This is a genomic window from Paenibacillus sp. V4I3, from assembly GCF_030817215.1.
In the GTDB taxonomy this organism is placed as follows: domain Bacteria; phylum Bacillota; class Bacilli; order Paenibacillales; family NBRC-103111; genus Paenibacillus_E.
Window position 1 is genome coordinate 2039213 of sequence record NZ_JAUSZA010000001.1, and the last position, 57671, is coordinate 2096883.

The following is a 57671-nucleotide window of genomic DNA, read 5'->3' on the forward strand; positions in this document are numbered from 1 at the left end:
AAACAGTCCTATAAATACAGGTTGGAATGCGTTAATTGCAAAACCGAATACTTCCGCAAACGCAAAACGGACGTCCGGAAATATGCATGTGGAAAATGTAGGGGAAAATTGAAATCGTATACACTTGACTTACTAACGCCTTCATAATAAAATAAAACTTATTCATTCCCTGATAGCTCAGTTGGTAGAGCACTCGACTGTTAATCGAGTTGTCACAGGTTCGAGTCCTGTTCGGGGAGCCAGTATCTTTGGAGAGGTACCCAAGTGGCTATAAGGGGACCCTCTGCTAAGGGGTTAGACTGCGTAAGCGGTGCGAGGGTTCGAATCCCTCTCTCTCCGTATCCGAATTAGCTGGAAATAAGCTCAATGGCATTCATGCCGTTGAGCTTATTTTTGTTAGTTAATTACATTCATTTTTAACAGTTTTCTAACATCTATTAAACTATTTTCCGTTATAATGATCAAAAATAGATTAATGACGGGGGCAAATTCTGTGGCAAAATTGTTATCTATACGTGTACGACTCCTTTTATTGCTATTAGTTCCTTCCATGCTGTATCTAGGCACAAGTGTGTTTTTACTGCAGCAAAGTAAGTCCAATACGGAAGTATTAGCTTCATCTCTTTATGAAACTACGAATAAAAGCACTTCGCTTATCTTGAATGCAGATCGCGATATGTATCAGGCGTTGACGGCTTACCAGTTGTTGGTTTCGGGAACGTTGACTGCGGAAGAGAAGACGAAACAGCTTAAAGCTTTAAAAGACAACATCGATCAAACGAATACAAGGGTTGGACAAGCGGCTGATATAATAAATGCCAAACAGTTGTTACAAACAGCGCATACAGAGACGAAGCAAACCATTGAGCAGAACATAGCTGGCTTTCATACGTCATTTGACCAATGGGCGAAAGAAGCGAATGCCGTTGTTCAGTCGTCGAGTACTGGAAAAGGGATTATTAATGATGCTAAATTAATAGCAACTTTCGAAAAAGGCCGCGAGGGCATGAATCAAATCGGTGAAATTTTGGATGCCTATGCGAAATCAAGTATTGAAGAGATCAAGGCTCAAAATGATAAAACGGCAAAAACGATCTACATATCTATCGCTATGATTATCATTTTACTCACGACAGCAGGATGGATAGTTATTAGTAAAATAATGAAAACGATCAGTAGAATCGTGAAGTTAACCGGACAAGTAGCTGCAGGGGATCTTACTCACGAGCCTCAGCAAACGTACGCCAAAGACGAGCTAGGTAAAATCACAGAATCGGTAGATAGTATGGTTTCGAAAATTAAAGGTTTGATCGGCACGATCGCTCACAATACCCAATTTGTACAGGATGCCTCTAACGAGCTTTCGGATAGTTCCAAGGAATCGGCCACGGCTTCTGAGCATGTCGCAATCAGTATTCAAGAGATGACGCAGGACGTCGAAGTGCAGGCAAGAAGCAGCGCAGAAACGAGCCGAGCGATTGAGGAAATGGCCATTGGGATTCAAAGAGTGGCTGAAAATTCAGGCGTTATGGCGGAGCACTCCTCCCTAACTTCTCGTCATGCCGAGCTTGGAAATGACTTGCTTGGGAAGCTGCAGCAGCAAATTGTGAACATGTTGAAATCAGTAGAGCAGCTTTCACAAACCGTACAATCCTTAACACGCAAATCCGATGAGATTGGTCTTATTGCATCGAGCATTACAACGTTTGCGAATCAAACGAATCTGTTGTCACTGAATGCTTCCATCGAGGCAGCTAGAGCGGGTGAGCACGGCAAAGGGTTTAACGTTGTTGCGAATGAAATTCGTAAGCTTGCATCGCAATCTATCGAGTCAGCAGAGGGAATTAATCAGTTGATTCATGAGACGAGAGTCGAGATCGCCAGTGTTTCAAATTCTATGAATGCAACCAAACAGGAAGCTAGTGCGGGATCGAGCATGATGCAGGAAGTGAACCTAAGCTTCCATACCATCATGCAATCGGTGACACACATTGTGACTCAAATTCATGAGACTTCAGCGATTACCCAGCAAATGTCGGCAAGCTCCGAGGAGATTTCTGCGACAATGGATCAATCGGCATCGAGTTCAACGCATATTTTGAACAAATCCCAAGGGGTTGCTGCTGCAACAGAGGAGCAGTTAGCGATGATGCAGAATATTGCTGCTGCCTCCGAACAGCTTAGGTCCGTTGTAGATACTTTGAATGAATCTGTTTCTTACTTTAAAATGAAGTAGCTGCTAGTAGTAAAAAGGCACCTCTGTGATTGATGGTCACGGTGGAGTGCCTTTTTTTCGTTAAAACCAATGCTTACGTTTGAAGTAGTACCACATAATGCCGCTTAAGATGACCATAAGAATCCAGACATACAGATATCCATAATCCCAATTCAGTTCGGGCATATATTTGAAATTCATACCGTAAAGTCCGACGATAAAAGTCAGAGGAAGAAAGATCGTGCTAAAGATCGTTAACGTCTTCATAATCTCATTCATCCGGTCGGACTTCATGCTCATTTGGAGCTCGAGGAGTCCGGTTAGCGACTCCCGGAAAATGTCCAAAGAATCAACGACTCGTGAGATGTGGTCCATGATATCCAGGAAATAGACATCATCTTCTTCACGTGTGTAGGGGAAGGAGTGGTGCGCGATGGCGGAAAGGATAATTCGTTCCTCCACAATGACGCGGCGCAGCTGATGCATAGCCCGTTTGAGTTGGAAAACATCCTGTGCAATGCGAATCCTAGGGTTACGATACACATCCTGTTCCATGCGATCCAAGCGATCGTCAAAATGATCCGCAACGATGGAATAATCATCGACACAACGATCGAGTATCGCATGAAGAATGGCTCCTGGATGCATTAATCGATCTTCAACCTCTTGGCAGGTATGGTAAAGCTGATCTATGAAGGGGAGATTGTCCTTGTATACGGTTATCACAAAATTTGATCCGATCACGATCCCTATTTCCCATGGTTCAAGCTGCTCAGATACCGCGAAAAAGGTTAGAAAAATATGATTTTTATACGTATCCATCTTCGGTCGTTGGTTCAGCTTAATCGCATCCTCAATGAGGAGAGGGTGGCACATGAATAAGTCCCCTAGGACATGTTTGACATCGTCAGGAGAGGGGTTCTCCATTCTCACCCAAGCTACTTCGTTCGGACCGGGAACGCGTACCGTTTCCTCATGGACCGTTCCATGGGTAGATTCATAAATTAGCATGAATGACAAGCACCTCGAGTATTTTGAATTGGTCTCAGCATACCATATTTGCCCATGAGCATTCCAGATTTTGTGCTTGTCAACTACGACAGAATCTATTATAATTACAATTGTCGTCAAAATGGGCTGCAAAGCTTACAGACATTCGTGGCCCGTTGGTCAAGTGGTTAAGACACCTCCCTTTCACGGAGGTAACAGGGGTTCGAGTCCCCTACGGGTCATTTTTACTTTTATACCTCGCGGTCGTGGTGGAACGGCAGACACACCATCTTGAGGGGGTGGCGCTCACAAGGCGTGAGGGTTCAAATCCCTCCGACCGCATTCCAAGTTTATACAAAAAACCCTTACTCTGTAAGGGTTTTTTTTCTTTTAATCTTCCAGCATACAGATACAGTTCAAGAAATCACCCTTGTTGACGAACTGTTTAGTTTTTCAAGTTTATCAATAACGAAAACAGGAGCTCGCTTTTTAGCGGCTCTTTTTTATTTTCGTTGGACTCATGAGTAATTTATAAAGAACTCATCCTCTTTTATTTTTAAGGGCAGATCCAGGCATGTATTTTCAGTAGATTCAATGGTCCACCCGGCCACCTTAGTTCCACAAATCACTGCTTCTTTTAAAGAAAGCCCCTTTACCAATCCCATGACTGTACCTGAAAAGAAAGCATCTCCAGCTCCGCTCGAATCCACAAGTTTGACGGGAAAGACAGGTTGATACCCAACTTCTTTGGTTTGGGGATTATAGTAGACAGCCCCTTTTTCTCCTAATGTAACTACCATAGAGCCCATTCCCGTCCGATCAACAAATTGAATAAGCGACTCTAGTTTTTGAGCGATAGTTAAATTCGTAAAATTCAGCTCGAAAAATAGATCTGCTTCAAAATTGTTGCATATAAAACAATCTAAATGATCTAATAGCTCTCTATGATGTAAGATCACGTCTAAGTTACCGGGAACGCCGTAGATCGGTTTCTTTTCTTCTGCAGCTAGCTTGATGACGCTACGGGCAATTTGGAAATTAAGATCTAATTCAAGTGTGATATGGGTGGATTGCCGAATCAGATCTACTCCTTTGCTTGTAATCAACTCTTCTAAAAGAGTAAGATCCGGCATTTGGGAGATGGACCCGGCTAGATCGCCTTTTTCGTCCAAGATTGCCAGCCACATGCCCATTCCCAGTTGTTTAGTTTCGATAAGATAATTGGTATTTACTTTTGACTTTTGAAGTCTGCCTATGACTTCTTTCCCAATTGCAGAGGCATCAACGGAGGAAGCAAAACATGTTGTTACATGGAGGTTTGCTAGATTTTCAGCCACATTTCTTCCTACACCACCGTGGACAAACTGAATGTTACCGAGATTTCTAGTAGATGGATGATAATTTTGCTTGGCGAATCCTTTGCAATCTATGAAAATCGTTCCTATTACTAAAACAGAAGGAGGCAGATTCATATTTTCAACCCCTTATACCATTATGGTGTGTGTTACTACTATATGTATATTCGCAATCTTCTAAATACGTAATGTGCATTCTACCAATATTCTATATTTAGGCATGATCATAGCTACTCATCCATACCATTTCGTTTCTATCACATAGAATATAGTAAATTTTAATAGAATAGGGGTGAGAAAATGAAGAAAGGTTCAGATCCTCCTAAGCAAAGGACATTACCGGAGATGGTTCAAGAACAAACGACCATTATTGTGGAATTAGATCCTCCAAGAGATCTGGATTACTCTCTTTTTTTAGAGGGGGCAATAGCGTTGAAAGAGGCTGGAGCAGATGCGGTTACCATGGCAGATAACTCGCTCGCGATGACCCGTATCAGTAATATGGCGATGGGGACACTCGTGAAAGAGCAGGTTGGGATTCGCCCACTCCTCCACGTGACTTGCCGGGACAGGAATTTGATTGCCCAACAGTCTCATATGATGGGACTCCACGCCTTGGGCATTGATCATGTACTCACAGTAACAGGTGACCCTCCGCGCTATGGTGATCTTCCGGATGCCACCTCTGTATACGATACAACTTCAATTGAAATGATACGCCTGATTAAAAAGCTAAACGAGGGGACTTCATTCTCGGGTCGTCCCCTTAAAGCACGTGCGGGATTTACCGTTGGGACAGCCTTCAATCCCAATACACGGCATTTAGACAAGGCGGTTGAGAGGTTGGAGAAAAAGATTGCAGCAGGTGCGGATTATGCCATGAGTCAGCCTCTCTTCAGTCATCAACAAATCGAACAGGTCGCACAAGCTACTGCGCAGTTACCTATTCCTATCTTTATCGGGATCATGCCTTTAACCAGCTATCGGAATGCTGAATTTCTCCATCATCAAGTCCCGGGCATACGACTTTCAGATGATGTACTTGCGAAGATGGCTCGCTACCAAGGTGAAGATGCAAGAAAACAAGGAATGGAAATTGCTATGGAACTCGTGGATACCGTTTCCCGCTATTTTAAAGGTATTTATCTGATTACTCCGTTTATGCGGTATGAAATGACGGCGGAATTGACGAGGTATGTGAAGAGTAAGGACCAAGATGGAGGGATTGCTGGATGTCAACCGTCGTAGTTGTAGGAGCGCAGTGGGGGGATGAAGGTAAAGGGAAGATTACCGATTATTTAGCGGAAAAAGCGGGTGTTGTCGCCCGATATCAAGGTGGCAATAATGCCGGACATACCATCGTGTTTGCGGGAAACAAATATAAACTTCATTTAATTCCTTCCGGAATTTTTTATAAGGATAAAATTTGTGTGATTGGAAATGGCGTGGTGATTGACCCAAGGGCGCTTGTTCAAGAGATCGAGTACCTTCATAGTCACAAGGTAAGTACGGATAACTTACGGATCAGCAATCGGGCACACGTCATATTTCCTTATCATATCAAGTTAGATTCTGTCGAAGAAGATGCTAGAGGTACGAATAAGATTGGTACAACGCGCAGAGGAATTGGACCTGCGTATACGGATAAATTCGCTCGCGTGGGCATTCGCATAGCGGATCTTATGGATCCCGGGGAATTTGAACGTAAGTTAAGGCGTAATCTGGAGGAAAAGAACCGGTTGTTTGAAAAAGTCTACTTAGCAGAAGGCTTCGTGATAGAAGATATTTTAGGTGAATACTTGGCCATCGCCGAGATCCTCCGACCCTATGTGACCGATACGTCAGTTCTGCTTAACGATGCGATAGATGCTGGAAATAGAGTTTTGTTTGAAGGTGCCCAGGGAGTCATGTTAGACATCGATCATGGAACCTATCCATTCGTCACCTCTTCCAATCCGATCGCAGGAGGGGTCTGTATTGGCGCAGGTGTCGGACCAACTAAGATTCAGCAAGTGATAGGAGTAGCCAAGGCATATACAACAAGAGTAGGAGACGGTCCATTTCCGACTGAATTAAGGAACGAAATTGGAGACCACATTCGTGAAATTGGTCATGAATATGGAACAACCACAGGTCGTCCAAGACGTGTGGGGTGGTTTGACAGTGTTGTGGTCCGCCATGCTCGCCGCGTGAGTGGAGTAACTGGACTTTCTCTTCATTCGATCGATGTTTTGACTGGTATTAATCGTTTGAAAATTTGTGCGGCATATCAGTATAAAGACGAAGTCATGGAATCTTTCCCGGCTAATCTTAACATCTTAGCAGGCTGCGAGCCCATCTATGAAGAGCTCCCCGGATGGTCAGAGGACATTACAGGCGTCAAGTCATGGGAGGAACTTCCTGCCAATGCGCGTCTTTTCATAGAGAGAATCAGTTTGTTAACGGGGATTCCAGTTTCTATTTTTTCTGTTGGACCAGACCGTGATCAAACGATTGTAATGAACCAAGTATTTTAACTATAAGGGGAGGATATTCGTGATTTATAAAAAAGCGCAGATTATATCGAATAGTAAAATCAATATGTCTAAAGCAAGAGTTGCGTCCCTTCGGGATTATATATCAGAGGATGATGAGCCAGACGGGAAGTATCGCATTTTGCGCCGAATTAAGACGCGCTATCAGCGAATCGCGGTGGTTAAGCTAGCAAGTGGTAAAGTATGGGTCTATGGAGATGGCTATGTGATGTTCGGTACGACAGAGGATGACAACATGTGGGCTGAATCGATGGTCCATATACCAATGGCAGTCGCTAAGCAGAAGCAGAACATTCTGATGATCGGTGGAGGCGGAGGCATTACAACGCGTGAAGTACTCCGTTATCGAGACGTAAAAGCGATTACAGTCGTTGATATTGACTCCACCATGATGGAATTAGGCAAGAATTTGAAGCCGCTGGTGAAGTTCAATAAGGGGTCTTTGCGAAATCCTAAAGTGCGAACCGTCGTTCAGGACGGCAGGGCGTTCGTGGAGAAGAACCAGAAGAAGTGGGATGTCATCATCATCGACGTTCCAGAACCTAGCTATAAGTCTCTTGCGCTCGGCCGTCTCTACAGCAAAGAGTTTTACAGTCTCCTGAAAAAGCGCCTGGCACCAGGGGGAGCCATTACCATAGCGTGCTCCTTGATGTCAGAGATGCCAGAATTCGTCTGGAGTATAATGGCAACGCTCAAAGCAGCCGGTTTTTATGTATTGCCCTATCATTTTGATGTCATGAAGAGATATGGGGAGGACTGGGGGTTCTGCGTAGCGGCAACTAGACCGATATCAAGCTTGAAGATTTCGCTCTCAACCCGCTACCTGACCTCAGCAAGATTGAAGAGAATGTTCCACATCCCTAGCAAGTATTTACGAAAGTGGGGTAAGAGAAAAATCCAGACAGATAGTAACCGAGTGCTGGCTAGCATCCATGAACGACACTGATAACAGTTTCCCGGAAAATCAAGTCCCTGCTGTAATTTGCTAATCTTTTTGCAAATTGAAGCGGGGATGTTCTTTATCTGAAGTGAAAGGAAGATTAACGATGCAAAAACCATCTATTCAAGAACAAATGCAAAAGAAAATTTTGATCCTGGATGGCGCTATGGGGACTATGATTCAGCAGGCGAATCTTACTGCAGATGATTTTGGCGGGGAAGAGCTGGATGGATGTAATGAGGTGCTCGTCCTAACGCGTCCGGATATTATTCTGAACATCCATGAAGCTTATTTGACCGCTGGTTCCGACATGATAGAAACGAACACCTTCGGTGCGACGACAGTCGTACTCGCAGAATATGCTCTCCAACATAAATCGAGAGAAATTAATGTCGCAGCTGCGAAGCTGGCCATTCAAGCGGCAGAGAAATATTCGACACCGGAGTGGCCGCGTTATGTGGCAGGGGCTATGGGGCCTACGACCAAAACGCTCTCTGTCACAGGTGGAGTGACCTTCGAACAGTTGGAAGAAAGTTATTATGATCAGGCGGCAGCCTTGATTGAGTGCGGCGTGGATGCGCTGTTAATCGAGACGTCACAGGATACACGCAATGTTAAAGCCGCCAGCATTGGCGTACGAAGAGCCTTCGAACAGCTCGGTACCCAGCTTCCTATCATGATCTCAGGAACGATCGAACCCATGGGTACCACGTTGGCAGGTCAAAATATTGAATCGTTCTACATTTCGCTGGAGCATTTACACCCGATCTCCATTGGTCTGAACTGTGCAACGGGTCCAGAGTTTATGCGTGACCATATTCGTACGTTATCGCAAATCGCAGATTCGGCCATTAGTTGTTACCCGAATGCTGGCTTGCCCGATGAGAACGGGCATTACCATGAATCGCCGGAGTCACTGGCTAAGAAGATGGCCGGCTTTGCCGAACAAGGCTGGCTTAACATTGCCGGAGGGTGCTGTGGAACGACGCCTGCTCATATTCGCGCCCTAGCGGATACGTTGAGTCCATACTCGCCGCGCCAGAATTACTGCATTCATCCCGCTGCGGTGTCGGGGATCGAGACCATCTATATCGAAGAGGAGAATCGTCCCGTCATGGTGGGTGAAAGAACGAACATTTCCGGTTCCCGAAAGTTCAAACGACTAATCAAAGAAGGAAAGTTCGAAGAAGGATCGGAAATTGCCAGGGCGCAGGTGAAGAATGGCGCGCACGTCATTGATATCAATTTGCAGGATACCGATATTGACGAGGCTTATGCGATGGAACATTTTTTGCAGGAAGTGGTCAAAAAAGTAAAAGCACCGCTCATGATCGACTCCACCTATGATCACATCATTGAGATTGGTTTGAAATATTCGCAAGGAAAAGCGATCATCAACTCGATCAATCTGGAGGATAGCGAAGCCAAGTTCGCAGCGATTGTACCTTTGATCCATAAATACGGGGCAGCCGTCGTCATGATCCTCATTGATGAACGAGGCCAAGCCGTATCCAGACAAGCTAAGATCGAGGTCACGGAACGGGCATATAACTTGTTGACTCATAAATATGGTTTGGAACCGCACGATATTATTTTTGACCCGAACATGTTCCCCGTCGGTTCTGGTGATCCGCAGTATCTCGGTTCCGCTGTGGAAACGATCGAAGGGATTAAATTAATTAAAGCCAAATATCCGGCATGTAAAACGATTCTTGGTCTTAGCAATATCTCCTTCGGTCTGCCTGATGCAGGACGGGAAGTGTTGAACTCCGTTTACTTGTACCATTGCACCAAGGCTGGACTTGACTACGCCATCGTGAACACTGAGAAACTGGAGCGTTATGCTTCAATTCCGGAGGAAGAGCGCCGTCTTGCTGAGAATCTAATCTATCATACGAACGACGAGACATTAGCCGAGTTTGTCGCACATTTCCGGGTAAAAAAGATAGAGAAGAAAGAAAAAGTATCGAACCTCTCACTGGAAGACCGCCTCGCCACCTACGTGATCGAAGGGACGAAGGAAGGACTCCTTCCCGATCTGGAAGAAGCGCTGAAGATATACGCTCCGCTTGAAGTCATCAATGGCCCGTTGATGAAAGGAATGGCGGAAGTGGGGCGCTTGTTTAACAACAATGAGCTCATTGTCGCTGAAGTTCTGCAGAGTGCGGAAGTCATGAAGGCGTCCGTATCCTATCTGGAACCTTTTATGGAGAAGGATGAGTCTGCAGTTAAGGGTAAAATCATTCTTGCCACGGTGAAAGGCGACGTTCACGATATCGGTAAAAATCTTGTGGAGATCATCCTCTCCAACAATGGATACCAAATTGTGAACCTTGGCATTAAGGTTCCGCCGGAGCAGATCATTGAAGCTTATCGCAAAGAACAACCCGATGCCATCGGTTTATCCGGCCTGCTCGTGAAATCGGCGCAGCAAATGGTCATTACCGCGCAGGATTTGCGGGGCGCAGGCATCGATGTACCTATACTGGTAGGAGGCGCTGCGCTGACCCGTAAATTCACGAAGACCCGCATTGCTCCGGAATATGAAGGGTTGGTCTTGTATGCCAAGGATGCGATGGACGGGCTGGACATTGCTAACCGCTTAAGCGATCCTGAGCAGCGGAAGCGGCTCATTCAAGAGCTGAGAGAGAGCAAGGAGTCGGATGTCATGGAAGCTGGCAAGAAGGAAGATCATCTGCCGAAGTTGACGCGGGTTCATGCCTCTACGATTTCGAAGGACGTTCCGGTTCAAGTACCACCAGATGTAAAGCGGCACATCATGCGAGATTATCCAATCGGCCACATTATGCCCTATGTGAACATGCAGATGCTGCTTGGCCATCATCTAGGCTTGAAAGGCAAAGTAGAGCGGCACTTGGAAGAGAAGGATGCTAAAGCCTTAGAGCTGAAAGACACCGTGGATTCTATTCTAAATGATGCTCAGAAAAAAGGGATTATTCAAGCTCACGGAATGTATCGCTTTTTCCCTGCTCAATCTAACGGCAATGATGTCATTGTCTACGATCCGGAGGACCCAAGTAAAGCACTACACACATTTACCTTTCCAAGGCAGGAAACTGAGCCTTATTACTGCTTGGCCGATTACTTGAAATCGGTGGAAAGCGGCCAAATGGACTATGTGGGCTTCCTGCTCGTTACTGCAGGACATGGAATCAACGAGCTTGCCAAGGCGTTGCGCGACAAAGGGGATTATCTCAAGTCGCATGCGCTGCAGGCTACTGCGCTTGAGGTTGCAGAAGGCTTCGCGGAGCGAATTCATCATATCATGCGTGATGTGTGGGGAATTGCTGATAGCCCTCAGATGACGATGCAGGAGCGCTTTGGAGCGAAATATATCGGCCAGCGTTTCTCCTTTGGTTATCCTGCTTGTCCGAATCTGGAGGATCAGGCGCCGCTCTTCGCTCTGCTTACGCCAGCGGATATCGGTGTAGAACTGACGGAATCGTTTATGATGGAGCCGGAGGCCGCGGTCTCGGCTATTGTCTTTGCACATCCCGAAGCACGTTACTTTAACGTCGACAAGGTGTAAGATTCATAACTTGGGGATAGATAGCTTATAAAATAAGAGAAATAGGGTGGCCTTACACTGTTTCACATTCGGCTGAAGTGAGTAAAAAGTATAAGCGGATAAGCTCGGAAACGGAGCTTATCTCTCACTGTGGATTGCGATAATCTCCAAAACCGAGCTTAAAGTATGCAGAAACTGCGGTTAGGCTGGTATAGGCAGGTTGAGAAGTAGATTTCCGAGTTTATGGCAGAGGTGGAATTTGCCAAGGTAGGGCACTTCCAAGCCCGAATCCGACAGCTAACCTCGTAAGCGTATTGGGAGAGAACCGCTTTCTATCGTGCCTTTCACAGTCCCGTTTATTAACGCTGCAAAGAAGCCCGAGAGTAGAGATTCTCTGCTCTTAGGCTTCTTTTTGTTGTTCAAAAATTTGAGGAGAGTGAACCCTTATGGACGGTTTGCAGTGTGTTCATCAGAAACAAGAGGCATGGGGAGATAGCATTTTTATGCTTTTTTTATACGGATGATATAGATTCTTTACCTCATTTTTATACGGTTCGGCGTTACAATGTTTCAGGGAAGCAGTTGGTTCTGTCTGATCAAGGAGGTGTGTTATGTACAACGATGTAATAATGATTTTATTAATGGCAATAACATTTCTAGGGTTTTGGGGATTTTTTAAATTTTGTGAAAAAGCGTGAGCTAGGCTTTCGATGAGAGTTTTATAGAAATAAACTTTTAGGAGGCAAACAATATGATTGTTATTGGACTAATTGTATTTGTCATGATTTGCTTTGGATCGCGGCGCCGACGATTATGTAACGAAGCCCTTTGGCATGGGCGAATTTATGGCCCGTATGCGAGTTGCCTTGCGGCATATCGCCAAGACACAAGATGAACCCGTGTTGAAACTGGGTCATTTAGTTATTGATTTATCTCAACGTAGTGTAGAGCTGCATGATGAGAAACTCAAATTGACACCGACCGAATACGATTTGTTGAAAGTACTTGCTTTAAATGCTGGACGAGTAATGACACATAAACAATTGCTCAAACAAGTTTGGGGCGGTCAGCAGTATGAGTCAGACAGCCAATACTTGAGAGTATACGTTGGTCATCTGAGGAAAAAGATTGAAGAGGATCCGACAAGACCGAAGTATATCCTAACGGAGCCTGGGATCGGATACCGCTTTGCTTGGCAGGAAGGTTGAAAAGAAGGAAGGCTGTTATTCCCTTGATGAGAATAACAGCCTTTGTTCTTATCGCATTATTTTAACAAGTAAATGAGTCAATGAAGCGCAAATCGACACCGAAATACATCCAAGAGAACCCAGTCCAACGGAAGCCTGCGATCGAATGACGTCCGACAAAAATAGGGAAATACCAGAACTGTTGACCGTTGCTGAGCCAGACATAAGTGAAATTAAACAAGCAGCGGGAAATACCTCCCGGATCTACAGCATAAGCGGAAGCACCTGCAGCTTTAAATGGCTTCTGCGGTGTATAAGCTGGAGGTGGGGAAGTGGGGGCTTGCTGCCCGCCTCCTTGCGGTTGCCCAGGGAATCCAGGTTGCCCGGGAAAGCCAGGCTGCCCAGGAAAGCCAGGTTGCCCAGGGAATCCAGGTTGCCCAGGGAATCCGGGTTGCCCAGGGAATCCGGGTTGCCCAGGGAATCCGGGTTGCCCAGGGAATCCGGGTTGCCCAGGGAATCCAGGTTGCCCAGGACTTCCAGGTTGCCCAGGGAAACCTGGAAGTCCGAACATTCCGCCTAAGCCGCGCGGATCGTAAGCAGGCACCCATGCGTAAGCTTGCGGTACAGGATAGCCATACGGATAAGGAACAGCTTGCGGATATGAAGCAGGATAGGACTGTTCCGTAGTTTCAGGCTGTAATAATTCAGTTTCCAATTCACGAAGCTCTTGTTTGTTGTCTGAAGCCATTGCGTAATTTCCTCCTTAGGTAGAAGCGGATTAGTCGATACTTACTATATGCAGCAGAGTAGACGGATGTCACGGTGTGGATATGGCGTCAGTTGAACATAAAAAAGCAGGCCAATAGTCCCGCTTTTGATGATTTCGAAGAATGGAATAGGTTATTTATCCTACATCTTCCAAAAAAATATGGGATTCTGACCCATAGATTGTACTAAATTTGTCGTATATAATTGAAATTGGTTATATTTTGAAATAATTGGAGCGAGCTTTATTGAGAGAACTAGTGGGTAAGATGTTGAAATACGATGTGACAACAAGCCATGGACTTGTCTTAGTACCAAGTCAATCGGTTCTCAATCAAGAGCATTTGGATTTGTTTCGACAGCATCGCATTGACTTTATGGGTATCATTACGACAACCATGCATGAGTATAAACTTGATTCTGTATCCCCACCAGATTCTTCCCAACTCCTTGTCCAAAAAGCTTCCCAATATGCCAAGGACTTATTCGAGCGTATTCAATCGCAGAAGAAAATTCCGCTGCTGGAAATCAAGAATGATTTGATTCCTATCATTCTGCAGGCTGCTGAGAACCCCGATTTATTCCAATTATTTCAAGCTGTCAAAGCGAAAGATGAGTATACGCATCAGCACAATATTGGTGTAGGCATACTTTCAACGCTGATTGGCAAATGGTTAAATTTGGCTGACAATGAAGTGACGTTATTATCACTGGCAGCTACGATGCATGATGTTGGTAAGATCAAGATTTCGCAAGAAATTCTAATGAAGCCGGGGAGATTAACCTCTGAAGAGTACGACGAAATAAAGCGGCATACGATTCTAGGCTATAACATGCTTAAGGAAACGGTAGGGATTAACTACAGAGTAGCCCTAGTTGCCCTACAGCATCATGAGCGGGCAGATGGTACTGGATACCCATTGCAATTAAAGGATAGCCAGTTGGATCGAATGAGTCGAATTGTTGCTGTTGCCGATGTCTTTCACGCGATGTCATCGAAGAGGCCTTATCACGAAATGATGCCCTTTTACGAGGTCGTAAGTCGGATGAGGAAAGGGTTTTTCGGGGAATTGGACCCCCACATTGTGTCTGTGTTTCTTACCAATATGATTAATAATTTGATCGGCAGAACAGTGAAGCTAACCGATGGCCGCTCTGGAGAGGTCGTTTATATTAACCCTACGGATGATACGAACCCGCTTGTAAAGATTGAGGAGTCATTTCTAGACTTAAGTCGGGAAAGACATATCCATATAAAGGAAGTTGTTATATGAGAGATCGTTTGACAACCAATTAGACATATATAAAGGAAGTTATCGGATGACAAATAGGTTGATTACGGAACATGAAAGTTACGTAAATGTGGAGCTAACCAAGGAACCGGAGCTGGTTTTTCATCAGTTTTTTGCGAATTACGGCCTTACACAGCGTGAATCGGAAATTCTTTCACTACTTGTTACCCATGGATACACTAACCGTGAGATAGCTGAAAGTTGTTACATCAGTGAGAAGACTGTGAAAATACATCTGGCTAATATTATGAGTAAAATTGGTATTGGCTCGATGCGGAAGCTGCTTGCGATGCTACTGCAGCAGGCTTTAACACTTTCCAATCGAACGAATGAATCAAGTAGAATAACGACAATAGGGATGAGTTAAAGACCCAAGAGAAGACTCCTTAAACAGGAATTCTTCTCTTTTTTTGGTGCGCTCGTATCTTTAGGGTTCAAGACCCGAATGATGAAAAGTAGTAGTAGCCATAGCTTGAAAAATCCGAAGCACGACAAGCTAGTCGCTACCTATGAGCAGCTTGCAGAGCTTGATATTGTTGTATGGATGGAAGCCTCTCAAATTTTATGTTTGTTAAACCAGGAGAGCAGGTTAAGGCTGTCTTGGCAGGAATGTAGATCCAGAACTAATCCTAGCTAATCCTTCTAGTAAAGAGTGAGTGAATCTCTCAACTACTAGAGGGATTTTATTAGTTTTCTAACGATTTTTGGCGTTTTGCATGATCAATTAACGTTTTGCGTGCATAGTATATGAATGTGGCGGAATTAAAATGTGATTGATTCATATAAAAGTAAGCGATCTTATCATATTCCAGAAGGGGTGAGAAAATGATTAATCCTATTAACACAAATGCAAGCCAAAAGACAATTGATGTCTTGAATTATTTATACACCATTTCAGGTTATCAAACATTGACAGGGATCCATAATTGGCTGGAGGATCCCGATGGTTATGTGAATCAGATCTATAATCTATATGGCGATTATCCGGGGGTCTCCGGCTATGAAATGGGACCCATTGCTGACCAATCGGATGCGGTGATTGCTGCACAAAGACAGAATGTTACAAATTCAGCGAAGGCCTATTTTCAGAATGGTGGCATTGTGACAATGATGTGGCATCAAAACTACCCGCTCACTTCTTATTCTTGGTCAAATGTACAAAGGAGTACGACGGATGCAGAGTTCAACCGAATATGCACGCCCGGTACGGCGGAGTACAACTGGCTTATCTCGGAATATGATAAGGTTGCTGGATTTTTGAAACAGCTCAGAGATGCCAATGTGCCTGTATTATGGCGCCCCTATCATGAAATGAACGGTGGTTGGTTTTGGTGGGGCAAGAAGATGAACTATACGCTCCTATGGGATATTATGTATAACCGTTTTACGAATTTTCATGGACTGAATAATATCATTTGGGTGTGGAATGCCAACGCTCCTAAGAGTCCGGATATTAATCCTTACACCACTCATTTTGTGGGAACTAGTAAGTGTGACGTACTGGGGACAGATTTGTATATGTTTGGAGACGAACCGTTTAAGCAGGAATATTATGATGGATTAGAAGCCATTTCTGGCGGAAAGCCGATCGCAGTTGCTGAAATAGGACAATTGTTCCCAATCACTATATTTAATACACAACCGAAATGGGCATGGTTCATGGAATGGGGGAACTATTTATACGATTACAATACGCAAGCTCAGCGGGACGCCTTATTCACGACTTCCGTCAGCAGAACGCTGAATCGAAGCGAGGTTCATATTACCACTACACCTCCGCCGACTCCAGATACGCAACCACCATCAACTCCAACGAACTTGACCTCCCCATCCAAAACAGCGACTTCGGCATCCCTAACTTGGACGGCATCTACAGATAATATGGGGGTAACGGGTTATGAGGTTTATACCAATGACACCCTATTAGCTGGTACAACAACAGCGACAAACTTCAGTGTGAATGGGTTAACAGCAAATACGTCGTACCGATTTAAAGTAAGAGCCAAAGATGCTGCTGGGAACTTTTCCGCATTTAGCACATCTTTGATTGTGACAACAGATTCGATAAACACTAACTTTGTAAGAGGTATTAATTTCGGAGGGCCTGCTGTCACGATAGAGGGCCAAAACTGGTTAGCAGGAAATAATTCCCTTATTACGTATTCGGCTAATGTAAAAACGTATATAAATTCACCGGCCATTACACCTGTTCCAGCTGTAGACAGTGCTACAAGCACTATGCTCAATTCTAATATATACGCGTCAGCAAGCGATTTTACGGTAACCCAACCGCTGCCAAACGGCAGTTACCAAGTATATCTTTGGTCACTTGAGAATTATCAAGCCAATTCTCGTTCCTTCCATGTTTTTTTAGAGGGTGTACAGGTTACAACAGCTCCGATCGGTGGACTTAGTTTAAACAGTTGGGCAAAATACGGACCTTATAGTGTTACGGTGACGGATGGCATATTGAATATGGATGTTCGCCGGGTGACAGGTGATCCCGGGTTGACGGGGATGGCAATCTTATCATCAGCGGGTGCTGATACGCAAGCTCCTTCAACACCGACTAATTTAATTGTCAAATCAAAAACATCTACCTCGGTTAGTCTTTCTTGGACGGCCTCAACAGATAATGTCGGTGTTACTGGTTACGACATATATAACGGTAACACGATAGTCGGTTCAACGACAATACCCAGCTTCACTGTGACGGGATTAGTTGCAGGAACGGCCTACAGCTTTAGTGTAAGAGCTAAAGATGCTGCGGGGAATCAATCGTTAAATAGCGCTTCAATCAGCGTTACAACCTCAAAGGGGGATAGCCTAATCATGATAAATGCAGCGGACTATGGGGCGACGCCTATAGAAGTTACACCGAACTTTGATAGCACAAGCGCCTTAAATAATTCGTTGACACAAGCTGTTACTAGCGGTGTTGAGCTGTATATACCACCTGGAACCTATCGAACGACGGCATCAATAATAGCTAGCGGAAACAATGTTATGATTAGGGGAGCGGGTGGCACGGAAACGGTCATTAAGCCTGATTCTTCTGCTTACGATGCAATCGTAATAGGCAAAAACAGTGCATTTTCAAGCAGCGGGAACTTACGGGATCTAGCTGTCAAGGGTCCAACGGCAAGGCCATCTGGCTTTAAAGCAGGTGTCAAGATTGACGAGATGCGCCAATTCGAGATAAGCAACGTGACGGTTGACAATTATGATATTGGGTTCGACTTCGTCAATAATTGCTTTGGATCGATGACGAACAACCTGCGCACAGGATACGGAGTTAATGTTGGAATTAATTTACGCACAGGAACTCAAAGCGGAAACGATCTGCTGTTCATCAACAGTTGGTTGTATGGGGAAGTTGCTGCTGTCCAAATTGCAAATGATAGTGGGGGCTTCCAGTTTATCGGCGGTCAGTTCTCAAATAACCAAAATTCGGGGACAACGGTAAATGATAATCGCGGTGTAATGACCTTGGGTAAGGATTACATTTCAGGCACAATGGGCGGTGTGGCAAATGTATTTGTCCAAGGTGTCGACTTTGAAGGGCTTCGTTATTGTTGGGCTGTCCGAGGATTCGATCAAATAAGTTTGAGTATTAATTCTTGTGGCATCCAACCTTATGACGCTCCTGCCATTGGTTTTATGAAAATGACGAATGCTAAGCAGTCAAAAGTCACGTTAATGAACCAGCAAATTCGTGGACAATGGAGTGGCTCACAACTGCTTTCAGTTGCCGGACAATATGACGACTGTTCGATTCTTGAATTGAATGGGTGGATCGACGCAACAATAGCGGGAACAGCTTATGTCGGTTCTTCGATTTTGAAGCAATCGCGTATCGAAATGGGGCAATCCATTTTCCGTGCAAATAACCACAATACTCTGCAGTTGGGCAGCACACTGCTTCAGGAAAGCGGTGCCGGCAACTTGCAGGTCTCCGCCGATTGGGGGACGACGTGGAACACAATTTCTCCAACAAGTCTTATCGTTACTGCACCAAATGGAAAAAAATATACAATTGGGGTAACGAACAAAGGAGTTCTAACCGCAACTTTGATTAATTAAAAAAAGAAGGCAGAAATTCACCTGAATGTGAATTCCTGCCTTTTTTTAATTTAACAAGTAAACGAATCAATAAAACGTAAATCAATGCCGAAATACATCCAAGAGAAACCAGTCCAGCGGAAACCTGCGATGGAAGTGGAACCTACAAAAATAGGATAATACCAGAACTGCTGACCGTTGCTGAGCCATACATAGGTGAATCTAAACAAGCAGCGCGAAATACCTCCTGGGTCTACCGCATAAACGCCTGGGGATTTAACTGGTTTTTGCGGCGTGTAGGCTGGAGGTGCAGATGTGGGAGCTTGCTGTCCGCCGCCTTGCGGTCCGCCAGGAAAGGAGGGTCCTCCTGGTCCTCCAGGTCCTCCAGGTCCGGGAAAGCCTGGTCCCGGGAATCCCGGCTGTTGTGGAAAGCCGGGTTGTGGGAATCCCGGTTGCGGGAATCCAGGTGACATACCGCCTCCAGGAAAACCACCCCCCGGGAAGCCACCTCCCGGAAAACCGGGAAGTCCGAACATGCCGCCTAAGCCACCTAAGTTGCGTGGATCATATGCAGGTACCCAACCGTAAGGTTGAGGAACAGGATAGCCATAAGGGTAAGGCATAGATTGTGGATATGAAGAGGTATAGGACTGTTCAAGTTCGGGTTGTTGTGGCACTAATTCAGTATCCAAATCCAAATCGCGAAGCTCTTGTTTTTTGCTTGAAGTCATGAGTGTTATTTCCTCCTTAGGTAAAAGCGGAATAGTCGATACTTACTATATGTAGGAGGGTAGACGGATGTCACGGTGTGTAATGACTTATAGCGGGTAGGTTCTTTTCCTATACTTTCTATTAAAATAGGGGAAATCCCACTGATGCAAATAAATTTGTCGTATATAATCAAAATTTAGTATATTTTGAAATTAGCTAAAATTGAAGATTTGGTAATTCTCGCTCTCAAGGAAAGGGCTTACATTGTTCGCAAACACGAGTGCTCTCTTTTTACTTTTTCAGCACTTTCGTTTATAGGAATTTTATAAAACACTTGTTTTTGTATACATGTAATGATACGATATGTATCGTAGGAACTGAAGAAAATAAGGATGTGTTCCCATGAAGCGTTGGGGCGTATACACAGCAGGTTTTACCTTTTTCGCATTCGTCGGTTTAGGAGGTTTTCTTTACTGGAAGTATGAGCCTAATCGTCACTTTCAGCAAATGGATGTACCCGTGTTAAGCCAACCTGTCGGAACAGTCATTGTGGAAACGGAAACGCCAGTCACGCCAGTCCATGCGTTGGAAAAAGCTCCAGAGAAAGCTCAATCAGCACCTGAACAGACGAAGAGCATCAAGACATTTAACTTATTAATTCTAGGCATTGATGCCAGAGAGGATGAGAGTTCCAGATCCGATGTAATGATGGTCATGCATATTGTTCCGTCGGAACGCAAAGTAAATATTTTAACTATACCTAGAGACACACGTGTCAACATCGAGGGAGTTGGGTATACCAAGATTAACCATGCTCATATTATTGGTGAATCGAAGGGAGGAAATGAAGAGGGAACGAAGATGGCTCTTCAAACTGTAAGTAATTTTTTGGACGTACCGATAAATTATTACATGAAGACGAACTTTAAAGGATTCGAGAGTTTTATCGATACGGTTGGCGGGGTGGATGTTGAAATCGCCAATGATATCTATTTATTCCACGCGAAAAAGACTTTGACCAAAGGGATTCAGCATATCGACGGAAAACTTGCACTCAGCTTGGCTAGAGAACGATATGCCTTCGCGGATGGAGATTTTGGGCGTCAAAGCGAACAATCGCAAATTTTGAAAAATGTCGCACAAGAATTATTAAAGCCTGAACATATCGGAGACATAGCCAATTTATTAATGAAAGTAAAGAAGGATATCTTGGATACGAATTTTAAGGACGAAGACCTCATTAGCATGGCTTGGTTGTTCAAAGGGTTGAAGGCAGATGATTTTAGGACTGGGCAAATCCCTGGACATAGTGAGACCCTAATGGATCCTCTTGTGAAAATGCCTTTATATTATTGGATTCCCGATACGGTAATGGTAAGGGAGTTAAGTGAGACTTTTTTAAAGGATAAAGGCGGTAATTAGTTTGTATGTCGACCCATGTGAATTAAGATACATTTTGTATCATACATAAAATATAACCTAAAAAGGAGCGTTGTTGCATGCAAGTTGTACAACCTATTCGTGAGCAAGAAAAGATTGAACAAATGCAAGAGATATTAATTAGGCAGTCGCATAGAGACTGGCTCTTATTTACAATTGGCATTAATTCAGGGTTGCATTTAAGTGATTTGCTAACCTTGAGGGTTCAGGATCTGAAGGGCAAGAATAAAGTTATGATTAGAGAAGAAAAGACGGGTAAAGAGAAAACATTCATGATACACGCCAAACTGGGTGAGTCCATCTTGGAGTATGTGAAATTCATGGATGATAACGATTTTGTGTTTCCATCCCAACGTACAGGCAAACCCATTAAGCGGATCCGAGTTTATCGCATTCTGAATGAAGCGGCTAAGCAAATTGGTCTTCATGATATTGGCACACATACCTTAAGAAAAACGTTCGGATATCACTATTATCAAAAAACGAAAAATATATCTGTCCTTCGTGATCTGTTTAATCATTCGGCTCCATCGGTTACACTGCGCTACATTGGTGTTCAAACCGAAAATCAGATGGAAATCGGCCAGCAGCCAGCAATGAATAAAAAGCATGCTTGACATGATACGAAATGTATCTTAAATTAGGTGTATAGGAAAAAGATCATGGTAGAAAAGATTACATGACCTAGGAAGAGGATCGATTATGGAGAAAAAGGGACAAACCAAGCTTGATATTATGGATGTGCTAAGGCAAACAGGGTTGGATCTACATTTATTTATGCTGTGGGGCGAACGTGATTCCGAGAAGGAACCCTACTCTAATCAAGGGAACGTTCAGCCCGCACAAAGGCAATAAAGCGTCTTGCTTCATCCGGAGACAACTTTTTTCCATCAACAGTTAAAGCAAATTTCTCCATAATCTTTTCATCTGAAAGCTCTAGGTTATCTACGAAATCTCTCACTTCTTCATCAAGAATACGATCAGATTGATTCGTTCTTCCAAGCAAATAGTCTATAGATACATGAAAAAACGAAGCGATTTTATTGATAGTTGTGTAATCCGGCTCTCTACGAGAAGTCTCATAGTGTGATAGCGCGGCTCTTGAAATGCCCAGCTTATTGGCTAGATCTTCCTGGGTAAGTGCATGCTTTTCCCGCAGAAGGGCAATTCTGTCCCCGTATGTCGTCATTTTCTAGTTCCTCACATTTCCTGATGATTAGTAGTATTATTACCGCAATGTTAGACCTATTATACCAGTGTTTTACTAGATATGAAAACGAAAAATGTCGACTTCCTTTGATTTTCTTGATACATAATGTATTTTTTAGAAGGTTTTCCTTCAATTTTACGCAAAGGAAGTTGAAAAAATGGGTGATAACGTTAGGATGAAACGGAAGTTCGATCTCGATGAGGAGCAGCCCAGCTATAGTTTTATTAAGATTGTCCAAATGAAAAAGCAGAGAATGACATCTAAACATACGCCTGTAACACTGTCTGAAATCCATACCAAGGGGCTGAGTTTTCTTTCTTCCTTAAGTATTCCTATTCGTGAAGACATCATTTGGAGCTTCGAACTGCTGCTGAAAGGACTACCCTTTATGGCAGAGGGCATTATTACAGGCAAACAAGCTGTCGAACAGGGGTACTTGTATGAAGCAGCTTGGTGCGGAGGCAAAGAAATTGGGAGATATGTCCTGAAATCCTATATGGATCCACAACCTGATCTTTGCCAAGCCATCCAAAGTTACACTTATTTCTTTGAGAATGCTCCAGACAAGCAGTACATTGATATTTCTTGCTAAACCGAAGGGGCTATTCTAACAGTTTGACCATCAAAGACAATAAAGGGAGCCCTTCTTGATTACCGCTCATTAGCGTCCTCTAGAGGGGCCTCTCTAATTTAAATACCCTTGCACACGTTGTATAGGGTGGTTTGCCCATTCTTTTTATAGATAAACGGGTATTAGTTAATCGGAAAAGGAGATTTATTGTGCGAAATCGGGTTAAATGGGTTTGGATGATAAGCATATTGATGGTACCTGTGGCTTGGTTCATATTCCATGAGCATGAAAAGAAAATCCATGGGAAAGCAGCGGAGAAGAATGAGGTTATTTGGAATCTGGGGCTTGACGATAATTCTTCAAATGAGTTTAGCTCGTATCCGAAGCAGCAAACCTCCGTGGTTGCTGTACCTTCCAACTGGAGTAAGCAAAGTAATTGGAAAGCTATACCTAAGGGTATGAAGCGCGATGTTAATCCCAATATAAGGCTGGAGTTCAAGCTTGCATCTATTCCGAAGTATGGGGCAGAGCTAAGCTTTAAGATCATTCAAGCTGACAAAGCTGTGCCGCAAATGGCCGTATGGTCCAATAATACGATGGTGGGTATGCTGCAGATCGCCGGTGTGGGAAAAACCTCTCTTTCTAAAACTTACAAAGAAAGCTATCAGGTGTACATCCCTAAGGAATTTTTGCGCACAGGATTGAATGTGCTGCAGCTTTCGGCGGTGCGTTGTATGTGGTGCTCGGAAGCAGAAGATTCCTCCCTTTGGTGGGAATGGGATTACTTGAAGCTTGCGGCACTGGAAGAGCCTGCTAAGGAGCCGCTTCATGGCCGGTATGTGCAGATGGGCACGATGGTAACCGAAGGAGACTTCGGTTATACAGTCAACGCGATTCGACATTTGCCAACGGTCTTGAAGTGGCTGGGTATAGCCTACAGCGGGAATGTCATGCGTACAGCCTTTTGGAGTGATGTGGAGCCTCATCAGTGGCAGGAGTCGGGGTTAACGTATATGCAAACCTTGAAGGATTACAACATGCGTATCGTGGCCGATTATCAAAATACAGCATTTAAGCTTACCGCCAATCAAACGCTTCCGGATGATATCAAACGAAATATCGATCAATTTTTCCGAAAATATGGCTCGTATATAAACTACTATGAAGTGGATAATGAGCCCGGTTTGTTTAACCGCTCCAAAGCAGTCAATTTAGCCATAGCGGATTATGTAAATTCCATTAAACCGAAGCATGTCTTGACGATATCTCCTGGTTGGGCCTATTGGCCAACAGGCGGACAGCCGGATGGCTGGGAACGGGACGCTCACCAGCGGATGGAGATTGAGCAGAAAACTCAACTTACTAACGGACACAGCTACGGACTCTCGTATGCCGACGATGAGGGAGGCAGCTTTAAGGAAACCTTAAAGATTCTGAATGACGAACATGAGGGACTTGCTAAGCAAATGCTTGTCACGGAGATGGGAGCAAATGATTCACACACGGATAATCCTGACTACGGCTCCAGTCAGCCACATGCATCCGTGTTTGATCGAATTATGCGAGCACACATTGGGTTTGCTGATGTTTTTTTACAGCATGCTGCGTTCTTTCCTGAGTACGGACTCTTCCAAGATAACTTTAATTGGTCGACGCATGATCCGGTTGATACGGCGGCCTATCCTGGAATTAACCAAGAGAATTCGCGATTGAAAACGTATCGACGACTAGCATTGGCGTATGCGACGCATGGCGCACCGCTGTCTTATGACTACTTGAATGCGTCGTCAATCGCGAATAAGAAGGTGTATTTTCGTGCCGTAAACACAGCTACTCTGCCGCTCCTTCCTGCTAAAGGAGCAACCAATAAAACTTTGCTCAATTTTGTGAATTTCGAAACGTCGACCCAAACGATGTATGTGCGCGTCACGATGCCTGAGAAGGGGACCTATGAAGGGGAGCGAATAGGTGCAGGGAAGACGTTCGGATTAGCCAAAACGAACGTGCAGGAAGTATGGGCGGGGCCGGATTTGGACCTCCGGGTAGAACTTGGACCAGGGGAAGCCGTGCAATACATTTTGAACAAAAAAATAGAGAAATGATACGTTGACAAGATACAAATTGTATTGTAGATTAAGGTTACAAGATACATATCGTATCACAAAAATGATTAGAATGGGAGAAACGAATGGAAGCCAAACAGTACATAAGTGTGATCAAACGCCGCCTGTGGGTTATTATCCTGTTTGTTTTGATATCCTGCTTAACGACAGCCTTTATAAGTAAGTATGTGATTAAGCCGGTTTATCAAGCATCTGCAGAACTGATTGTAAATAAAGCTTCACAATATGCTGGCTCCGAACAGCTTAATTTTGATTCTATACGTACGAATATCCAACTCATCGAGACCTACAAGCAAATATTGAAATCGCGTGCGGTGATGGACGAAGTCATCAAGAAGCATCCGAATTTGAATTTAACAGTGAAAGAGCTTAACGAGGAAGTAAACGTCAGCTCGATCAAGGAAACACAAGTCATGACGATTAGTATGAGGGACAAAGATTACGAACATGCGGCTGCGGTTGTCAATGCAGTGGCAGACATGTTTCGCTCCAAAATCCTGACAATCATGAATGTGGATAACGTTACTATCTTAAATGAAGCACAAGAGCAATTTGTAGATCCTATCCCGGTATCACCGAATTTGAAACGTAATTTGCTCGGCAGCTTGATGATATCCCTACTGATTGCAGTTGGTATGGTCATTATGATTGAATTCTTAGATGATACGATTAAATCAGAAGAGGATATCACGAGTTACCTTGGAATAGTTACTCTCGGTTCAGTATCCGAAGTGAAGCGTAGGGATATGAATAAGCAGGGAACTCCGGCTTCTAAACAAGTGAAAGGAGGCGAGGCGTCCTATGCTGCGGCAAAATCATAGTTTCCATCTCATCACTCATGTGAATCCAAGCTCCTACATATCGGAAAATTATCGTGATATTCGAACCAATTTAACGTATTCGACATTGGATGGAGCCTGTAAAACGGTATTGGTTACCTCGGCGACAGCAGGAGAAGGGAAATCCACTGTTCTGAGCAATTTGGCTGTGGCTTACGCGCATGTTGGGAAAAAAGTATTGATGATTGATGCAGACCTTCGTAAGCCAGCCCTTCATCATATCTTCTCAAATACAAACGAGTTGGGTCTCGTACAAGCATTAGAGAACTCCGCTTTGCTGAAGCAGTCGATTAAAGAAACGATGATTCCAAACCTATATCTGCTGCCTTCCGGCCCCATTCCATTATACTCTTCCGAGCTGTTAACCAATGGGATGAGTAATTTGTTACACGAGCTCAAGACACATTTCGATCTGATTTTCATTGATTCTCCACCGGTGTTAACGGTCACAGACACGCAAATTATTGCTGCAGGCAGTGATGGCGTTATACTTGTCATTCGCAATGGAAAAATCAAACGGCAGTTAGCGAAGAAAGCAGTCGATAAGCTGAAGTTCGTGAAGGCAAATATCGTAGGATCGATATTAAACTATACGATTAGCTATGGGTAAATGCTCTTCAAATAACAGCTCTCCGGAGGATCTATGTTGTCAATAAACGTGTTTGGGAACAGAATCAATAAGCGAATAAGTGCCTTCTTCCTCTTTTGCTTTATGATGAGTGTTGCGCTGTTGATTGGTATGGGTAGCGTCTGGATTCCTTTTGAAACTGTGGTTCAAGTCAGTTTACTCTTGGCAGTCCTCTTGCCCTCCTTTCTTCTTGCTCTCTCGTCATCGTCTTGGCTGTTACCATCTATTATCGCAACGTGGGCGTTCTTACCGGAAGTTCGCCGCTTGTTTGACTGGCTGACAGGGGGCTACACTTCGATTTCTCTACTGAGTATAGCGCCATTACTTGTCAGTATGATGATGTTAATACCGATCATTCGTAAGATTCACGAACTGCCAAAGCCGGTTCAAACGACGATATTTTGGTTTGCCATTACGTGTGGATATGGACTAAGTATCGGTTTTGTGAAAAATGGTGTTGCTTCCTTGTTTGATTTAGCCGGCTACATCATTCCATTGCTAATTATCCCCTATATCTACACGTCGAAACTGGGGCAAAAAGAACGAGATAGGTGGTTATCGGCATATGCGAATATTGCCGTTATTGTTGCTTTATATGGTCTCATTCAATACTTAGTTGCACCTCCGTGGGATGTATTCTGGATGAACCATGTGGAAATGAATTCAATCGGTCGACCTGAACCGCTAAGCATTCGGGTATTCTCCACTTTGAATTCTCCAGGACCTGCTGGATTATTCTTGTCAGGCGCTCTGGCACCGATGCTGCTGGAACAGAGATGGCGCGGTTTCTTGGGGTGGTTAGGTGTTGCGCTAGTTGCCATATGCTTAGCCCTAACAATGGTGAGAGCGTCGTGGATCACCCTGGTGATTATACTTGCTACCTATATGCTGACGAACAACTCACGGCATAAATTACGCTCTATCCTGAGTCTACTCGCCTTTGGCGTCGTTATGTATGTCGTTCTTTCAAGACTGCCGGGAGCCGAAGCCATTATGGGCCGTTTCCAAAGTCTAGGCTCTGCTTCAGAGGATCAATCCTTTAATGAGCGCCTAGCATTTTCTATGAACCTTATTCCTACCCTTCTACAGAATCCTCTCGGATCTGGACTAGGGAGTATCGGTGTAGGGACTAAGCTGGAGAATGGGGGGGCATTAGGCACGTTTGGGGATTTCGACAATGGGTTTTGGGCGATTTTCTTAACCTTCGGCATCGTCTTCGGATTCTTTTTCTTCAGAGGTGTCTGGTTGGTTGCTAAGCGAGCTATTGTTGCTATGAAAAGCAAAAGTATCCCCATGAATGGTCCTCGCTTAACACTAGCTGTATTAGCTGGGGCGTTTGTTAGTCTTATTTTTTCAAATGCCTTTACTGGTCTAAATGGTGTTATTCTTTGGTTTTTGGTAGGGGCTGGTCTTGTGGGGACTTACCAGGAGAGTGATGGTGATTTGAAATGATTGGAAAAACAGCCTTATACGGATCGGTCTCCCATTTCCTTAAACGAAAAGATAGCCTAGCAAGCTCTCTCAAGACGGTTGCAACTAGCATGCTTATTTTACTTATTAATATGGCGACTGGTGTTGTCTGTGCCAGGTTTTTAGGGCCGGGTGGACGCGGTGATCAATTTGTTATGATATTATGGCCTGGCTTTTTGGCTGCCATGCTGACGTTCGGATTGCCTTCTGCGCTTCTCTATCATATGAAGAAATATCCGGAGAAAGAGGGAGAGTTTTATGTAACGGCCTTGCTGCAAAGTCTGGTTCTAGGGTTGATCGCACTAGCTATCGGTATGACCTTCATCCCGATATGGTTGGACACCTACTCTTCGCAGGTTGTTCGATTTGCACAATGGTCTATGCTATTGTCACCCTTGGCGCTTATAACCCTAATGAATCAGTCAGCTCTCCAAGCGAGAGGAGAGTTTCAGTTATATGATCGCCTACGATCCGTTCCGCAAATGGTGACCTTGCTTCTGCTTTTGATCTTGGTATTGACGAATCAGATGACGGCCTTTGCTTCGTCGCTTGCATATATGCTGCCGGTTTTCCCATTGACAATCTGGTTAATGATTCGTTTTTTACGGATTTACGGCAATCAAACAATGGAATTCATCCTCTCGTTTCGCAAACTGTTTCACTATGGACTGAGTTCGTATGGCATCGATGTCATGGGCACATTGTCCATGTATATGGATCAGGTCATCATTGTAGGCTTGTTATCCCCGTCAGACCTTGGTCTTTATGTTGTTTCTTTGAGTCTGGCACGCATGATTGGGATCCTGCAAAGCTCACTCGTTACTGTGCTTTTTCCCAAGGCAGCGGGACTTGCCAAAGAGGATGCCATCCAATTGACCCTTCGCGTGTTTCGAATCAGCAGCTTCGTTACAGTGATCGCAGCGCTTGCGGTTATGCTAATCGCTCCATACCTACTTATTCTCCTCTATGGAAAGCAATATGAAGGCGGATTGGCTGTGTTTCGACTGTTACTTGCTGAAGTCGTACTTGCAGGGGGGATTTTGGTGCTAGCGCAAGCCTTTATGGCACTAGGACGTCCTGTCATGGTTTCGCTGCTGCAGGTGATCGGACAAGGGCTCACGATTCCGCTATTATTCGTCCTAGTTCCCAAATTCGGCCTCATCGGTGCGGGTTATGCCATGCTCATTTCCTCAGTGATCCGTCTCATCTTTATTTTAAGTAACTACCCTATCACGTTAAAGGTACCTCTTCCACAGCCATTTCTAACGCGTGCCGATGTCCATTGGCTTAAAGAGAAATTACGAAAGAATACAATGTCTAACTAACATGCAAAAAGGTATGTATACAATGATACAAAAAGTATCATTTTAATATGAAAGGGGTAAGGGTATGAATAAAACAAAGAGACAGATATCCGTTGTCATCATTGCGCAAAACGAAGAACGGCGCATTGTCAAAGCTGTTCGCTCCTGTCAGCCATTTGCGGATGAGATACTTGTTGTCGATGGAGGCAGCAGTGACGCAACCGTTGAAATTTGCCAAAATATCGGCTGCAGAGTCCTAGTAAATGCGTGGCCGGGTTACGCGAAGCAGCGTAATTTCGGTGCGGATCAAGCGACGTATGATTGGGTGTTTTTTATCGATACAGACGAATTTGTTGATGATGTGCTGGCTAACTCACTTCTGGCTTGGAAGATGAGTTCTGAGCAGGACGGCGGTGCTTATGCCATTTACCGGATCGGTAATTTCCTGAACAAATGGCTGGATAAGGGGGAATATTTAACTAGGCTTTACAATAAAAAGGAAATTCGAATCAAGGAAACACTTGTCCACGAGACACCAGAGATTTCGAATGAACATGTTGTTAAGCTCGAAGGTGTATTGTGGCATGAAGGTTTTCGTAGTATCGATGATCATGTGAAGCGATTCAATATGTATACAGGGCTCGAAGCTCAGAAAGCTTACTACGAAAAGGGAAAGGCATTCCGTATTTATCCGCTGCTTTGGCGCCCGCCAGCTCGCTTTATCCAGCAATACTTCCTTCAAGGTTTATATCGCAAAGGGTTAGCTGGATTAACGGTTGCCGTCATGTGGAGCTATTATGAATATTTACGCTTCATTAAGCTGTATGAGCTCACGTTAGGTGATGAAAGAGGAAGAAAGGAATTGAAGCCATGTCCGGAAAAAGCATAAAAGTGCTTGCCACTGGAGAAGGTTGGCCGACACAGGAGGCGGGTGGACTTAACACGTACTACCAGTCAATTTGCGAAACACTAGGACTTCGGCATCACGTTGAGGCACTTGTTTGCTGTCATCGACCACCGGAGAAGGCAGCTGGCAAGCTTAAACTCTTCTCAATTGCCAGCCCGAAGGAAACGATGAGTATACGCCAGCAAGCATTCAGACAGTATGCCAAAGACCGAATGAAAAGCAATGAAGTAGATTTGGTCTATACGCACTTTGCCCCGTATGGATTAGGCCCCGCTCTAGAGGCAAAGAAAAGAAATATTCCAGTTGTCATGAGCTTCCACGGTCCATGGGCGGAAGAAATGAAGCTAGAGGGTAGCGGTGCCAAGCTGAAGTTGAAAGCCTTGGTGGCTAAACGGATTGAAATGAAAATGTATCGTACAGCAGACCGCATTATTGTGTTAAGTGGACACTTTAGAGATTTGCTGCATGAGAAATATGAGGTTCCTTTGGAGAAAATACACGTGGTCCCCGGCGCAGTGGACACGGAGAGATTTCAACCAGCGCCAAGTAAGCGGTCCGTTAGGTCTCAACTGCTGCTGCCTGAGAATCGGCTAGTTGTGCTGACCGTTCGCAGGCTCGTCCATCGCATGGGAATCATTCAACTAATTGAGGCATGGAATGAGGTCATTAAAGCTGTGCCTAACGCCTTGCTGCTCATTGGTGGTAAAGGTCCGTTAGAGGAAGAACTGAAAAGGAAGATCCAAAGCCATGGCCTAGAGAATCATATTCAACTGCTCGGTTATGTCAAAGATGAGCAGCTGCCACTCTACTACCAGGCCGCTGATCTGTTTGTAGTTCCAACCCAAGCCTTAGAGGGATTTGGTCTCATTACAGTGGAGGCGATGGCTAGCGGACTACCTGTAGCCGCTACGCCAGTAGGCGGGAACAGAGAAATTTTGGAGGGATTTCATCCGCCTTTCTTGTTCAAGGGAACCTCAAGCCATGACATGGCCGAAGGACTCATACCGATTTTGAAACATCCTGAGAGTTGGCCATCCGCTGCATCCTGCAGAGCCTATGTGTGTTCACGCTTTACATGGGGAAATACAGCCAGAGAAGTGGATCAGGTTTTCGAGCTGGCACTGCAGGATAAAGGGGTAATCGTATGATACGTGTCGCTTATCTCGATCATACCTCTCAGTGGAGCGGAGCCGAAATCGCCTTATTTCATCTGTTAACGCGAGTCAATAAACCGGTTCACCCGATTGTTTTTCTTGCTGAGGATGGCCCATTAGCAATTAAACTGCAAGAGGCAGGTATCGAGGTTCGTATCGTTCCGTTAGATGAAAAGGTTAGAAAACGAAACCGCAATAGCATCAACCTACAGCTCATTAGCTCGGCGTTCAGTATGATCAAGTACGGAAGGTTACTTGCTCGGATGCTGAAGGAGGAGCAAGTGACATGCATCCACACGAATTCGCTGAAATCAGCGATCTATGGTGCAATTGCTGCGAAACTAAGCGCACTGCCCTTGGTATGGCATATTCATGATATTGTCGCGCCGCCGTATTTGAAGTCCATCGTGGCCAAAGGGATCAAGACTTTAGCGCATTATTTGCCAGACGGAATTATCGCCAACTCGAATACGACCTTATCGTCACTGAATTTATCCCAGTCGTCACGCAGACAAAAGAATATCGTTATTTATCCCTCTTTTGCAGAACCTAGCGGTTCACCTAGCAGAGAAGTGAAGGTTTTTAAAAGCAAAAAGCACTTTACTGTGTTGCTCGTTGGGCGTCTTACGGAATGGAAAGGACAGCATGTACTCCTGACCGCTGCGGAGCGGTTTTTGCCACAGTCACACGTTCGGTTTTGGATCGCTGGAGATGCGTTGTTCGGAGAACAAGCATATAAGGACAGATTAATCCAAATGATCGAGGAAAAGAAGCTAACGAATGTGACCCTATTTGGGCATGTGAATGATGTTAGCTCCTTGATGCAGCAATCGGATGTATTAGTACATACTTCAATTTCTCCGGAGCCCTTCGGACAGGTGATCGTGGAGGGTATGGCAGCGGGTCTGCCCGTTATCGCCTCGAATGAAGGAGGTCCGCGGGAAATCGTTGTTCATAACGAAACAGGGCTGCTGATTCCACCCAACCAACCGGAAGCATTGGAGAAAGCGATTCTATGGGTCATAGATAACCCCGGAACAAGTCAGATAATGAGTGAGCAGGGCAAGAAGCGTGTACAGCAATATTTTATGATCGACAATGCTGTAGATCAAATGGTAAGGTTCTACCCTCAAGTGATTCAGAGAAGCTAGTAGTCCATCGGATAAAGGATGATTCATATGAAAGTAGCGATTGTTCATGATTATCTCATACAAATGGGTGGAGCTGAGCGGGTAGTTGACGTTATGCATACTATGTTTCCTGAGGCTCCTATATTTACCACAGCCAAAGACTCTTCTAAACTGCTGAAAGGTTTACAGGATGCAGACATTCGAACCTCATGGATGCAAAAGTTGCCAGGGATAAGCACCCATTTCAAAAATCTGCTCCCCTTATATCCGATTGCCATTCGTGATCTGGACTTCCGAGAGTTCGATGTCGTTATTAGCTCCAGCAGTGCTTTTGCCAAAGGCATTAAGGTGCCTAGAAATACGTTTCACCTCTGCTACTGCCATAACCCAATGCGCTTTGCCTGGGATTTCACCAATTATATGAAAGAAGACCCAAGCCCGGAAATGCTTAAGACGCTTCTGAAAGCCTACACGGTCTATTTACGTCATTGGGATCGTAAAACCTCAAACAGCGTAAATCAATTTATAGCGAACTCCAGCATTGTGAAGAAGCGCATTCAGCACTATTATAGCCGAGAAGCGGATATCATCTTTCCGCCAGTTGACACCTCCAGATTCATGCCTTCTTCCAAGGTTGATGATTATTATCTCATTGTGTCGAGGCTTGTCTCTTATAAAAAAATCGATTTGGCCATTCAAGCGTTTAATAAGCTGGGTTTGCCGTTGTACATTGTAGGTGAGGGTCCAGATCGTCAAAGATTAAACCAAATGGCGAATGCCAATATCCATTTTCTCGGTAGGCTGGAAGATGAGGAGGTGGGTGATCTCATGTCTCGCTGTAAAGCTTTTATTTTCCCAGGGGAAGAAGATTTCGGTATTACCCCACTAGAGGTCAATGCCGCGGGTAGACCAGTGATCGCTTATAAGGCTGGAGGCGCATTAGATACGATCGTCCCCTATACGAATGGGCTGTACTTCGAGAGGCAAAATGTTGATCAACTAATTTCAGCAATTCGAGAGGCAGAGTCTTTCGATTGGAACACTCAATCGATTAACGTATATGCTAAGAAATTTGATATCGACACATTTAAAGGTAAATTCACCGACTACTTTGAAAAGTCCTACTATCAATTTGTAACCGAAAGGGAGCAAAGAGCCGCCTACGGAGTAATTATTTGATCCATGGATGGGAGGTACATATGTCTGTTTATTTCAAGGATTTAGCTGCAAACAATTGGAAGGACCCCTTTATTTTTATGGCTATTTCCGTATACCGATTCGGCCACTGGATTTATTACAAGGTGAAAATCCCCTTGGTGAGGCAGCTGCTATGGATTTGTTATCGCATACTCGATGCGATCTTCATTCGTATTTGCTGCCATGCCCAGATTCCAGCCCAGTGTCATATTGGTTCCGGAATGCACCTACCCCACGGTTTTAATACAATTATTATCCATCAAGATGCGATTATCGGTGAACGAGTGACACTGTTTCATGCCGTGACGATTGGCGGAAGAAATCATCTTGGAACACCAGAAATTGGGGATCGTGTATTCATTGGTGCAGGTGCAAAAATATTAGGTCCGGTTAAGATTGGTCATGATGCAAGCATCGGGGCCAATGCCGTAGTGGTTAAGGATGTACCTGCACAGTCAACCGCCATAGGTGTTCCAGCAAAAAACATATTACGTGATCATGAATGAAAAGGATTGATCATATATTTTCATACACTTAATGATACGTAGTGTATCAAGGTACTTTTGAAGGAGGTAAGTTATGGAATTAATTGATATTTTACGAATCTTGCAGAAAAGGCTTATTTTTATTATTTTTTTCGTTTTGATCGTTAGTGCAGGAGCAGGCCTGTTGGGAAAAATACTCATTAAGCCAGAGTATGAGGCTAGTACCAAGTTAATTGTTAACAAGATTAATAATCAGGAAGGTGAACAAGGGCTGGATATGGCAGCTGTTACGGCCAATATTATGCTGATGGGCTCCTATAAGGAAATTATTAAGACGCCAGCCATTATGGAGAAGGTAGCCCAAGATTATCCCGCTCTTCGAATGACCGCAAAAGAATTGATTGATCGCGTGGAAGTAAGTTCTGCTAATAATTCGCAGGTCATGAGCATTACTATTGATGACCGCTCTTATGATCGTGCAGCCAGTATCGTTAACGCTGTAGCCAAAGTTTCCCAAACCGAAATACGCAAAATTATGAGTGTGGACAATATTAGTATTCTATACGAGGCGCCTCTCAACAAGACTCCGGTCTCAAAACAGATGAGCTTAAGTATCATAGTTGCAGCTAGCTTCGTGGTATCTCTCATATGCTCCATTGGGATTGCCTTTTTACTTGAGCTTCTAGATGATCGAATTCAAACGGAAGCAGATATAGAGAAAGTGCTGAGTATTCCAGCGTTAGCTGTCATCTCGCGAATCAAGAGCAAGGATCTCAAACAAGTTTCGTTAACAACAGAAAGAAAGGAAGGGGAGCACACGTATGTCAAAGCTATCCATTAAAACCTACTTATTCACACACTTAAGCCCGATGTCTCACATTGCTGAGAAGTACCGCACACTCCGAAACAATATCGCGTATTCCACGATAGGTCAAGGAGTCAAATCAATTGTAGTCACATCGGCTCTCCCTAAGGAAGGTAAGACGATTACAGCTGTTAATTTGGCTACGGCTTATGCCAATGCGGATAAGAAAGTTTTGTTAGTAGAAGGGGATCTGCGCAAGCCAACTTTTCATCTCATATTTAACTTATCAAACCGCGTCGGCTTGTCAAATCTACTTAATGGAGACTATGAGCTGAGCGAAGTTATTCGTGACACCCATATTCCTCGTTTAAGCGTGATCACCTCAGGTACAAGCGAGGGGAACCCATCAGATATGTTAGCCTCAAAACAGATGGAAACGACCTTAAGGCAGCTTGAAGAGCTTTACGATGTAATTATCATTGATTCTCCTTCGGTATTTGGAGTGACGGATACCCATACACTTGCTACCCTTTGTGACGGAACACTGCTCGTTGTTAATGCGGGTAGCTTGAAGCAAGAAGTGGCGCTGGAAGCAAAGGCTATTCTGGAGAAAATTCAAGCACGCATTATTGGTGCTGTTTTGAACAATGAAAAATCGGTAAGGAAAGACTATGACTATTACTACACGAAGGGAAAAAGAAGACAATTAGCTAAATAGAGAGATTTAACCTGTCCACGTTCAACGTCTGAAACGTATACGTTTCGGTGTATTTGCCATGATTTGTTCTGTCATTTGTATGTTTGAAACAAAATGTATATTTTTTCACGAATTTGCATGATGGGCTATTGACATGATACTAAATGTATCATAAATTAAAGAAGTGGATTATGATACTAAATGTATCAAATATCCGATTGGGGGTAGAGAAGGGGTTGGCCATGAAACTGCACGATTACTTCGCCATTATCAGGAGCAATTTATGGATGGTTGTCATTATCGTAGCTGTTAGCTGTACGGCTACTACCGTGTATGGTCACTTTAAATTTCAACCTGATTATGAAGCGCACGTGATGCTAATGCTGCGCAACAATGCTTCTGACCAGCAGAAGCAGCTAACGTGGGATGCGATAAGCACGAATAATAAGCTGATAACAACATACAAAGAGATTTTGACTTCGCCCCCCATTCTGAACGAAGTTGTTCAGAGAAATCCACAATGGGAGTTAACGGCGGCCCAAGTCAGCAAGAAGTTGAAGGTTAAATCCGCTAATCAGATGCAGTTCATCTCCTTATCCGTCAAGGATAAGTCTTATAACAGAGCAGCTAGTATAGCAAATGCCGTTGCTGATGTTTTTCAGAAAAATATCGTCTCCATTATGAAGGTTGACAATGTGACGTTTGTGTATAAGGCAAATGCACAAGAGCAAGCGAAACCGATCACTTTACCGCTAGCCTTGCAAGTACTCCTCAGTTTTGTCATTTCCTTCTTGACCGGAGTCACCCTCATATTCGGATGTCATTATTTTTACGGTCGAATGAAGAAGGACCAAATCGAGCGCCTTCTCGGCGTACCTCTACTAGCCGTAACAGACACCATTAGAAGTAAAGATTACCGTCAATAAAAGGAACATGCAGTAAATGAAATAGGGTTACCTGAATTGCTCAGGTATACCTTCAGGTGAAGTCTACTACACCTTTATCCTAGTAGGCACTCGGTCATACTGTGGGCTTTTGAGCCTTAGACGTTAATCGTCGATGGTATGATGTGAGGGAGGGTTAAATGCCCAACTATGTATGTTATCTCATCGAATATAGGGGGACCTTGCATGAGCTTAGGAAATCAACGAAATGAAGCGGAAATATATTCAGATGCAAGACGAATGTTCCCGCACGTTCGTGTGAAGCATGGCTTTGAGGTTGCGTATTATTTGTTTGTAAAGCGGGCTTGTGACATTAGTTTATCACTGCTAGGTATTCTGTTCTTGCTGCCTTTGTTCATTCTAGTCAGTGTCATTATCAAGCTGGAGGATCCGAAAGGGTCTATATTTTTTAAACAGATACGCATAGGCAAGAATGAGAAGCTGTTCACTATGTATAAGTTCCGTTCGATGATTACGAATGCGGAGCAGCTGCTGCCAGAGCTCATGCATAAGAACGAAGTGAGCGGTGCTATGTTTAAAATGAAAGACGATCCGAGGATTACGATTATCGGTAAAGTAATACGAAGCACAAGTATAGATGAGCTGCCTCAGCTTTGGAACGTTCTAAAAGGGGAGATGAGCCTAGTAGGGCCACGGCCGCCTTTGCCATATGAAGTTGAACAATACTCTGCATATGATAAGCAGCGCCTCCTCGTTACCCCTGGCTGCACAGGGATTTGGCAAGTGAGCGGAAGAAGCAGCTTAGGATTTCATGAAATGGTAGAGCTGGATATCCAGTATATCCGTGAAAGAAGTATTTGGTTTGATGTGAAAATTATCTTCAAAACGGTATGGATGCTGTTTGGTTCCAAACATGCATTTTAGACTTTTAAAGAAAGAAGAGGCGTGAATGGGAAAAAAATTATCAATTGTCATTTGTACATACTCGCGAGCGCCATTGCTGGAGAAAACATTGCATTCCTTACTGGATCTAGACGATATTCATCTTGCTGAGGTCATCGTGGTGGACAATAACTCAACGGACAACACCCAGCAGATTGTTCATTCTTTTATTAAAAATAGGAAAGACGCATCGAGTTTCCGATACATTTTGGAGCGAAAACAAGGTTTATCGGTGGCTAGAAACACGGGAGTGAAGGCCAGCCGCAGTGAAATCATCGCGTTCTTGGACGACGATGCGATACCTGTAAAGGGTTGGGCTACAAGCATTCTTCAAACGTTTCACACGTACTCAGAAGCCTATGCCATTGGCGGTATTATTCGTCCGAACTTCGAATCGGAACGTCCGGACTGGTTAATTAAACCTTTCGAGCTGCCTTACACGATTGTTGATTTGGGGAATGAAATGATGCTTTATCCACCTAAGCTGTATCCATTCGGAGCCAATATGGCGTTTAGGAAATCTGTGTTTGATAAGTACTTATTCCCAGAGGAGCTGGGACGCAAAGGAGCATCCCTTATTTCAGGTGAAGAGTCTTGGCTCTTCGGTCAATTCAAGAAGGAAAAATGGCAGGTTTATTACGTGCCCTCCATGGCCGTCTTCCACTTTATCCCGAAGGAACGATTGAAGAAAGAGTGGATTACCAAACGCTATTACTATCAAGGCGTGTCGTATTCATACACAAGTAAGACGTTTGCCGAGAAGGCCAAACTGATCGCAATTACTTGCGTAAAGCTGGTGTATAACTGGATGAGTTCCTTGGTTTCGTGGAGTGAAGGCGATAAACTGCTAAACCGCTGCCGCCAGGAGAGTATCAGGGGCACATTCGTAACGCTAACGACTAAAAGTGAGGGTTAATTTTATGGATAGAAAACTGGTGCTGAACAATGGGATGACATACGCGCTTCTTCCCGTGCTTATTCTCATAGGCTTAGTACTCGGTATTGCTGTGCTATACCAACCCATACTCGTCGTGATTGGTGTTTTCGGAGCGATCTTAATAATTTTATCGTTTACTCATCCGGATAGAATCAGCAGCTTGATCATCCTTTCAACGGCATCCTCGATTCAATTCTTCATTCATCTTAGCTTAGGCGGACTTGATATTCTCTCGTTCTACAAGTTCGTCATTGTACTTTTGATCATGCCGAGCATTATCTATTACGGGATAAAGCTGAAATTCACCTATCCAATCATTGCCTTGCTGCTTTTGGTTGTGATCACGTACTTCGGCTCTGACTGGCATATGAATTTAACCAGAAGCGCGCCGATTAAAGCATTCATCGGTTTGGCCATACCATTCGTGTTCCTGCTGGTCAGATGGAAGCCGATTGCAGCCGAACGGCACATTCGGGTGATTTGTTTCATCCCATTAATAAGTATGATCATCGGTGTTTTCCTCCACTTCGCCGGCATTCAACCTCTTTATCTGGTTGAGTTCACAGGAGCCTTTCGGATGCAGGGGGCAAGTATTCCACCGCATTTGGCCATGCTGGCCTATCTCGGCGTTTTGATTGCTTTGATCGAGGTCAAGCGGAACCCAAAGCACGCAATGTTCTTTTACGTCATGGTTCTTCTGAATTTTGCCATTTTGCTTTCAACTGGTACTAGGGGGCCTTTAATTGCATCCACTGCGCTCCTTCTGTATTACTTATACGACCAGATTAAGGAGTATTTCAATGGAAAGCTCATACGCATTATTCCGCTGGGCGGGTTCTTGGTACTTACAGTTATCTCCAGTATCTTGATGTGGGCTAATGTGAAGAAGCGTTCCTTCGAACGTACCGACGAAACTGGAATTGATCTATCGGGACGCTCGGAGGCCTGGGATTTCTTCCTTAAAGGGGTGGAGAATTCACCTTGGTTCGGTAGAGGCTTGGGGTCATCCATTGTGGCAAACGACGGCAGTATTTACGCAGGATTCGTCGTTCCCCATAACGAGTATATACGCTTTTATTTTGATACGGGGATCATTGGCGCTGTCATCCTATTTCTATCGCTGTTCATGATTTTTTATAGGGTGTACCGGGTACTCGATGTAGGAATTAAGCCCTATTATATCGGCTTTATCATTGGTTTTCTTGTGTATTCATTTTCTGATAATACCCTGTCGACCCTGCAATTTACGTTGCCATTTTGTTGGTATTTGGGTGCGTTGCACACGGTAAGTCTTTCAAAATTTGCCAAAAAAGAAGTGATATGATGGCGAAAATTCAATTATTCGGAATTCAATTTGATAATTTTGATTTTGATGATCTGCTGCAATTTATGGATACCGTCATATCCGAACGAAGGAGCACATACATTGTCACCTGCAATGTAGACCACCTGGTGAAACTCCAGAAGGACCTTCATTTTCAAGAGGTTTATGCGCAAGCCGATGTTGTCGTTGCTGATGGAATGCCAATCATCTGGGCTTCCAAAATTTTAGGGAAGCGACTCAAACAGAAGCTGTCCGGTTCTGATGTGCTTCATTATCTGGGGAACCAATTTCAACAAAAACAATATCGCTTATTCTTCCTCGGAGCAGCAGAGGGAATCGCCGAACTGGCGGCCAGCAATCTCAAAAAGAAGTTTCCGCGCATCAACGTTGTGGGTTGCTACTCTCCGACCTATGGATTTGAGAATAACGATGAGGAAAATGCACGAATTGTGCAAATGATGCAGGAAACGAAACCGGATATTGTGTTTGTCGGGGTCGGCGCACCGAAACAAGAGAAATGGATCTACAGCTATTACAAGCAGTATAATGTTCCGGTTTCCATCGGCGTAGGGGCATCCTTCGATTTCTTGTCCGGCAATATTAAGCGTGCACCGCGAATTTTCCAGCGAATAGGTCTTGAATGGTTTTGGCGTTTATGTCAAGAACCGAGGCGGCTATGGCGAAGATATCTAGTCGATGACCTCATTTATTTGAGGCTGCTGCTAAGAGAATTAAGGGCAACAAGGGCAGACAAACGCAATCAAAACTTAAGTAAAGGTGGAGAAATGGAATGAGTAATAAGGGTCTTGTATCTATTGCTATACCAATTTATAACGGTGAGAAGTACATCGAAGAAACGGTGCTCAGCGTTTTAAATCAGGACTATCAAAACTTTGAACTGCTGTGCTTTATTGATGGAACCAAAGATGGTACCGCGGATATTTTACGGAAATATGAGGATCGGCTAACGATCATCGAACAGGAAAATATGGGAGCCTCCAATACACGAAACCGAGGCATTATGATGGGCAAAGGCGAGTATGTTTTGCTGCTTGACCAAGACGACGTGCTGGAGCCAACCTTCCTAAGTAAGACGGTTAATGAAATTGTGAGTAGTCAAAGCTGGGCAGTCGCGGTCAATGGAAATTTGATCGATTCGGGTAGCAATAAAATTAGAGGGATGTATCGTTTCAACAAACCAACGCTTAAATTTAAGGACCTGTGCTACCGAAATCAGCTCTATGCGACATCTCAGGTGCTTTTCAATCGCCAGAGAATAGCTGAGTTAGGTGGTTATGATTCCAAAAGAGCGGGTATCGCCGATGATTGGGATCTGAGTATACGCATTCTACAAGCCGGCGGCAGCATGGTCTTCCTCGACGAGTGTTTGATGTCTTACCGACTGCATGACAGCAATAATTCGAAGAATTTGCCTCGTATGCTAACGAGTGAGCTGAACGTGATTGAGCAAACCATCGGAGATGTCTCTTTTGCGAAGGCGATTAAAAGCTACCGGCATATGAACTTCTCTTACCGTATGGCACAAAGCAGTCACGATTTGACGACAAGCAGGGAGTCGCTCGCTCAAGCCTTAAAGCTAAATTCGAAGCTTCTCTTTAATCCACGTTACTACTATTGCTTCTTCTATATTTATTTAAAAGGATTTCGTGTACTAAAGGTTTCAGAATAATAATCATGGATGAGGTGGTTGTGCAATGAAGGGAATTATTTTGGCTGGCGGAACAGGGTCCCGTTTATATCCGCTTACGAAGGTAACGAATAAACATTTGCTGCCGGTAGGAAAGTATCCAATGATTTATCATGCGATTTATAAATTGAGAGAAGCGGATATTCGCGACATCCTGATCGTGACAGGGCGTGAGCACATGGGGGACGTCGTTAACCTACTTGGAAGCGGAGTAGAGTTTGGTGTTACATTGACCTACAAAGTACAGGATGAAGCCGGAGGTATTGCACAGGCACTGGGCTTGGCGGAAGGCTTTGCGCGGGATGATTCATCGGTGGTTATATTGGGGGATAATATTTTCTCCGATCATATCGGGTCCTTTGTGGATAACTTTGTTAAACAGGAACGCGGTGCCAAGATATTACTGCATGAGGTCGTAGACCCAGAACGCTTCGGAGTTGCCGAAATGCGAGATGGAAAGATTGTCGGTATCGAGGAGAAACCGAAAAAGGCGAAAAGCAGTTATGCGGTAACCGGCATATACATGTTTGATGAGACCGTATTTAGTATCATTAAAACACTCAAGCCTTCTGCACGGGGGGAACTGGAAATTACCGACATTAATAATGCTTACATGGAGCGTGGTCAACTTACCTATGATTTGCTAGGTGGCTGGTGGACAGATGCCGGGACGCATGACTCGCTGGTGAAGGCAAATGAGCTCTTGAAGGATAGCACGTTTGACCCTAATTTTGGCAGAAAACTAGTGCTGGTGAAATAGTGAGGGGATACAGCAATGAAGGTGAGCAAAACCAAATTAAGTGGTCTGTTTATTATTGAGCCCAATGTGGCGGAAGATCACCGTGGATTCTTTATGGAAAGCTTCAATAGGAAGAAGTTCGCCGAGCATGGTTTAAATTTCGATTTCGTACAGGATAATCATTCTTTATCCGTGAGGCCCGAAATCATAAGAGGGCTGCACTATCAGCTGCAGGAAAAAGCGCAGACGAAGCTTGTACGGGTAATCTCAGGGGCCGTTTACGATGTAGCCGTTGACATACGAAAGCATTCGCCGACCTTCGGTCAATGGGTAGGGGTTACACTCAGTGCAACGAACCGGAAGCAACTCCTTGTACCAAAAGGGTTTGCCCATGGCTTTTGCACGATGGTACCGGATACGGAAGTCTTGTATAAGGTAGACGAATACTACTCCTATGAGCATGATCGGGGTATCGCTTGGAATGATCCGACACTCGGTATAAGTTGGCCTTGCTTAAGTCCAATTTTGTCCGAGAAGGACGCGAAACATCCATGGTTGGCCGACGCAGAAAACAACTTCTTTTAGAAAATAGTAGGGGTGGAACATGAACATATTGGTAACGGGCGGAGCGGGTTTTATCGGCAGTAATTTCATAAGGTATATGCTGAGTAAGTATAGTGATTACTTTATTGTCAATCTAGATAAGCTTACTTATGCCGGAAATTTAGACAATTTAAAAGAAGTCGAGAACAGTCTGAATTACACATTTATTCGGGGAAACATTGGCAATAGAGAGCTTGTAGCGAACATCGTAGAAATGTATAACGTGGATGCTATTGTGAATTTTGCTGCTGAGTCCCATGTGGATCGCAGCATTATGGATCCGGAAGTATTCACACTAACGAATGTCTTGGGAACACAGGTACTGCTGGATGTGGCCAAAGAACTCAAAGTGAAGCGGTTTGTTCAGATTTCGACCGATGAGGTTTATGGATCATTAGAAGAAACAGGACTTTTCACTGAACAGACGCCTATTGCACCAAACAGCCCTTACTCGGCAAGTAAAGCAAGCGCTGATCTACTAGTTCAAGCGTACCACGAGACGTATGGCCTTCATACAAATATTACGAGATGCTCTAACAATTATGGACCTTTTCATTACCCTGAAAAGCTAATCCCGCTCATGATTACGAATGCTTTAGAAGATAAAAAGCTTCCTGTTTACGGAGACGGTCTTAATGTAAGAGATTGGCTGCATGTTTCGGATCATGCAGCGGCTATTGATCTTGTTCTTCATCAAGGTGAAGCAGGAGAGGTTTATAACATTGGGGGAAATAATGAACACCCCAATATCGAAATCGTCGAGCTCATCCTAGAGGCGCTCGGAAAAAGTAATTCGCTAGTCCAATTCGTGCAGGACCGCCTTGGACATGACAGACGCTACGCGATTGATGCGAGCAAGATCAGACGGGAACTGGGATGGGTACCTCAGATCAGCTTCCAGCAAGGGATCAAAGATACCATCGTATGGTACTTGGAGAACCCGCAGTGGTGGCAAGATGTAAAGGCCAGAGCATACAGTAGTATCTAGTGGAGTGGAGCAGACAATTATTAATTACTCATTGTGAGGAAGTTGGCTAAATATGAAAATACCTTTCAATAGACCTCCTGCGGTAGGGGAAATCGAGAAGCATCTCCAGCAGGTTGTGGAGAGTTTTCATCATTCAGGTGATGGACAGTATACCAAAAAATGCAACAATTGGTTTGAGACACATTTTGCTTGCGATAAAGTCTTATTGACGACCTCCTGTACGCATTCTTTGGAAATGTGTGCGATCTTATCGGATCTCAAGGGTGGCGACGAAGTTATTATGCCGTCCTATACATTCGTATCTACCGCTAATGCTTTTGTACTTCGCGGAGCTCGTATCGTGTATGTGGATATTAGGCCTGATACGATGAATATCGATGAAACGCTCATTGAGCAGGCGATCACAGAAAGAACAAAGGTTATCGTTCCTGTTCATTATGGCGGGGTGGCGTGTGAGATGGATACCATTATGCGTATTGCGAACCAATATAATCTTCTTGTGGTTGAGGACGCTGCACAAGGTGTGATGAGCACTTATAAAGGAAGAGCGCTTGGCACAATCGGTCATCTGGGCTGCTTCAGCTTCCACGAGACGAAAAATTATTCGTGCGGTGAAGGCGGAGCTATTCTAATCAATGATGAACGGTTTAAGGAACGGGCGGAAATTGTCCGCGAGAAAGGAACGAATCGTTCCCGATATTTCCGAGGAGAAATTGATAAATATTCCTGGGTAGACGTGGGCTCCTCTTACTTACCCAGCGAATTCAATGCAGCGATCCTTTATAGTCAACTTGAAATGGCTATACCTATTAATGAAGACCGCCAGCGCAGCTGGAATCTTTATTATAACTTACTTCAGCCTTTAGCCTCGGCTAAATACATCGAACTTCCGACGGTTCCGGACGAATGCGAGCATAATGCCCACATGTTTTATATTAAGGTGCAGGATTTAGAGACCCGATTAAGCTTACATACTTTTCTAATGAAAAATGGTATTACGAGTTCTTCCCATTACGGACCTCTTCATAGCTCATTATTGGGACTACAAACGGGCACTATGACTGGTTCTGATCGCTTCACGACACAGGAGAGTATGCGGCTGCTTCGCTTACCACTGTATTACGGATTAGAAGAAGTGAAGATCAGATATGTTGTTGAACAGCTGGATGTTTTCTTCGACCGCCAAACGGAGAAGTCACTTATGGTGATGGAGGACAGAATCACAGGGTAAAGGAAGGAGATTCAGCATGGAGCAAACAGCGATAGAAGCTGATCTGGTTTCTGTTATTGTACCTATCTATAATGGACAGAAATTTATTGAAACAACGGTGCGCAGTATTCTCGCGCAAGATTATAAGCCAGTTGAAATTATTATCATTAACGATGGATCTACAGATAGTTCGTCGGAAATTGTAAAGAGCATCTCCAGTGAATTGACGGTTTTGGAACAAACCAACCTCGGAGTAGCCTATGCAAGAAACAAGGGTCTAGCTTTAGCAAAAGGGAAATACGTCTTGTTTCTTGATCAAGATGATGTCATAGAACCAACCTTCTTGTCCCGGACAGTTAACGTCATTCAGCAATCGAATTGTATCGGCGTTGTCGCCAACGGCTATCTCATTGATGATGATGGCAACAAGATAAAGAAAATTTACAAGTCTAAGCGGACAAAGGTTGACCTGAAGGAAATGTGTGTCAACAATCAAATTTTCACCCCTTCTCAAGTGTTGCTAGATAAGAATAAACTTGTTCTGTCCGGCGGCTTCGATGCTGAATTAGCTGGAGATGACGGAGGTGCCGTAGCGGAAGACTGGGAATTATGGATACGACTGTTGAAGGAAGGGAATATCCTCTATCTGAATGAATTCCTCGTCAACTACCGGATTCATGCTAACAATAGCTTCAAGTATCTCGAAAAAATCCTGCGAAGCGAACTGAAAATCGTGGAACATTCCATGGCCGGTATTGGAAATCATAAAGTACTAAAGGGGTATAGATATTTATTCTATTCTTACAAAGCAGCCAAGTATAACGGAGATTGGAGTTCGGGAAGATCGGCCTTACTCAGAGCCTTGCAGTTGAATCCGCGCTTCCTCATTCATCCAAGACTATATTATTACTCCTTCTACCTAACATTTAAATACTGCAAAAGTGCTTTCTAGTGTAGGTGAGTGAGAAAGGTGACGCTATGCGCGTACTCATAACAGGAGGGAATGGGCAGGTTGGTTCGGAAGTCGTGGATCTCTTTCAACCGCATTATGATGTGCATTCCTTTAGTCGGGATGCTATGAATGTGACGAATTCAGCTCAGGTTAGTGAGATCGTAGCTAAAATTCAGCCAGATGTCATTATTCATTGCGCGGCCTATACGGCAGTAGACCAGGCGGAGCAAGAGCAGGAACGCGCTTACGAGATAAATGCACTCGGCACTAGGAATGTTGCTATCGCAGCTCAGCAGTTAAGTGCCAAACTCGTTTACATTAGCACGGATTATGTGTTTGATGGCAAGAAGGAGGAGCCTTATGTGGAAGAAGACACACCGTCTCCACTAGGTGTTTATGGCAAATCAAAGCTAGCTGGTGAGATGTACGTTTCCACTTTGTGCGACAAGTATTTCGTTGTTAGAACTTCTTGGGTGTATGGGCGGTATGGAGATAACTTTGTAAAGAAGCTCCTCAAGCAGTCTCGGAAACAAAAGCAGTTCCATGTTGTTGAGGATCAGATTGGCTCACCTACCTCTGCGTTAGAGTTAGCGAGGTTTCTTTTCAAGCTGGTGGGCACAAAGAAGTACGGCTATTATCACGCGGCCAATCAAGGTGCTTGCTCGTGGTTTGAATTCGCAAAGGCGATTGTTAAATGCCGACAGCTGGAACATGTTACGGTTCTACCTTGTGTCACGGAAGTTGCCATTGGTAGGGCACAGCGACCTTCTTATTCGGTATTGGACAGTCAGAAAGCAAGGGAGTTCGGATGGGATTTGCTAGGTAACTGGCAAGATTCACTCGCTCATTTCTTGCAGCATTATCAAGAGCAGGATGACGTTAACGAAGGATAAGGGCTAGCCACACAACGAATGATACAAATCGTATCGAATAAAAAAATTATGAGGAGCCATGTCTATGAAAACAGTAAAAAAAGCAATTATCCCCGCAGCAGGGCTTGGCACGAGATTCTTACCGGCAACGAAGGCGATGCCCAAGGAAATGCTTCCGATCATTGATAAGCCTACGATTCAATACATTGTGGAGGAAGCCATTGAATCTGGCATTGAAGATATTATCATCGTTACGGGAAAAGGAAAGCGGGCTATCGAGGATCATTTTGATAACGCCTTTGAGCTGGAATATAAGTTGATGGAGGCCGGAAAGTTAGAGCTACTGAAAGAAGTGCAGCGTTCCTCCAAAGTTGAAATTCACTACATTAGACAGAAAGAACCGAAGGGGCTGGGTCACGCCATCTGGTGTGCGCGCCGCTTTATCGGGGATGAGCCTTTTGCCGTATTGCTAGGAGACGATATTGTTTCCGCTCAGGTCCCCTGCTTGAGGCAGTTGATCCAACAGTATGAGACGACTGGGGCTTCTGTCATTGGCGTTCAAACCGTACCTGATGATCAAACGTACCGCTATGGCATCGTGGATCCATTGAAGCAAAAGGGAAGGCTGTATCAGGTGAATAACTTCATCGAGAAGCCGCCGCTTGGTCAAGCCCCATCCAATTTGGCGATCATGGGTCGCTATATTCTGACACCGGAAATTTTTCAATTCCTGGAGCTGCACGAAACCGGTGCAGGTGGTGAGATCCAGCTGACGGATGCAATTCAGAAATTGAATGAAATCCAGCAGGCTTACGCCTACAATTTTGAGGGCATTCGATATGATGTCGGCGAGAAGCTTGGTTTTATTCTAACAACATTAGACTTTGGCCTCAGCAACAATGAACTGCGATATCCGCTGCTGGCTGCCATTGAATCACTGATCGAACGCGAGAAAGGGTTAAAGCTTCTGGGCTGAGACGGAACGGAATCATTTCGATAGGAGAGTTGGTGTTTCGAGTGAGCAATCCATTGGCCCTGAAAGTCAATCGAGTGGTTCCACTAATGAAGGGGTTAATGAAAGGCAAGGATACGGTGTCTACTTCAATCAGGGCACTGTTGGCGAGTATGTTCATCCTTGGATTGAACATGCTGACTGGCATCATGACGAGTCGGTTCCTCGGTCCAAGCGGACGGGGGGATCATGCAACGATGATCCTTTGGCCGCAGTTTCTAGCCTTTGTCATGACAATAGGTATGCATTCCGCTGTGGTCTACAACATGAAGAAGTATCCCGAGGACGCCGGGAAGTTGTATATATCGTCACTACTGCTAAGCTGTGCGTCTGGTATTGTCGCCTGTGCAATCGGTGTTTATTTCATTCCGATATGGCTCAGTACCTATTCCTCTCAGGTCATACAGTTCGCACAGGGGGCGATGATTATTACCCCGGTTATTTTATTAACATTTGTGAATAACGCTGTTTTACGAGCACGTAATGAATTTGCGCTATTTAATTTCGTGCGGTATTTAATGCCGATTGCAACGCTGATTATGCTGCTGTGTTTCTTGGCAGCAGGGAGGTTAACTCCTTTCACATCGGCTATCGCCTACTTGGGACCGAATGTGCCGATTGTAATTTGGTTAACGATTCGCCTGCTGCGGATATACAGGGTACAGTGGCGAGGCTCATGGGTATCTATGAAGAGGAATATTAAGTATGGTCTGGGCTCCTATGGCATTGACTTGCTCGGCAATATGAGCCTGTATGTTGATCAACTTATTGTTATCCGTTTGCTATCATCCGCTGATTTAGGATTGTATGTCGTGGCCGTTAGCCTGTCACGTATGGCAAATATTTTCTCGCAGTCCCTTTCCTTAATCTTGTTTCCTAAATCTTCCGGTTTGCCGAAGGATGAAGTCATCGCAATGACGGTTCGTGCATTTCGAGTCAGTACGTTCATTTCGATATTGGCTGCGATAGCAGCTATGCTCGTTGCACCTTATGTGTTGATTATTTTATACGGCAGTGACTTCAAAAGCGCAGTTTCCGTCTTTCGTCTTCTCATTCTGGAAGTGGTTATAACAGGGTCAAGTATGGTCATATCCCAAGCCTATATGGCGCTTGGCCGTCCAGGTATTGTAACGATGATGTACGCAGTTGGGCTAGGTGTAATGGTACCATTGCTCTTCTGGTTTGTCCCGGTTTTTGGTATTACCGGAGCGGGCATGGCGATGCTGCTGGCTGCTATTATTCGATTAGGTTTTATCCTAGTAAATTTCCCGCTGACGTTAAAAGTCCCTTTCCCGCACATTTTCAAATTCACCGAAGACATGGGATGGGTGAAGCAAATCATGCTTAGCAAGCTTAAGGGTTATAAAAATGCGACGGATTAGGATGTGGATGAAATGAAGCTTGTACTGCTCTCGGGTGGCTCTGGCAAACGCTTGTGGCCGTTATCCAATGATTCTCGATCGAAACAGTTTCTGAAAGTGCTGGATAATCCAAATGGTGATTTGGAATCCATGGTGCAGCGAGTATGGCGTCAGCTTCAGGGGCTGAAGTTAAGCGATTCAGCTTTTGTAGCCACAGGGAGATCGCAAGTGGACATTCTTCAGAACCAGCTGGGTTCCGAAGTGCGTATGGTCGTGGAGCCCGAACGTCGAGATACCTTTCCGGCAATCGCATTGGCGGCTACATACTTGTACTCAATCGAAGGGGTTAGCCTGAATGAGGTTATTACGATCGTCCCTGTTGATCCGTTTGTGGAAGCTTCCTTCTTTGAAGAAGTGACAAAGTTGGAACAAACCCTGCATGAATCCGGTGCAGATATTGCCCTTATGGGTGTTAAGCCGGCGCTTGCATCTGAGAAATATGGTTATATCGTACCGGATCAAAGTGAAGAGACGGCGTCCGAACAGACGTTTCGGAGGGTTAGCCACTTTAGGGAGAAGCCAGCACAATCGGATGCGGTAGCCTTAATCCAGCAGGGCGCACTTTGGAACTGCGGCGTGTTTGCTTTTAAGCTCGATTATCTTATTAATTTACTCTTGGAAAAGGGGCTGCCTATTCACTACGAGGAGACGCTGAAGCAGTATAGCAAACTGCCGAAAATCAGCTTTGACTACGAGGTGATCGAAAAGGCTGAACATGTTATCGTTTCCCGATATAACGGTGATTGGAAGGATTTGGGCACCTGGAATACATTAACTGAGGAGCTGACAAAGCCAGTCATGGGCAAAGGAATCATGACAGATGATTCGGTCAATACACACATTGTCAATGAACTGGATATGCCGGTGACGGTACTAGGTTTATCGAATGTCGTTGTAGCCGTAAGTCCAGATGGTATCTTAGTCACTGACAAAGCCGCCAGCCCGAGAATAAAAGAGGTTATGAAATCAGTAGATTATAGGACCATGTACGAGGAAAGACGCTGGGGTCGCTATCAAGTTGTTGACTACAGCAAGTATGGGGAAGGTAATGAAGTTTTAACGAAACGGATTTGCGTGAAAGCCGGCAAAAATTTAAGCTACCATCTGCACGAAAAGCGAAGTGAGGTTTGGACTGTTATCGCGGGTCAAGGACAACTCATTTTAAACGAAAAATCCTTTGTTCTAGGGGCCGGAGACGTGCTGAAAATACCTGAGGGGATGAGACATGGGCTGCGGGCTGTAACGGATTTGGAGTTGATCGAGGTGCAGATTGGCTCAGATTTATTTGAAGAAGATATCATTCGTTTGAGTGCAGATTGGAATGAAATTGAGAAAATAGAAATTCAAAGTATGTGAGGGATGTAATCATGCGGCTGAGCCAGGTGCATACAACGATTCGCAATAAGATAAACAAAATCCGCACACTGCTTTGGTATCGATTCATGTTTAAGAAGTTCGGGGAAAACAGCTGCGTTTCTGCACCATTTTTCCCGTACAATACGGAATTCGTTGAGTTAGGTGAACAGGTTTTTATAGCGCCTAATGTGAGGATGGAAGTGCATTACCGTATTCCGGAGGGACCCATTGGATCGCTGCGAATTGGGAATCGTGTTGTTATAGGCCAAAGGGTAAACATTTCATGCTGTGAATCATTAACGATCGGTGATGATGTTACGATTGCCGCGGGATGTTACATCTCAGACAACAATCATGGCATCGATCCGAGCGGGCCTAACTATATGGCACAGCCGTTATCCAGTGCAAGAACAGAAATAGGCTCTGGGGTATGGCTGGGTCAAAATGTTGCGATACTTGCGGGTTCAAAGATCGGCGAAAGATCCATCATTGGGGCTGGAAGCATCGTTACTGGGGAAATCCCGCCTTACAGCATCGCCGTGGGTTCACCGGCAAGGGTCATCAAGCAATACTGCTTCGTAACAAAAGTTTGGAAAAAAGTGGTACGGACTGAAGCAACATTAAAAATGACCATATAACAGGAGGAGTAAAAAATGGAGCAAAAAAGTAGAATTGGTGTTATAGGAACAGGTTTTATTTCCAAAGGATTGGTGATCGAAATTGAGAAAGCCTATGGTTTAAAGGTATCTCGCGTGCTAACTCGCCGAAATATTGACCATTGTGGAGAATATCCGCTGAATGACCGATTGACTAATTCCGTGGACGAGCTGATTGAACATTCCGATGTGATTGTTGAATGCTGCGGAGATACGATTTATGGCACGGAGACGATCCTCCGCATTATGGAAGCATCCATCCCTGTCATCACGATCAATGCCGACTTGCAGGTGACAACGGGCTCCTATTTGGCGAGTAAAGGGTTTATTACCGAGGCTGAAGGTGATCAACCGGGATGTCTGGCTGCTCTACGCGAGAATGTGTTATCGATGGGCTTTAAACCGCTTGTTTACGGAAATATCAAAGGCTTTCTTAATCTGAACCCAAGCAAAGAGGATATGCTTTACTGGGCTAAGAAGCAAGGGCTCAATCTTGGTCTGCAGGTATCCTTCACCGATGGAACGAAAGTGCAGATCGAACAGGCGCTTGTTGCCAATGGCCTAGGTGCGCGAGCTGCAGTACCAGGACTTTTGGGAACGGCATGTGAGGATGTACGAACTGGCGCCAATATTCAGGCAGAATATGCCAAAGGCTTAGGATATCCGATCAGTGATTATATCTTGTCTCCGAAATCTCCAGCTGGCGTATTCATAGCTGCAGAGCATGATGACCGCCATAAGGATTATCTGAGATACTTAAAGCTGGGGGACGGTCCATTCTATACGCTGTACACAACATTCCACCTATGCCATTTGGAAGTGGTAAAAACCATTCGCCGCGTGTTGGGTGGAGGAGGCGTTCTTCTGAATAACAGCACCAATCCGGCTGTTAGCATTGCATCGATCGCGAAGCGCCGCTTAGTACCGGGTGAAGTGATTGAACGCGGTGTAGGCAGCTTTGAAGTTAGGGGTATCGCGGTGAATATGGAAGATCATTTAAATCATGTGCCTATTGGCTTGCTAACGAATGCTGTTGTCCGCCAAACGGTCGAGGAAGGACAAATGCTTACCTTCCGTGATGTGGATATCCCAGACAGTATCGCCTTGAGTAGTTGGAAGGAAATGGAACAAAATAGACGTAAAGAAGCGTTCGATTTATCTGCTTCCTAATCTCGTATTTAACATGCATGCAGCAAGGCCTGACTTGGGTTTTCCAGGCAGGCCTTGTACACTTTATTGCCTTGGTGTAAGGGAGGAAATGATGAAAGTGCGAAGTTGGTGGAGTTCCAAGTTTAAGTACAGAATCATCGTCTTGGTTTGTATAGGCGGTTTACTCATCCATTTTCCAGCAAAGGCGATGGAAAACTACCTCTTTACAGCTTTTGAACCGGTGAATGCCAATGCTACTCCCGAGGCTAAGGAATTACTGACGTATTTGTACAGTTTGAAGGGGAAAAGCATGTTAACAGGACAGCATGACTTTCTAGAGGACCCAGATGTATTTGTTACTAAAATAAAGGCTGCAACCGGCAAAGATCCTATCGTTCATGGCTATGAGATGGGTGGGATTCTTGGACAAAATGAGACAACGTTAGAGGATCAAAGGCAAAAGGTCGTAAACAGCGCTATTGAGTGGCATAAGTCAGGCGGTATTGTCACGATGATGTACCACGCCAGCTATCCCGGAATGCAGCAGTATTGGAATAACGTACAACGGGCGACTAAGCAAGAGGAATTCGATCAAATTGTCACGGATGGCACATCCTTGAACAAGCAGTTGATCTCAGATATCGATAAAGTCGCTGTTTATTTAAAGCAACTGAAGGATGCAGGTGTTCCCGTACTATGGCGGCCTTACCACGAAATGAACGGCAATTGGTTCTGGTGGGGGAAGAAAAGCAATTATGTGCGTTTATGGAACATCATGTTTGACCGCTATGTCAATGTACATGGTTTGAACAATTTATTGTGGGTGTGGAATCCGAATGCCCCGAGCTCAGGTGTTGATCCCTATGCGAACACATATCCAGGCAGTTCAAAGGTAGATGCACTTGCCGTCGATATTTACAATAATGATTACAAGCAAAGTTACCATGATGAGTTATGGGAGCTTGGTGGAGGGAAGCCGATTGGTATTGGTGAAAATGGTGAAATGCCGAATGAGTCTATACTTTCCTCGAAGGAAAATAAATATGTCTGGTTCATGACATGGGGAGAAATGCTGGAGACCAAGAACAGTGCTTCAACTGTTCAAAGCTTGTACGGGCATCATAGCGTTATCACGAGGCATGAACATCTCATGAGGCCATCGATGATTCAACTCTTTTCCTTTTATGGCTATAAAATTATGTTCTATAAACCATCGTAAGGATTCTTATTTGGAGGGGAAATTTATGCGCATCGGAATCTTTAGCCATACGAACGTTTTTGAAGATTTTTTTGTAAAAGGCTTAGGTTTAAGTGAGGAAGATTACATTCGGTCCTATCATAACGATTTTTCTTTTGAGTATGCGAGGCTTTTGGAAAAGGACGGAATTGAAACTATTATCTATCTCTTTACGATGAGAGGTAATCAGGTACGCGAATATAAACACCAAATTGTGAACTGCAGGGTTAAATTTATTCCTGTGGGAATGCTGTACAAATGGTATGCGTCTATCCCTTTTTCGGGGCGAACACCTATGGGGAAATACGTATCCCAATTGATGGCGACGACCAACCCAATGATCAAAGATATTGTTAAGCAGGATCAGATCGACATCATATATTGCCAAGAGTATAATACGGGTCGTTTTGAACCTTTATCGAAGATCGCCAAATCTTTAAACATTCCGATTATCGGCGCCTATCATGGCGGAAGTATTCCGAAAATATTGCTCCCTATTAAGAAGCGTACTTTGCACAATGCAGCCTTTCTAACCACGCTTAATATGGATGAGACCAACAATATGCTTAAACATTTTCCTGCCTTGAAAGAGAAAATAAAACTCATCCCGAACTTTGTAAATACGAGCATGTACAAGCAATTAGATAAACATGAGGCTATGAAGTCGCTTGGGCTTGATCCTGCTCAAAGATATTTGATTTCAGTAGGCCGACTATTTGACCACCAGAAGAAACACAGCTTACTTATTCAAGCAGCGGCTCAGTTAAAAGACGTGGAAGATCTCCACATTTTCATTGCCGGAAGCGGTCCGGATGAAGCCATGCTGCGTGATTTGATTAGGCAGCATGGAGTGGAGAACAAAGTGACTCTATTAGGGAATATTCGTGACAAGAACAAATTAGTGAAATATTACAATGCCTCGGAATTTTTCGTGCTTCCATCCGCTTATGAAGGATTACCCTTAGTGATGCTGGAAGCGGGGGCGTGTGGATTACCGACAGTTGCTTATAATGTAACGGGTGTAAGAGGCTTACTCGAGGATAATAGGAATGGCATTATAGTCTATGAAAATAATCCCTATCAATTATCGCTAGCGATACGAAGGCTGCTGGATAATCCCAAACTGTGTGAAGCCTATGGGAAAGCGTCTTACGATACGGTTCAGATTGGATATACGGAGGATATTATAAAAAAGAAGCTCATTGGTATGTTTGAGGATAGCAGATCTAGACAGCAAGGCTACGCTTGAAGAAATTATCGCTTGTAATGTTACGAATTGTATCGTATAATAAAACCAATACATAATGTAACATCGTATAGCATCTTGCGACATTATAACTCTTAATGAGTATGCTTACGAAGCTAGTTTTTTATGAAAACTCTAAGGAGTGTAATTATGATCAAAACAGAAATGGTATATTGTGTTGAATGTGAATCTATAATGTCCAAAAGTAATGCCGATAAGGTATTCAAAACGGGATATTATAAGACGATTATTCCACTGTGTCATTGTAAAGATTGTGCCAACACAGAAATGAATAAAATAATTGTAGACATGTCCGCTGATTCTCAACAGTGTTATTCGGGGTATGAGGTGTCCATGTTTTTATTTGCTTCACCGTAGGCAAAAGAATGAGTGTAATGGACCGTCCTACCAACATATAAAGCCATTCCTACTTTCAGTGTAGGATTGGCTTTTTTCATTTATTGGAGTAAATGCTTATGCGCACTATAGTCAATCTGCTGCTTCTCGAGGAAGCTAGTCAAGCTCTTATAGTCGCGCCGCGGTGTTGCAAGAATGTAACCTTGAATACAGTGGTCACGCGTTACTTCACTTGCATGCGCCTCCAGGGCAACCTGTCCAATGCGAGCTGCGATGGAATGCTTGGCAATATCTCTAAAGGCTGTCGGTACAGGTGATACCAGTTGATCGAGAAATGTTTTAGAGTCCTCTGTCCATAAGTGCCGCGAACTATCCACGTAGTGATTTTGCCAATCCAGCTTCGACTTGCCATCTTCTTTGGGCAGCACCTTTAGGAACTTCCGAAACATGAAATATCCGCCAATGGACATGAACAAAAGCAGGACACATACCCAGAAAATGATGAACCACATGAAAAAATCATTTGCCATTTATTTGTCACCTCACTAGCTTGCATCAATATCTCGTAAGAATTATACCTTATTTCTAGATTTCTTGCGACAATCCTAGTAAAATAGGAAGGTAGTAAACGTAACTACTTTGGTCTTCCATACCTAAGTAGTTGCGTAGTAGACACACAAAAAGGAGTTATCCATTATGCCTAAAATTGGCTCACACGTTTCGTTCTCTGATAAAGGCTTGTTAAATGCAGCTGAAGAGGCAGTCACATACGGTTCTTCCACATTTATGATATACACAGGTGCCCCGCAAAATACGCGCCGTAAACCGATTGAGGATCAATTTGTCGAAGAAGGTAAAGCTGTGATGGAGAAGCATGCGATGAACGAAATCGTCGTACACGCTCCCTACATTATTAATCTAGGTTCTTATAAAGAAGATACCTTTGAGTTAGCCGTACGTTTCCTTCAGGAAGAAATTCGTCGGACAGACTATATTGGCGTTCGCAATATCGTTCTTCATCCCGGGGCTTACACGGACAAGGATGCGGAGTATGGCATTGCCAGAATTGCGGAAGGTCTGAACGAAGTACTTGCAGGGGGTTAAAGATACGAATGTGAACATCGCACTGGAAACAATGGCTGGCAAAGGGACGGAGATTGGCCGCAGCTTTGAGGAATTAGCTGAAATTATGGAACAAGTAGAGTTTAACAACAAATTATCCGTTTGTCTGGACACTTGCCATATTCATGACGCCGGGTATGATATTGTGAACGACCTCGATGGCGTTCTGCATCATTTTGACAAAGTAATCGGTCTAGAAAAGCTTGGTGTTATTCACTTGAATGATAGTAAAAATCCTCGCGGAGCCAGCAAGGACCGTCACGCGCCGCTTGGTTCTGGTTGGATTGGCTTTGAGGCTATGAATAATATTGCCAACCATGAGAAGCTGCAGCATTTGCCTATGATTCTTGAGACTCCTTGGATTGGTAAAGAAGATAAAACGCAGCGTCCGATGTACGAAGCAGAAATTGCTCTGCTCTCTGGTAACCTCAGTGGGCGTTTTGGCAGCGAGTTCTTGGATCATGTAGAGCGAATTGACTTTTTGTTAGGCAAAAAAGAGATTCATTTCCGTGATTTCGTTCTGAATACTTGGGAATTATTGAAAAATGATGCCAAGGCAAAGAAAGCGGACGGACGTGAGCCGCTGGAGCGATTGTATGATATTCTACACGAAGAAAATCTCTTTTCTGACCTTAGCGAGGAGCAGATTAATCAACGATTGATCGTTTGGCTCGCAGGTAAAGAGATACTCAAGAAAGCTTAATATAGATTACAGCAAACTAAAAAGAAAGCTTTCATACAGAAAGTTAAAGCTATTAGGGGGATTAATATGGAACAGGGAAGTACGAATAACTCATTGCGCAGGGAGAGCGTAATGGTGAATAGGGCGAGAATGTTGATCTCTTGTCCGGATCAGCCGGGAATCGTTGCGGCAGTCTCGCAATTTTTGTTTGAATATGGTGCGAATATCGTGCAATCCGATCAATACACAATGGATCCTGAAGGCGGCATGTTTTTCATCCGGATCGAGTTCGATTTAACGGAACTTGGGAGCCGGGTTGACCAGTTGAGAAAGGATTTCTCTGTCGTTGCGGACAAGTTCTCCATGGATTGGAGCCTTTCTCTTGCCAGTCAGAAGAAGCGCATCGCTATCTTCGTATCGAAGGAAGATCATGCCTTGCTTGAGCTGCTTTGGCACTGGCGCGCGGGTGATCTTAACGCAGATATCGCGATGGTCATTAGTAACCATCCGGACATGCAGTCGCTCGTCGAGCCTTTTGGGATCCCATATCACCATATCCCGGTTACCGCGGATACGAAGGCTGAAGCCGAGCGTCGTCAGCTTGAAGTCGTTGGAGACAATATTGATGCGATCGTATTGGCTCGCTATATGCAGATCGTTTCGCCTTCTTTTATTAAACACTACGCAAACCGTATGATTAATATCCATCACTC

Annotated in this window: 49 protein-coding genes, 4 tRNA genes, 3 pseudogenes and 1 riboswitch (2 of these 57 running past the window's edge); of the genes and pseudogenes, 50 read left to right on the forward strand and 6 right to left on the reverse strand. The window is 44.3% G+C overall.

What is annotated here, in order from left to right:
* From QFZ77_RS09480 to QFZ77_RS09495, 4 genes are all read left to right on the forward strand, one after another.
* Positions 1-147, forward strand: partial view of a SprT family protein gene (locus tag QFZ77_RS09480; RefSeq protein WP_307438826.1) — the final stretch only. 327 nt of this gene lie to the left of the window's left edge; only the last 147 of its 474 coding nucleotides appear in the window; its start codon lies beyond the left edge, outside the window; the stop codon is at positions 145-147.
* Positions 148-166: 19 nt separating this feature from the next.
* Positions 167-242, forward strand: a tRNA-Asn gene (locus tag QFZ77_RS09485).
* A gap of 8 nt (positions 243-250) precedes the next feature.
* Positions 251-339 (forward strand) — tRNA-Ser (locus tag QFZ77_RS09490).
* Between the two features lie 154 nt (positions 340-493).
* A complete protein-coding gene (locus QFZ77_RS09495) occupies positions 494-2236 on the forward strand; it encodes a methyl-accepting chemotaxis protein (protein WP_307438828.1) in 1743 nt (580 codons plus the stop codon).
* Between the two features lie 60 nt (positions 2237-2296).
* On the opposite strand, the gene corA is transcribed toward QFZ77_RS09495, so the two are convergent.
* Positions 2297-3226, reverse strand: a complete 930-nt coding sequence (gene corA, locus QFZ77_RS09500; RefSeq protein ID WP_307438830.1) for a magnesium/cobalt transporter CorA — start codon at positions 3224-3226, stop codon at positions 2297-2299.
* 149 nt (positions 3227-3375) lie between these two features.
* On the opposite strand from corA, the gene QFZ77_RS09505 reads away from it, so the two are divergent.
* Together QFZ77_RS09505 and QFZ77_RS09510 are read left to right on the forward strand one after the other, a co-directional pair.
* Positions 3376-3447: transfer RNA gene (locus QFZ77_RS09505), tRNA-Glu, on the forward strand.
* Positions 3448-3465: 18 nt separating this feature from the next.
* A tRNA-Leu gene (locus QFZ77_RS09510) sits at positions 3466-3547 on the forward strand.
* Between the two features lie 176 nt (positions 3548-3723).
* On the opposite strand, the gene QFZ77_RS09515 is transcribed toward QFZ77_RS09510, so the two are convergent.
* Complete coding sequence (locus QFZ77_RS09515; RefSeq protein WP_307438832.1) at positions 3724-4677, reverse strand: carbohydrate kinase family protein; 954 nt, start codon at positions 4675-4677, stop codon at positions 3724-3726.
* Between the two features lie 195 nt (positions 4678-4872).
* Here QFZ77_RS09515 and QFZ77_RS09520 point away from each other — a divergent pair.
* The 5 genes and pseudogenes from QFZ77_RS09520 to QFZ77_RS09540 form a co-directional block, all read left to right on the forward strand.
* Positions 4873-5808 (forward strand): annotated as a pseudogene (locus tag QFZ77_RS09520) (methylenetetrahydrofolate reductase); the annotation flags it as partial.
* On the forward strand, positions 5793-7076 hold the full coding sequence (locus QFZ77_RS09525; RefSeq protein WP_307438834.1) for an adenylosuccinate synthase: 1284 nt from the start codon (positions 5793-5795) through the stop codon (positions 7074-7076). The pseudogene QFZ77_RS09520 and the gene QFZ77_RS09525, both read left to right, overlap by 16 nt.
* A gap of 19 nt (positions 7077-7095) precedes the next feature.
* Entirely contained in the window at positions 7096-8040 is a 945-nt protein-coding gene (locus QFZ77_RS09530; RefSeq protein WP_307438836.1) for a spermine/spermidine synthase domain-containing protein, read from the forward strand.
* A 100-nt stretch (positions 8041-8140) separates the two neighbouring features.
* Positions 8141-11584 (forward strand): methionine synthase, encoded by a 3444-nt coding sequence (metH, locus tag QFZ77_RS09535; protein ID WP_307438838.1) that lies wholly within the window; start codon positions 8141-8143, stop codon positions 11582-11584.
* A gap of 145 nt (positions 11585-11729) precedes the next feature.
* Positions 11730-11891, forward strand: a riboswitch (cyclic di-AMP (ydaO/yuaA leader).
* 460 nt (positions 11892-12351) lie between these two features.
* Positions 12352-12771 (forward strand): annotated as a pseudogene (locus QFZ77_RS09540) (winged helix-turn-helix domain-containing protein); the annotation flags it as partial.
* 61 nt (positions 12772-12832) lie between these two features.
* Here the strand turns inward: QFZ77_RS09540 and QFZ77_RS09545 are convergent.
* A complete protein-coding gene (locus tag QFZ77_RS09545; protein ID WP_307449365.1) occupies positions 12833-13321 on the reverse strand; it encodes a collagen-like protein in 489 nt (162 codons plus the stop codon).
* 442 nt (positions 13322-13763) lie between these two features.
* Between QFZ77_RS09545 and QFZ77_RS09550 the strand changes: the two genes are divergently transcribed.
* The 3 genes from QFZ77_RS09550 (at position 13764) to QFZ77_RS09560 (ending at position 18890) form a co-directional block, all read left to right on the forward strand.
* On the forward strand, positions 13764-14789 hold the full coding sequence (locus QFZ77_RS09550) for an HD-GYP domain-containing protein (RefSeq protein ID WP_307438839.1): 1026 nt from the start codon (positions 13764-13766) through the stop codon (positions 14787-14789).
* A 46-nt stretch (positions 14790-14835) separates the two neighbouring features.
* Complete coding sequence (locus tag QFZ77_RS09555; protein WP_029196382.1) at positions 14836-15174, forward strand: response regulator transcription factor; 339 nt, start codon at positions 14836-14838, stop codon at positions 15172-15174.
* Between the two features lie 458 nt (positions 15175-15632).
* Positions 15633-18890 carry a glycosyl hydrolase gene (locus tag QFZ77_RS09560; protein ID WP_307438841.1) on the forward strand — a complete coding sequence of 1086 codons (3258 nt, stop codon included), beginning with the start codon at positions 15633-15635 and terminating at the stop codon, positions 18888-18890.
* 50 nt (positions 18891-18940) lie between these two features.
* On the opposite strand, the gene QFZ77_RS09565 is transcribed toward QFZ77_RS09560, so the two are convergent.
* Positions 18941-19342 (reverse strand): hypothetical protein, encoded by a 402-nt coding sequence (locus QFZ77_RS09565; RefSeq protein ID WP_307449368.1) that lies wholly within the window; start codon positions 19340-19342, stop codon positions 18941-18943.
* A gap of 640 nt (positions 19343-19982) precedes the next feature.
* Here QFZ77_RS09565 and QFZ77_RS09570 point away from each other — a divergent pair.
* Together QFZ77_RS09570 and QFZ77_RS09575 are read left to right on the forward strand one after the other, a co-directional pair.
* Positions 19983-21002, forward strand: coding sequence for an LCP family protein (locus QFZ77_RS09570; protein WP_307438843.1), 1020 nt, complete (start codon positions 19983-19985; stop codon positions 21000-21002).
* A 77-nt stretch (positions 21003-21079) separates the two neighbouring features.
* The gene (locus tag QFZ77_RS09575) at positions 21080-21637 is read left to right on the forward strand and encodes a site-specific integrase (protein WP_307438845.1); all 558 of its coding nucleotides are present in this window, start codon (positions 21080-21082) and stop codon (positions 21635-21637) included.
* Positions 21638-21837: 200 nt separating this feature from the next.
* On the opposite strand, the gene QFZ77_RS09580 is transcribed toward QFZ77_RS09575, so the two are convergent.
* Positions 21838-22209 carry a helix-turn-helix domain-containing protein gene (locus QFZ77_RS09580; protein WP_307438846.1) on the reverse strand — a complete coding sequence of 124 codons (372 nt, stop codon included), beginning with the start codon at positions 22207-22209 and terminating at the stop codon, positions 21838-21840.
* 178 nt (positions 22210-22387) lie between these two features.
* On the opposite strand from QFZ77_RS09580, the gene QFZ77_RS09585 reads away from it, so the two are divergent.
* The 32 genes from QFZ77_RS09585 (at position 22388) to QFZ77_RS09740 (ending at position 54800) form a co-directional block, all read left to right on the forward strand.
* Positions 22388-22822, forward strand: coding sequence for a hypothetical protein (locus tag QFZ77_RS09585; RefSeq protein WP_307438848.1), 435 nt, complete (start codon positions 22388-22390; stop codon positions 22820-22822).
* Positions 22823-23010: 188 nt separating this feature from the next.
* Complete coding sequence (locus QFZ77_RS09590; protein ID WP_307438852.1) at positions 23011-24903, forward strand: polysaccharide lyase family protein; 1893 nt, start codon at positions 23011-23013, stop codon at positions 24901-24903.
* Positions 24904-24989: 86 nt separating this feature from the next.
* Entirely contained in the window at positions 24990-25745 is a 756-nt protein-coding gene (locus tag QFZ77_RS09595) for a YveK family protein (RefSeq protein WP_307438854.1), read from the forward strand.
* Positions 25726-26373, forward strand: coding sequence for a CpsD/CapB family tyrosine-protein kinase (locus QFZ77_RS09600; RefSeq protein WP_307438856.1), 648 nt, complete (start codon positions 25726-25728; stop codon positions 26371-26373). The genes QFZ77_RS09595 and QFZ77_RS09600 overlap by 20 nt, the downstream gene beginning before the upstream one ends.
* Positions 26374-26406: 33 nt before the next feature.
* A complete protein-coding gene (locus QFZ77_RS09605) occupies positions 26407-27843 on the forward strand; it encodes an O-antigen ligase family protein (protein ID WP_307438858.1) in 1437 nt (478 codons plus the stop codon).
* A complete protein-coding gene (locus tag QFZ77_RS09610) occupies positions 27840-29186 on the forward strand; it encodes a lipopolysaccharide biosynthesis protein (protein ID WP_307438859.1) in 1347 nt (448 codons plus the stop codon). Before QFZ77_RS09605 ends, QFZ77_RS09610 begins: the two co-directional genes overlap by 4 nt.
* Positions 29187-29250: 64 nt before the next feature.
* Complete coding sequence (locus tag QFZ77_RS09615; protein WP_307438860.1) at positions 29251-30054, forward strand: glycosyltransferase family 2 protein; 804 nt, start codon at positions 29251-29253, stop codon at positions 30052-30054.
* Positions 30036-31220, forward strand: coding sequence for a glycosyltransferase family 4 protein (locus QFZ77_RS09620; protein ID WP_307438862.1), 1185 nt, complete (start codon positions 30036-30038; stop codon positions 31218-31220). The genes QFZ77_RS09615 and QFZ77_RS09620 overlap by 19 nt, the downstream gene beginning before the upstream one ends.
* Positions 31217-32377 carry a glycosyltransferase family 4 protein gene (locus QFZ77_RS09625; RefSeq protein ID WP_307438863.1) on the forward strand — a complete coding sequence of 387 codons (1161 nt, stop codon included), beginning with the start codon at positions 31217-31219 and terminating at the stop codon, positions 32375-32377. Before QFZ77_RS09620 ends, QFZ77_RS09625 begins: the two co-directional genes overlap by 4 nt.
* Positions 32378-32404: 27 nt before the next feature.
* On the forward strand, positions 32405-33535 hold the full coding sequence (locus QFZ77_RS09630) for a glycosyltransferase (RefSeq protein ID WP_307438865.1): 1131 nt from the start codon (positions 32405-32407) through the stop codon (positions 33533-33535).
* Positions 33536-33555: 20 nt separating this feature from the next.
* Positions 33556-34059 (forward strand): serine O-acetyltransferase, encoded by a 504-nt coding sequence (locus QFZ77_RS09635; protein WP_307438867.1) that lies wholly within the window; start codon positions 33556-33558, stop codon positions 34057-34059.
* Positions 34060-34132: 73 nt separating this feature from the next.
* Positions 34133-34879, forward strand: a complete 747-nt coding sequence (locus QFZ77_RS09640) for a YveK family protein (RefSeq protein ID WP_307438869.1) — start codon at positions 34133-34135, stop codon at positions 34877-34879.
* The gene (locus tag QFZ77_RS09645) at positions 34860-35561 is read left to right on the forward strand and encodes a CpsD/CapB family tyrosine-protein kinase (RefSeq protein WP_307438871.1); all 702 of its coding nucleotides are present in this window, start codon (positions 34860-34862) and stop codon (positions 35559-35561) included. Before QFZ77_RS09640 ends, QFZ77_RS09645 begins: the two co-directional genes overlap by 20 nt.
* A gap of 221 nt (positions 35562-35782) precedes the next feature.
* On the forward strand, positions 35783-36466 hold the full coding sequence (locus tag QFZ77_RS09650) for a YveK family protein (RefSeq protein WP_307438872.1): 684 nt from the start codon (positions 35783-35785) through the stop codon (positions 36464-36466).
* A gap of 258 nt (positions 36467-36724) precedes the next feature.
* The gene (locus QFZ77_RS09655) at positions 36725-37369 is read left to right on the forward strand and encodes a sugar transferase (protein WP_307449371.1); all 645 of its coding nucleotides are present in this window, start codon (positions 36725-36727) and stop codon (positions 37367-37369) included.
* 25 nt (positions 37370-37394) lie between these two features.
* Complete coding sequence (locus tag QFZ77_RS09660; protein WP_307438874.1) at positions 37395-38303, forward strand: glycosyltransferase; 909 nt, start codon at positions 37395-37397, stop codon at positions 38301-38303.
* A 4-nt stretch (positions 38304-38307) separates the two neighbouring features.
* Positions 38308-39648: an O-antigen ligase family protein gene (locus QFZ77_RS09665; RefSeq protein ID WP_307438875.1), complete on the forward strand. Its 1341-nt coding sequence runs from the start codon at positions 38308-38310 to the stop codon at positions 39646-39648.
* Positions 39648-40442, forward strand: a complete 795-nt coding sequence (locus QFZ77_RS09670) for a WecB/TagA/CpsF family glycosyltransferase (RefSeq protein WP_307449374.1) — start codon at positions 39648-39650, stop codon at positions 40440-40442. Before QFZ77_RS09665 ends, QFZ77_RS09670 begins: the two co-directional genes overlap by 1 nt.
* The gene (locus QFZ77_RS09675; RefSeq protein ID WP_307438878.1) at positions 40439-41338 is read left to right on the forward strand and encodes a glycosyltransferase; all 900 of its coding nucleotides are present in this window, start codon (positions 40439-40441) and stop codon (positions 41336-41338) included. Before QFZ77_RS09670 ends, QFZ77_RS09675 begins: the two co-directional genes overlap by 4 nt.
* A 25-nt stretch (positions 41339-41363) precedes the next feature.
* Entirely contained in the window at positions 41364-42116 is a 753-nt protein-coding gene (locus tag QFZ77_RS09680; protein WP_307438880.1) for a sugar phosphate nucleotidyltransferase, read from the forward strand.
* A 15-nt stretch (positions 42117-42131) separates the two neighbouring features.
* Complete coding sequence (gene rfbC / locus QFZ77_RS09685; protein WP_307438882.1) at positions 42132-42680, forward strand: dTDP-4-dehydrorhamnose 3,5-epimerase; 549 nt, start codon at positions 42132-42134, stop codon at positions 42678-42680.
* Positions 42681-42699: 19 nt separating this feature from the next.
* Positions 42700-43686, forward strand: coding sequence for a dTDP-glucose 4,6-dehydratase (gene rfbB, locus QFZ77_RS09690; RefSeq protein ID WP_307438883.1), 987 nt, complete (start codon positions 42700-42702; stop codon positions 43684-43686).
* A gap of 52 nt (positions 43687-43738) precedes the next feature.
* A complete protein-coding gene (rffA, locus tag QFZ77_RS09695) occupies positions 43739-44917 on the forward strand; it encodes a dTDP-4-amino-4,6-dideoxygalactose transaminase (RefSeq protein WP_307438885.1) in 1179 nt (392 codons plus the stop codon).
* A 16-nt stretch (positions 44918-44933) separates the two neighbouring features.
* The gene (locus tag QFZ77_RS09700; protein ID WP_307438887.1) at positions 44934-45848 is read left to right on the forward strand and encodes a glycosyltransferase family 2 protein; all 915 of its coding nucleotides are present in this window, start codon (positions 44934-44936) and stop codon (positions 45846-45848) included.
* Positions 45849-45874: 26 nt separating this feature from the next.
* On the forward strand, positions 45875-46741 hold the full coding sequence (gene rfbD, locus QFZ77_RS09705) for a dTDP-4-dehydrorhamnose reductase (RefSeq protein ID WP_307438890.1): 867 nt from the start codon (positions 45875-45877) through the stop codon (positions 46739-46741).
* A 64-nt stretch (positions 46742-46805) separates the two neighbouring features.
* Positions 46806-47696, forward strand: coding sequence for a UTP--glucose-1-phosphate uridylyltransferase GalU (gene galU / locus QFZ77_RS09710; protein ID WP_307438891.1), 891 nt, complete (start codon positions 46806-46808; stop codon positions 47694-47696).
* Between the two features lie 41 nt (positions 47697-47737).
* Positions 47738-49114, forward strand: coding sequence for a lipopolysaccharide biosynthesis protein (locus QFZ77_RS09715; protein ID WP_307438894.1), 1377 nt, complete (start codon positions 47738-47740; stop codon positions 49112-49114).
* A gap of 12 nt (positions 49115-49126) precedes the next feature.
* Positions 49127-50509: a sugar phosphate nucleotidyltransferase gene (locus tag QFZ77_RS09720; RefSeq protein ID WP_307438896.1), complete on the forward strand. Its 1383-nt coding sequence runs from the start codon at positions 49127-49129 to the stop codon at positions 50507-50509.
* Positions 50510-50520: 11 nt separating this feature from the next.
* Complete coding sequence (locus tag QFZ77_RS09725) at positions 50521-51147, forward strand: acyltransferase (protein WP_307438898.1); 627 nt, start codon at positions 50521-50523, stop codon at positions 51145-51147.
* 15 nt (positions 51148-51162) lie between these two features.
* Entirely contained in the window at positions 51163-52335 is a 1173-nt protein-coding gene (locus QFZ77_RS09730) for an NAD(P)-dependent oxidoreductase (protein ID WP_307438901.1), read from the forward strand.
* 88 nt (positions 52336-52423) lie between these two features.
* On the forward strand, positions 52424-53533 hold the full coding sequence (locus QFZ77_RS09735; protein WP_307438902.1) for a glycosyl hydrolase: 1110 nt from the start codon (positions 52424-52426) through the stop codon (positions 53531-53533).
* A gap of 25 nt (positions 53534-53558) precedes the next feature.
* Positions 53559-54800, forward strand: coding sequence for a glycosyltransferase family 4 protein (locus QFZ77_RS09740; RefSeq protein WP_307438904.1), 1242 nt, complete (start codon positions 53559-53561; stop codon positions 54798-54800).
* 455 nt (positions 54801-55255) lie between these two features.
* Here the strand turns inward: QFZ77_RS09740 and QFZ77_RS09745 are convergent, their stop codons facing one another.
* The gene (locus QFZ77_RS09745; RefSeq protein ID WP_057305039.1) at positions 55256-55684 is read right to left on the reverse strand and encodes a DUF2621 domain-containing protein; all 429 of its coding nucleotides are present in this window, start codon (positions 55682-55684) and stop codon (positions 55256-55258) included.
* 166 nt (positions 55685-55850) lie between these two features.
* On the opposite strand from QFZ77_RS09745, the pseudogene QFZ77_RS09750 reads away from it, so the two are divergent.
* Positions 55851-56979, forward strand: a pseudogene (locus tag QFZ77_RS09750) (deoxyribonuclease IV).
* Between the two features lie 66 nt (positions 56980-57045).
* Positions 57046-57671, forward strand: partial view of a formyltetrahydrofolate deformylase gene (gene purU / locus QFZ77_RS09755; RefSeq protein ID WP_307438908.1) — the 5' portion only. It continues 274 nt past the right edge of the window; the window shows 626 of its 900 coding nt (coding positions 1-626); the start codon lies at positions 57046-57048; its stop codon lies off the right edge, out of view.

Excerpts from the sequence above, each read along its gene's own strand:
- QFZ77_RS09675 (WP_307438878.1), top strand. The coding sequence starts at position 40,439 with ATGAGTAATAAGGGTCTTGTATCTATTGCTATACCAATTTATAACGGT.
- QFZ77_RS09560 (WP_307438841.1), top strand. The coding sequence starts at position 15,633 with ATGATTAATCCTATTAACACAAATGCAAGCCAAAAGACAATTGATGTC.
- QFZ77_RS09725 (WP_307438898.1), top strand. The coding sequence starts at position 50,521 with ATGCGGCTGAGCCAGGTGCATACAACGATTCGCAATAAGATAAACAAA.
- QFZ77_RS09575 (WP_307438845.1), top strand. The coding sequence starts at position 21,080 with ATGCAAGTTGTACAACCTATTCGTGAGCAAGAAAAGATTGAACAAATG.
- QFZ77_RS09580 (WP_307438846.1), bottom strand. The coding sequence starts at position 22,209 with ATGACGACATACGGGGACAGAATTGCCCTTCTGCGGGAAAAGCATGCA.
- QFZ77_RS09720 (WP_307438896.1), top strand. The coding sequence starts at position 49,127 with ATGAAGCTTGTACTGCTCTCGGGTGGCTCTGGCAAACGCTTGTGGCCG.
- QFZ77_RS09640 (WP_307438869.1), top strand. The coding sequence starts at position 34,133 with ATGGAATTAATTGATATTTTACGAATCTTGCAGAAAAGGCTTATTTTT.
- QFZ77_RS09645 (WP_307438871.1), top strand. The coding sequence starts at position 34,860 with ATGTCAAAGCTATCCATTAAAACCTACTTATTCACACACTTAAGCCCG.
- QFZ77_RS09565 (WP_307449368.1), bottom strand. The coding sequence starts at position 19,342 with ATGTCACCTGGATTCCCGCAACCGGGATTCCCACAACCCGGCTTTCCA.
- QFZ77_RS09555 (WP_029196382.1), top strand. The coding sequence starts at position 14,836 with ATGACAAATAGGTTGATTACGGAACATGAAAGTTACGTAAATGTGGAG.
- QFZ77_RS09735 (WP_307438902.1), top strand. The coding sequence starts at position 52,424 with ATGATGAAAGTGCGAAGTTGGTGGAGTTCCAAGTTTAAGTACAGAATC.
- QFZ77_RS09730 (WP_307438901.1), top strand. The coding sequence starts at position 51,163 with ATGGAGCAAAAAAGTAGAATTGGTGTTATAGGAACAGGTTTTATTTCC.
- QFZ77_RS09595 (WP_307438854.1), top strand. The coding sequence starts at position 24,990 with ATGGAAGCCAAACAGTACATAAGTGTGATCAAACGCCGCCTGTGGGTT.
- QFZ77_RS09740 (WP_307438904.1), top strand. The coding sequence starts at position 53,559 with ATGCGCATCGGAATCTTTAGCCATACGAACGTTTTTGAAGATTTTTTT.
- QFZ77_RS09615 (WP_307438860.1), top strand. The coding sequence starts at position 29,251 with ATGAATAAAACAAAGAGACAGATATCCGTTGTCATCATTGCGCAAAAC.
- QFZ77_RS09610 (WP_307438859.1), top strand. The coding sequence starts at position 27,840 with ATGATTGGAAAAACAGCCTTATACGGATCGGTCTCCCATTTCCTTAAA.
- metH (WP_307438838.1), top strand. The coding sequence starts at position 8,141 with ATGCAAAAACCATCTATTCAAGAACAAATGCAAAAGAAAATTTTGATC.
- corA (WP_307438830.1), bottom strand. The coding sequence starts at position 3,226 with ATGCTAATTTATGAATCTACCCATGGAACGGTCCATGAGGAAACGGTA.
- QFZ77_RS09655 (WP_307449371.1), top strand. The coding sequence starts at position 36,725 with ATGTTCCCGCACGTTCGTGTGAAGCATGGCTTTGAGGTTGCGTATTAT.
- QFZ77_RS09515 (WP_307438832.1), bottom strand. The coding sequence starts at position 4,677 with ATGAATCTGCCTCCTTCTGTTTTAGTAATAGGAACGATTTTCATAGAT.
- QFZ77_RS09680 (WP_307438880.1), top strand. The coding sequence starts at position 41,364 with ATGAAGGGAATTATTTTGGCTGGCGGAACAGGGTCCCGTTTATATCCG.
- QFZ77_RS09635 (WP_307438867.1), top strand. The coding sequence starts at position 33,556 with ATGTCTGTTTATTTCAAGGATTTAGCTGCAAACAATTGGAAGGACCCC.
- QFZ77_RS09625 (WP_307438863.1), top strand. The coding sequence starts at position 31,217 with ATGATACGTGTCGCTTATCTCGATCATACCTCTCAGTGGAGCGGAGCC.
- rfbB (WP_307438883.1), top strand. The coding sequence starts at position 42,700 with ATGAACATATTGGTAACGGGCGGAGCGGGTTTTATCGGCAGTAATTTC.
- QFZ77_RS09660 (WP_307438874.1), top strand. The coding sequence starts at position 37,395 with ATGGGAAAAAAATTATCAATTGTCATTTGTACATACTCGCGAGCGCCA.
- rfbD (WP_307438890.1), top strand. The coding sequence starts at position 45,875 with ATGCGCGTACTCATAACAGGAGGGAATGGGCAGGTTGGTTCGGAAGTC.
- QFZ77_RS09605 (WP_307438858.1), top strand. The coding sequence starts at position 26,407 with ATGTTGTCAATAAACGTGTTTGGGAACAGAATCAATAAGCGAATAAGT.
- QFZ77_RS09745 (WP_057305039.1), bottom strand. The coding sequence starts at position 55,684 with ATGGCAAATGATTTTTTCATGTGGTTCATCATTTTCTGGGTATGTGTC.
- QFZ77_RS09545 (WP_307449365.1), bottom strand. The coding sequence starts at position 13,321 with ATGTTCGGACTTCCAGGTTTCCCTGGGCAACCTGGAAGTCCTGGGCAA.
- galU (WP_307438891.1), top strand. The coding sequence starts at position 46,806 with ATGAAAACAGTAAAAAAAGCAATTATCCCCGCAGCAGGGCTTGGCACG.
- QFZ77_RS09665 (WP_307438875.1), top strand. The coding sequence starts at position 38,308 with ATGGATAGAAAACTGGTGCTGAACAATGGGATGACATACGCGCTTCTT.
- rfbC (WP_307438882.1), top strand. The coding sequence starts at position 42,132 with ATGAAGGTGAGCAAAACCAAATTAAGTGGTCTGTTTATTATTGAGCCC.
- QFZ77_RS09525 (WP_307438834.1), top strand. The coding sequence starts at position 5,793 with ATGTCAACCGTCGTAGTTGTAGGAGCGCAGTGGGGGGATGAAGGTAAA.
- QFZ77_RS09600 (WP_307438856.1), top strand. The coding sequence starts at position 25,726 with ATGCTGCGGCAAAATCATAGTTTCCATCTCATCACTCATGTGAATCCA.
- rffA (WP_307438885.1), top strand. The coding sequence starts at position 43,739 with ATGAAAATACCTTTCAATAGACCTCCTGCGGTAGGGGAAATCGAGAAG.
- QFZ77_RS09620 (WP_307438862.1), top strand. The coding sequence starts at position 30,036 with ATGTCCGGAAAAAGCATAAAAGTGCTTGCCACTGGAGAAGGTTGGCCG.
- QFZ77_RS09630 (WP_307438865.1), top strand. The coding sequence starts at position 32,405 with ATGAAAGTAGCGATTGTTCATGATTATCTCATACAAATGGGTGGAGCT.
- QFZ77_RS09585 (WP_307438848.1), top strand. The coding sequence starts at position 22,388 with ATGGGTGATAACGTTAGGATGAAACGGAAGTTCGATCTCGATGAGGAG.
- QFZ77_RS09700 (WP_307438887.1), top strand. The coding sequence starts at position 44,934 with ATGGAGCAAACAGCGATAGAAGCTGATCTGGTTTCTGTTATTGTACCT.
- QFZ77_RS09570 (WP_307438843.1), top strand. The coding sequence starts at position 19,983 with ATGAAGCGTTGGGGCGTATACACAGCAGGTTTTACCTTTTTCGCATTC.
- QFZ77_RS09650 (WP_307438872.1), top strand. The coding sequence starts at position 35,783 with ATGAAACTGCACGATTACTTCGCCATTATCAGGAGCAATTTATGGATG.
- QFZ77_RS09670 (WP_307449374.1), top strand. The coding sequence starts at position 39,648 with ATGGCGAAAATTCAATTATTCGGAATTCAATTTGATAATTTTGATTTT.